The following is a 55,607-nucleotide window of genomic DNA, read 5'->3' on the forward strand; positions in this document are numbered from 1 at the left end:
ACGCATCCAGATTCCAGTCGACCTGGTCGTACCGATGGGTCCGTTGGAATGCGAAAAACCCCTCGCTCGTGACCTCGAACTTGTTGCCCGCGATCGAAATCAGTCCGAGGTTGCAGCGCAAGGTCTGCGCAATTTTCCCCTGGTCCCGTGCACCCGTCCGATCAGACCGGGGTGGGCTCGACGCGGGTTGGCCACCTGCAGGGCTGCCTCCGACAATGACGGCAACGATCAGCACGGCTGCGAGGGCGCGGGGAAAGGACATGAATTCCGGCGAGATGTCGTTGACGTCACGCCGAAGCTAGAATGCAAATTGGCATGGGCGCAAGCCGTCCCGCTCGCCCAACCGGACCAGCATCCGGCCATTCGCGGCGACAATTGCTGTGATCGACCCAATTTGTCGCAATTGAACCAGGCCTCACCTGCGGGATAGTCAGGCCATCGTCGCGCGCTCTGGCGGTCGCCCGCCTCGTCGACGACGAATGCATGGGGGCGCGCGTCGTCAGGGATGGCCAGCGGTGCGCGCCGGCGGCAAGACACATCGTGGAGTGATCATCGATGCTGCGTTGGAAGGTCCGAAGCATCGTCCTGTGTGCGACGATCGGCGGTGCATGGGCTGCGGGCGGCGCCACTCCGGCACACGCCCAGTCGACGCTCTGGGACTCCACGATCTCCAACACGCATTGGTATGTGCCGACGGCCCAGCTGCTGGCCTACATATCGCCGAAGACGGGCTTCACGAACCCGATCGCAATCGGCGATCAGACGCTGTGGACCCTGGGCACGGCGACCAACGGCGCCTTTACCGGAACCAGCGTTGCACAGCTCAGGATCGGCCCGTCACTGCTCACCGACACCTCGACCATCCAGGGCTTCGTCACGCCCGGCGGCCAGATCACGATGCTGTTCACACCGACCGGCGGCGGCACCGTGACGGTCGGGCTCGGCAACATGCGGACGATCGGCGGCGTCTCCAGCATGGAGATGCAGATGATCACCGGCGATACGCTGCTGGTGTCGCATTGGGCCTACATGCTGCCCTACGATCCCGCGACCTTCACGCCGCCGCCGTCTGCTCCGGTGCCGGCGAACTCGGTGCCGCAATGGGCGTGGACGGCCGGCACGCCATGGCGCATCGTCAGCCCGACCCTGTTCGGCACGCAGGCGCCCGGCCGCTTCGTCATCAGCAACTACCAGAACGGCTATTTCTGGGGCGCGGGTGCGGCTCCCGCCGGCAGCGCCGCAGGCGGCTTCACGCTGCTTGGCTCGGTCACGCCGGAGGGCAGCGTGCTGTTCAACACGCTGTCCCGCGGCAATCTCACCAGCCTCTACGGCACCGCGACCGGCAGCGCCTCCGGCGCGCAGATGATCACGTCGACCTACGATCTCACCGGCAGCCTGACCGGAGATCTGGCGACGATGTCGCTGATCCAGCCCTATGGCGACACGCTGCGCGCCGCGGGTGGCCGCGTCGGCCTCGAAGCGGCCGGCGTGCTGTACAGGCTGTCGATGACCTCCGCAGGATGGAGCGGATCCATGGTTTCGGGCTTTGCCGCGCTCGACAATCTCAGCGGGACGTCGCTCAGCAACGCGGTGAAGCAGACCCTCCCGGTGCTGACCGGTGCCGCCTCGCAGGCCACTTATGTGACGCAGCGCGAGGTCCGGGAGACGATGACCAACAGGCTCGACGACATTGGCCTCGGTGGCGCTGCCGGCCGGAACGTCTGGATGCAGCCGCTCGGCGGCACCGCACGGCAGGCGGGGCGCGACGACGTTCCCGGCTACAACGCGTCCGGCGGCGGCCTGGCGATCGGCGCCGACGCAGCAATCTCCTCGCAAGCGATCGTCGGCGGCATGTTCGGCTATTCACGGCAGACGATCGCGGGGAGCGACGACGGGGTCGCGAACCGTCTCGATCTGTCATCCTACCATCTCGGGCTCTACGGTGCCTACGCCATCAGCCGCGGCCTGATGCTGGACTATCAGCTCGACGGTGGTTGGAGTGACAATGGCGAGAGCCGAACGTTGAGCTTCATGAATGCATCGGCTGGCGGAAGTTATCGCTCCAGCACGGGCCATGCCGGCGCCGGTCTCAAGACGCCGGTGTCGCTGACCGATGCCTTCACGATGGTTCCGTCACTGCGCCTCGACTACGGCACGGTGCGCAGCAATGCCTATCGGGAAAGCGGCGTCGGCGGCTTCAGCCTGAACGTCGACCCGCAGACCTATCAGGAGCTGACGGCGACCGCCGGGCTGAAGGCCATCTATCAGGTGGCGAAGCGGGTCCGTCTGACGGCCGATCTCGGCGCCGGATACAATGCGCTGAACCAGCGGCTGCAGATCGGCGCGGCCTTTTCCGGCGGCGGTGAGAGCTTCGTCACCAGCGGTCTCGGCCTGTCGCCCTGGGTCTACTCGACCGGCGTCGGGCTGGTCGCCGCCGGCAATGATCAGCTCGACCTCAGCTTTCGTTATGGGCTGCGCGCGACTCCATCCGGCCTCGTCCAGCAGTCCGGCTTCGCGACCCTCAAGGTCAGGCTATAGTCGCCTCCAAGCCTACTCCTGAGCGAAATAGTCCGGCAACGCCTGGTCGAGCCGGAACCGCAGCATGGACCGCGCCATATCGCGCAACACCGTGTTGCTGGCGGCGTCCTCGGGCTTTGCAGGAAAGGCGGAGTTGTCGACGTCCCCGGCGTGAGACGGCGGGCCCATGCCCGAGGTCAGAAACGACATGACGCTTTTCGATCTCGCCGGAGGCTTGAGCTTCTCGAATGTTGCGCCATCGAACAGTTGAGCGGCGAGCATGACAAACACGTGGGTGTAGCGCACCAGCCCCGCCACACGGCTAACGACTCCGATGCCCGACACCGTGTCATAAGTCGATGGCTCGTGGCCGGATGCACGTAAGATCACGAGATAGCGCGCGCAGCCGGCGGAGCCAGCGACCTTCCTGACGATGGCCGGCAAGACCTGATTTGCCTCCACGGCCGATGTCGACTGATATAGCGGGTCGAACGCACCCTTCGGGACAGCGATGCGGCGAACGCGGTCGCCGCCCGCGGCTTTGGCGCGCGCGTAGATCAGGTCGTCGAAGCCCCAGGAAACCGGCACCCGTTTGAAGTCACCGCCAAGTTGCAAAATGCCGCTGTCCTGCACGGAAAACACGTCGCCGACCGCGGCGATCAGTCCGGTATCGCAGCGCCCCGCGTCCCGCGCGGCTGCTGCCGGTTTGGACGATTTGGCATTCGCGATCCCTGTTGTGGGCGCGGCTCTGGTGGTCGGTGTCGACGGCGCGGATTGCGCAAGCACGTTGCCCGGCGTGAAGGCCAATGCGAGCAGCAGCGGGGTGAGCCGGCGCCAGACTGGCGTGGCGAACGCGCGGTGCGCCGAGCACGTCATGGGAGGTGTCCTGTCGGTTGGCCTGCCGCCGGTCAGTGCTCTTCCGTCTTGAAATACGCCGGCATGTCGCGATCGAGCTGCCCGCTGACGAGACGCCGAATGACGTCGCGCAGCCCGGCATTGTTGGCGGCCTCCGCTGCGACGGCGGGATACAGCGACTGATCGACGTCGACCATGCCGGGGATCTTGACCAGGTCCTCACCGAGGCTTTGGAGCACACGCTGAACGGTGAAGTTGGGGTTGCGCAGCGTCTCGAACGTCTGGCCGTCGAGCAGCCGGATGTCGAGATAGGCGAAGATGAAGGTCCGGGTGAACAACGGGCCCATCTGGAGGATGCCGACTCCGGTGGCGTTCACATCGGTGTTGCCGATGCGGTTGGTCTGGCGCCGGACCACGAGATAGCGGCGGCACCCGGCCGACGCCACGATCTGCTTCACGACGCCGGTGAGCGTCTCGCTCTCCTGGCGCAGGAAGAACAGCTTCGGCTTCTCGAAATTGTCGAACAGTTGCTTGTCGTAGGTGATGCGACGAACGCCCGCGCCGCCCGCGGCCTTGATGCGCGCGTAGATCAGATCGTCGATCCCCCAGTTCACCGGCATCTCGGCGAACTCGTTGTTGAAGACGGTGAGCCCGATCTTCTGCACGGTGAACAGGTCGTGCGTCGCGGTGATGACGCCCATGTCGCAGGGGCCGCTGTCCACGGCCGCGGCCGGCTTTGGAGCCGCCTTCTTGCCGGCCGACTTCTTGTCTGCTGGCTTCTTGTCGACTGGCTTCTTGGCAGCGGCCGGCGGCTTCTCAGTGGGAGCAGGCGGCTTTTCAGCAGGAGCAGACGCTGAAGGCGCCTGAGCCCACGACGGCTGAATGAGAACAACGGCGAGAGCGACGACGGCGAGGCGGCGGATCAGCATGAGCAGCTCGGACATCGGTACGGTTCGAAAACGGCGGATGCCGTCGGGAACCCGAACCTAGTTCCCCGGCAAAGCCGCGCGCAATGCCTTTCCGGCCACAGGGGAACCATGTCGCAAATGCACGCGGTGAGATCAGCCCCTGGCGGGGCTCTCGCGTTTCCAGCGATAGAACTTCATCATCCGGCCGTGCGTCGGATCGGCTTCCGTCTTCTCGAGCACGAAGCCTTCGCGCTCGTACCAGCGCCATGCCTTTTGGTTGCCCTCGGCGCAGCGCAGCCAGATCTCGTTGGGCAGCACATCGCGGGTGAAGGCAAGCAGGCGGCGGCCAAGCGAGCGGCCTTGATAGGCGGGAGCGATCATCAGCTGGTCGAGATAGAGCCGCTCGATGTTGATCGCGAGCATCGCCACGAGCGTGCCGCCGTCATCGGCCACGTAGAGACTCCAGCCGCCGGCCACCTCACGCGGTACGCGTGCTTTCAGGACGTTCAGCAGGGTCTCGCTCGGGCTGTCCAGCCCGGTCGAGCACCAGCTCTCCATCCAGAGCGAGGCGACGGCGTCGTATTCAGCCGGTCTTGCGGAGCGGATGATCGTCTCGGGCATCGGACACGAGCCTCCAGCACCATTTAGCTGTGAACGTAAGCCCTCTCCTCGGTCATTGCGAGGAGCCAACGGGTCTGCGCAAAGCGCGGCCCGATGACAGGCTCCGCGACGAAGCAATCCAGAGTCCCGGGCGCGGCCCCTGGATTGCTTCGCTTCGCCCGCAATGACGCGGAGAGACCTGCAACGGAAAACAAAAAGGGCGGCCCGAGAGCCGCCCTTGATATCTCGTTCGCAAGCCCGGCGCGGCTTTACTCGCCAGCGGCTTCCCGCGCCTCGGCGGGGGCGTCCTTCTGCTTGGCTTCGAGGTCCTCGCCGGTGGTCTGGTCGACGGCCTTCATTGACAGCCGGGTCTTGCCGCGATCGTCGAAGCCGAGCAGCTTGACCTTGACCTTGTCGCCTTCCTTGACGACGTCGGTGGTCTTCTGCACGCGCTTGTCGGCGAGCTGCGAGATGTGCACGAGGCCGTCGCGGGTGCCGAAGAAGTTCACGAAGGCGCCGAACTCCATCACCTTGACGACGGTGCCGTCATAGATCTGGCCGACCTCCGGATCGGAGGCGATCGACTTGATCCACTTGATGGCGGCCTTCATCGCCTCGCCATCGCTGGAAGCGACCTTCACCGTGCCGTCGTCCTCGATGTTGACCTTGGCGCCGGTCTTCTCGACGATCTCGCGGATCACCTTGCCGCCGGTGCCGATCACTTCGCGGATCTTGTCGGTCGGGATCTTGAAGGTCTCGATGCGCGGCGCGTATTCGCCGAGCTCGGCGCGGGCCGCGGTCAGCGCCTTGGACATCTCACCCAGGATGTGGATGCGGCCTTCGCGGGCCTGGCCCAGCGCAACCCGCATGATCTCCTCGGTGATGCCCTCGATCTTGATGTCCATCTGCAGCGAGGTGATGCCGCTCTCGGTGCCCGCGACCTTGAAGTCCATGTCGCCGAGATGGTCCTCGTCGCCGAGGATGTCCGAGAGAACGGCAAAGCGCTTGTCCTCGAGGATCAGGCCCATCGCGATGCCCGCGGTCGGCCGCTTCAGCGGCACGCCGGCATCCATCAGCGCCAGCGACGAGCCGCACACGGTGGCCATCGACGACGAGCCGTTCGACTCGGTCACCTCCGACACCACGCGCGTGGTGTAGGGGAACTCGTGGTGCGGCGGCAGCACCGGATGGATGGCGCGCCAGGCGAGCTTGCCGTGGCCGATCTCGCGGCGCTTGGTGCCGCCGAGGCGGCCGGTCTCACCGACGGAGTAGGGAGGGAAGTTGTAGTGCAGCAGGAACGTCTCTTTGTACGTTCCCGACAGCGCGTCGATGTACTGCTCGTCCTCGCCGGTGCCGAGCGTGGTCACGACCAGCGCCTGGGTCTCACCGCGGGTGAACAGCGCCGAACCGTGGGCCCGCGGCAGCACGCCGACTTCGCAGACGATGTTACGCACCGTCTTGGCGTCGCGGCCGTCGATGCGCTTGCCGGTATCCAGGATGTTCCAGCGAACGATCTTGGCCTCGAGCTCCTTGAACACGGCGGCGACACGGAGCTTGTCGTATTTCGGCTCCTGGCCTTCCGGGAAGAAGTGGGCCATCACCTTTTCCTTGACGGCGCCGACCGCAGCATAGCGCTGCTGCTTGATCGGAATCGCGTAGGCGGTGCGCAGGTCCTGCTCGGCGATGCCGAGCATCTCCTTCTCGATCGCGCTGTTGTTGATGATCGCGACGTCGCGCGGCTCCTTGGCGGCCTTCTCGGCGAGCTCGATGATCGCGTTGATGACCGGCTGGAAGTGACGGTGACCGAACATCACCGCGCCGAGCATGATGTCCTCGTTGAGCTCCTTGGCTTCCGATTCCACCATCAGCACGGCGTCCGAGGTGCCGGCGACGACCAGGTCGAGCTGGGTGTCGGCCATTTCGTCGAGCGTCGGATTGAGGATGTACTCGTCATTGGCGAAGCCGACGCGGGCAGCGCCGATCGGGCCCTTGAACGGCACGCCCGACAAGGTCAGCGCGGCGGACGCGGCGACCAGCGCGACGATGTCCGGATCGTTCTCCATGTCGTGCGACAGCACGGTGACGATCACCTGGGTCTCGTTGCGCCAGGCATCGACGAACAGCGGGCGGATCGGGCGGTCGATCAGGCGGGAGACCAGCGTCTCCTTCTCGGTCGGACGGCCCTCACGCTTGAAATAGCCGCCGGGGATGCGGCCAGCGGCGTAGGTCTTTTCCTGATAGTCGACGGTCAGCGGCAGGAAGTCGACGCCTTCGCGCGGCGACTTGGCGGCGACGACGGTGGCGAGCACGATGGTCTCGCCATAGGTGGCGAAAACGGCGCCGTCAGCCTGGCGCGCGATCTTGCCGGTTTCCAGCTTGAGCGGACGCCCACCCCAGTCGATCTCGACGGAATGCTTGGTAAACATGGGTATCTTCTTTCATGAGATGAGTGAAGGCAGACCCCCCGGAAACAAAAAAACCATGCGCAAGATTGCAGGGCGCTGGAGAACGAGCAGCGCCCTGCGATCCTGCCATGGTTTTCTTATTTCGGATGGCGTCCATCCTTCTCGTAAACAACGGGCACCTTGCCCGTCACGCCCAGCGGCCGGATTGCTGCTGAGACGTACTGCACAGTCTGGGCAGGATCGTTCGAAGAGCGTAACCGCTTCTTTCCGGATCCGGCCAGACCGCATCATCCCGGACTCGTGAACGCCGCAGCAGAGCAGCGTTCCCGGGATCATGCCGTAACGCGCGCGAACCTCGCGCGCGTTCATTCCAGGTCGAAGCTCAACGACGGATGTTGTGCTTCTCGAGCAGCGCCTTGTAGCGCGCCTCGTCGTTCTTCTTCAGATAGTCGAGCAGCGAACGGCGGGTCGACACCAGCTTCAGGAGGCCGCGGCGGGAGTGGTTGTCCTTGCCGTGGGTCTTGAAATGGCCGGTCAGGTTGTTGATGCGTTCCGACAGGATCGCGACCTGCACCTCGGGAGAACCGGTGTCACCGGCCTTGGTGGCGTTCGCCTTGATGATTTCCGCTTTGCGCTCTGCGGTCACCGACATCGTCAGTCTCTTTCGTTGCGACCGGAGCTGGCAGTCAGTCCGGTCAGGTTGAACACGCGCTTGGGGATGAGTTCGCCATTGCCAATTTCGGCAAGCGCCAAAAGGCGGCCTGCGACCGTGACATAGACTGTGCCGCTACTCTGGGGCGCATCCCGTCCGCGCAACAAGACGGCCTGGCCCCTGTGGAGCCTTGCCGCATCAGCCCGAGTGACGGCCAGTGCCGGGATGTCGTCCAGCGCGGTCTCAACGGGCAGCAGTGCGTCGGCGAGGCTTCCCTCACCGGACGCGGCTCTATTGCACAAAGCCTCCAGCTGTTCCAGCGGAATCATGTCGTTCTCGGTAAACGGACCGACCAGGGTCCGCCGGAGAGCGCTGATATGGCCGTAACAGCCGAGGATCCGGCCCATGTCGCGGGCCAGTGCCCGGACATAGGTTCCCTTGCCGCATTCCGCCTCGAATACCGAATGGTCGGGATCGGGCTGGTCGACGAGGATCAGTTCGTGGATCTCGACCGGGCGCGGCTGCAACTCGACGACCTCGCCGTCACGGGCGAGATCATAGGCGCGCTCGCCCTGGATCTTGATCGCGGAATAGCGCGGCGGGGTCTGCTCGATCCGGCCGGTGAACTGCGGCAGCAGGGCGCGGATCGCCGCGGCATCCGGGCGGCTCTCGCTGGTCTCGACCACCCGTCCCTCGGTGTCATCGGTATCGCGCTCCGCGCCCCAGGTGACGGTGAAGCGGTAGCGCTTGCGGCCGTCCATCACGAAGGGCACGGTCTTGGTGGCTTCGCCCAGGGCGATCGGCAGGCCGCCCGAGGCCAGCGGATCGAGCGTGCCGGCATGGCCGGCGCGCTTGGCCTGGAACAGCCGCTTGGCCACGGCCACGGCCTGGGTCGAGGTCATGCCGATCGGCTTGTCGAGCACCACCCAGCCATGAACGTCGCGGCGGTCGCGGCGCGGCTGGTTGCCTCGCTGCTGCTTGCTGCGCGGATCATTGTTGTCGCGCGGACGCCCGTCGGCAGCGTGATTTTTTTTGATCGTAACGGCGGTCGTGTCGGCGTGGGGCGTATCGACAGTGCCGGTTTCGGGGGGAATGGTCATCAGCTCTCTTCCGAATCCGAATTGAGGTCTCTCTGCACCGCAGGTGTTCGCAGTAATTTCTCGATCCGTTCCGCCTCGTCGAATCGCTCGTCGACACGGAAGCGGATGTCAGGTGCAAATTTCAGGTTAACGCGGCGCGCAACCTCGCCGCGCAGGAACTTCTTGTTGCGCTCCAGCGCCGCGATCACGACCTCCGTGTCGCGCCCGCCGAGCGGCATGATGTAGATCGTTGCGAGCTTGAGGTCGGGCGACATGCGGACTTCGGGCACCGTAACGATGTGTCCCTCCAGGTCCGGATCGTGCACCTGACCCTGGCTGAGAATGTCGGCGACAGCGTGACGCACGGTCTCGGCCACGCGCAGCTGGCGCTGCGAGCCGCCGGAAGCGGCGGCGCTTCCCCTCTGATGATGACGAGGCATTTTGCGAAAAATCCAATGGATCGTCGCCCGGCGTGAGCGCGGGCGAGAGGATCATTCTGATTGAGTTCAACGACGCTTGGTTAAGTTCAAGACGGGCAGCGATTCCGCTGATGCACGGAATCGCTGCTCGCTTGAAAGGACAGCGCGCTCTGTAGGATTCGGACTTACAGCGAGCGCTGAATGGTCTCCACGCGATAACACTCGATGACGTCGCCGACACGCATGTCGCCGTAGCTCTCGAAGGCCATGCCGCATTCCTGGCCGGCCTGCACTTCCTTCACTTCGTCCTTGAAGCGCTTCAGCGTCGACAGCTTGCCCTCGTGAACCACGACGTTGTCGCGGATCAGGCGGACATTGGCGCCGCGCTCGACGGTGCCGTCGGTGACGCGGCAGCCGGCGACCTTGCCGACCTTGGAGATGTTGAACACCTCCAGGATCTGCGCATTGCCGAGCATGGTTTCGCGCAGCGTCGGCGCGAGCAGACCGCTCATCGCCTTCTTCACGTCATCCACGAGGTCGTAGATGATGTTGTAGTAGCGGATCTCGATGCCGTTGCGCTTGGCGAGCGCGGCGGCTTCCTTGTTGGCTCGGACCGAGAAGCCGATGATCGCGGCGTTGAAGCCTTCGGCGAGCGTGACATCGGACTCGCTGATGCCGCCGACGCCGGCATGCAGGATGCGGGCGGCGACCTCGTCGGTGCCGAGCTTCTCCAGCGAGCCGAGAATGGCTTCCAGCGAACCCTGCACGTCGGCCTTGATGACCAGCGGGAATTCCTTGCGTCCCGCGGTCTTCAATTGCGACATCATCTGCTCGAGCGAACCGCGCATGCCTGAAATCGAGGCTGCCGCGTTCTCGCGCTTCTGGTGCGCGCGATAGCTTGTGACCTGGCGGGCACGGGCTTCGTTCTCGACCACGGCGAGACGATCGCCGGCTTCCGGCGGACCGTTGAAGCCGAGCACCTCGACCGGGACCGACGGGCCGGCCTCCTGCAGGGTCTCGCCCTGGTCGGAGATCAGCGCGCGGACGCGGCCCATCTCGGCGCCGGCGACGATGATGTCACCCACACGAAGCGTGCCGCGCTGGACCAGCACGGTGGCGACCGGACCGCGGCCGCGATCGAGCTTGGCTTCGATCACGGTGCCCTCGGCCGGACGATCCGAATTGGTCTTCAGATCGAGGATGTCGGCCTGCAGCGCGATCATCTCGAGCAGACGATCGAGATTGGTCTTGTTCTTGGCGGACACCTCGACGTCGACCACTTCGCCGCCCAGCGATTCGACCTGCACCTCGTGCTGGAGCAGTTCGGTGCGGACGCGCTCGGGACGGGCATCGGGCTTGTCGATCTTGTTGATCGCCACGATCATCGGCACCTTCGCCGCCTTGGCGTGGTTGATCGCCTCGATCGTCTGCGGCATGACGCCGTCATCGGCGGCGACCACCAGCACGACGATGTCGGTGACCTTGGCGCCGCGGGCGCGCATCGCGGTGAATGCGGCGTGGCCGGGCGTGTCGATGAAGGTGATCTTCTTGCCGGAGTCCGGTGCGGTCACCTGATAGGCGCCGATGTGCTGGGTGATGCCGCCGGCTTCGCCCGAGACCACGTTGGCGTGGCGCAGCGCGTCGAGCAGCGAGGTCTTGCCGTGGTCGACGTGGCCCATGACGGTGACGACCGGCGAACGCGGCTCGGTGTCGGAGGAATCGTCGACGACGTCGAACAGGCCCTCTTCCACGTCGGAGGCGGCGACGCGCTTGACGGTGTGGCCGAGCTCTTCAGCAATCAGCTGCGCGGTATCGGCGTCGATCACGTCGGTGATCTTGTGCATCGCGCCCTGGCGCATCAGCAGACGGATCACGTCGACCGCGCGCTCCGACATGCGGTTCGCCAGTTCCTGGATGGTGATCGCTTCCGGAATCGTCACCTCGCGGATCAGCTTTTCCTTCTGCTCGTTGGCGGCATGGCCCTTCAGGCGCTGGGTGCGGCGGCGGAACGAGGCGATCGAGCGCTCGCGCACGTCGTCGGCGGTGAGCGCGGTGACGACCGTCAGGCGGCCGCGCTGCTTCTGCGGGCCGGGCTTGTGCGTGGTCTTCGGCGGGGGCGCCGGACGCGCCGCGCCACCGGGACCACGGCGGATCTGCCGCGGACCCTCATCCTCGTCGGGACCTGCTGCGACACCAGGGGCGCGGCCGAGCGGACCGCCACCGGCGGGACGGGCGCCAGCGGGGCGTGCGCCGCCAGGCTGTGTACCGGCGGGACGTGAACTTCCGCCGCCGATCTGCGGCGGGCGGCTGCCGGGAGCACCGACCGGTCGGCCGGGGGCCTGGGCCGGACGGGCCGGAGCGGACGACGACGACGGCTGCGGTGCCGAGGCTGCCGGACGCGGCGCCTCGCCTTCGCCGAAACGCTTCTTGGCCTCGAGCTCGGCCTTGCGCTTGGCTTCTTCCTCGTGACGGTGACGCTCTTCCTCGGCCTTGCGGCGAGCCTCGGCGGCCTCACGCTCGGCGCGTTCGGCTGCTTCGCGCTCGGCGCGGCGGCGGGCCTCTTCCTCGGCCTGGCGGCGTTCCTCGACGTCGCGGATTCGCGCGTCAGCGAGCGCGCTGGCGCGGGCCGAACGCTCGTCCTCGGTCAGGGTGCGCAGCACGACGCCGGACCCGCTGCGCTGAGCACCGGGACGCGGACCGGACGGGCGGTTGCTCGGCGGCGGCGGCGGCGGTGCCTTGGCGACGACCGGCTCCGGCGCGTGCGGAGCATCGGGGCCGTCGCCGGCGCGGCGCTTGGTGCCCCGCTTCTCGACCACCACCTGCTTGCTCCGGCCGTGTGGGAAGCTCTGACGCACCGTGCCAGTCTCGACGCGCGGCTTGAGCGTCAAGGTCTTGCTCGGGACACCGAGTTTCTTGTCGCCCGGAGTGTTTTGATCGGCCATTCAGTCGTCCTAATCTCGTTTACCAGCGTGCGGGTCTGCCGCACCGTCCCATTCGTGCAAATCGTCGCGTATTCAGTCGCTATGTCTTCGAAGTCGAAGCAGATTTCGTGGCCGCGGTTCCGGCAATCTTGTCAGCGTCGGCCGACCGGTATCGGACCAGTGTCTGGCTGCGCGACAGGAATGTCCTGCTCGCCGGGCCTGCGAGCACGGCAGCATGTATCACATTTGAGCGCCCAAGTGCCAAATCCAATTCTGCCGAAGTGAGGCAGCAGATGATCGGAAATGTCAGGGCTTGTCCGTCATCCCCGCCGTTCGGGCGGGCGAGGGCGTCGAGCTTGCGAATCCCGTCGGCCGCACCGTCGGCCGCGTGCAGGAGGGCGGCCAACGTGGTCCTGGACTGCCGCTGCGACAGCGCCGCCTCTACCTTGGAAAAACCCGAGACGACCTGACCGGCCTTGGCCGCGATCCCCAGCGCCTCGATCGCGCTGCGGACGAGCAGAGCGTCCAGCTCATCGGCCAGTGCCGGATGGGCGCGGACGTTGGTCTTGAATCCCCGGCTGAAATGGTGACGCCGCACCGCTTCCGCAACGGCCGCTTTCGATGCCGTGATCCAAAGACCCCGTCCCGGCAGCTTGCGCTTGATGTCGGGCACGACCTCGCCCGACGGGCCGACGACGAACCGGACCAGCTCGCCGATCGGCCGCACCTCGCGGCTGACCGCGCACATGCGCGTGGTCGCGGACTTTTCGGTCCGCGGTCCATTGTCGAGCTCGGGGTCGGCCAAAGCGAGCATGCGGTCGTGCGGCTCCTCATCTCAAGCGATCGGGGTCATGGCGGAGGTCATCACCGTATCCATGGCTCAGGCGGTCTGTTCTTCGGATTCGTCCTCGGCCTCGGCCTCAGGCTTCGCTAGGTCGGCCTCGGTGATCCAGCCGGCCTTGACGCGGGCCTGCATGACCATGGCTTCGGCGTCATCGCGCGAGACATCGAGGCCGTCGAGAATACCGGCAAACTTGGTCTGCTCGCCGCCTTCCTTGCGCTCGGTCCAGCCGACCAGATCGTCGGTGGCGCAACCGGCGAGATCGTCGACCGTCTTGATATCGTTCTCGCCGAACTTGACCAGCATCTTGGTGGTGACGCCGGGCACGTCCTTCACCGCATCCTCGACGCCCAGCTCCTTGCGCCGGGCCTCGAGCTCGGCCTCCTGCTGCTCCAGGAATTCGCGGGCGCGGGTCTGCAGTTCGGTCGCGGTCTCCTCGTCAAAACCCTCGATGCCGGCGAGATCCTTGAGATCGACCAGCGCCAATTCCTCGACCGAGGTGAAGCCTTCGGACGCCAGCAACTGGCCGACGACCTCGTCGACGTTGAGTGATTCCATGAACACCCGGGTGGAGTTCTCGAAGTCGGCCTGGCGGCGCTCGGATTCCTCCTGCTCGGTCAGGATGTCGATGTCCCAGCCGGTCAGCTGCGAGGCGAGGCGGACGTTCTGGCCGCGGCGCCCGATCGCCAGCGACAGCTGGTTGTTGGTATCGGGAACGACCACTTCGATGCGCTCGCGGTCCTCGTCGATGACCACCTTGGCGACTTCGGCCGGCGCCAGCGCGTTGACCACGAAGGTCGCGATGTCAGGCGACCACGGAATGATGTCGATCTTCTCGCCCTGCAGCTCGTTCACCACGGCCTGCACGCGCGAGCCGCGCATGCCGACGCAGGCGCCGACCGGGTCGACCGAGGAATCGCGCGACACGACGCCGATCTTGGCGCGCGAGCCGGGGTCGCGGGCAACCGCCTTGATCTCGACGATGCCGTCATAGATCTCCGGCACTTCCTGCGCGAACAGCTTGGCCATGAATTGCGGATGGGTGCGTGACAGGAAGATCTGCGGTCCCCGGGTCTCGCGGCGGACGTCGAACACGTAGGCGCGGACGCGGTCGCCGTTGCGGAAGACCTCGCGCGGCAGCATCTCGTCGCGGCGGATGATCGCCTCGCCGCGGCCGAGGTCGAGGATCACGCTGCCATATTCGACGCGCTTGACGACGCCGTTGACGATGTCGCCGATGCGGTCCTTGAATTCCTGGTACTGCCGGTCACGCTCGGCCTCGCGCACCTTCTGCACGATGACCTGCTTGGCCGATTGCGCGGCGATGCGGCCATACTCCAGCGGCGGCAAGGTGTCGGCGATGGTGTCGCCGATCTGCGCGCCCGGATTGGCGCGGCGCGCGTCATCCAGCGAGATCTGGTTGGAGGGGTTCTCGACCTTCTCGACCACCAGCATGTGGCGCGAAAGCCGGAGCTCGCCCTTGCGCGGATCGATCTCGGCATGGACGTCGGTCTCGCTGCCATAGCGGGCGCGGGCGGCCTTGGCGATTGCGTCTTCCATGGCGGCGATCACGATGCCACGGTCGATCGACTTCTCGCGCGCGACGGCGTCGGCGATCTGCAGCAGTTCCAACCGGTTGGCGCTGACGGCCATGGCTTTGGTCTCCTCTAATCAGGATCGATCTCGCCTCTGCGCGCGCGGTCGGCGGCGAGGCGATGTTTCTTGGTATTGGTCGGCAGCGGCTTCTTGACCGGCTGCTTGTCCTTCAACTTCGGTTTCGGCTTGGCCTGGGCGGCCGGCTTGGCGTGCGGCGCCAGCGGCGGGGCGAGCCCGAGGTCGCGCTTTCTCTCGCGCTCGGCGGCCTTGCCGCGGCGCATCGACTCGGCGATCAGTTCGTCCGTCAGCACCATCTTGGCGTCGCCGATGTCGGCCATCGGTAGCACGACATCGGGGTCCTGGTCTTTCGCCACGTCGTCGCGGGTGATGCGAACGCCGTCGCCTTCCACGCCCTTGATGATGCCGCGGAAGCGTTTGCGGTTCTGATGCGCCACCGCCATCTCGATCTTCACGAGATGACCGACATGACGCTCGAAATCGGAGCGGCGGACCAGCGGCCGGTCGATGCCCGGCGAGGAGATCTCGAGCCGGTAGGCACGTTCGATGGGGTCGGCGATATCGAGCACTGGCGACAGCGCCCGCGACACCGCCTCGCAATCCTCGATCTGCATCGTGCCGTCGGGACGCTCGGCCATCACCTGCACGGTGCAGCCGGCCTCACCGGAGATGCGGATGCGCACCAGGCGGTAACCCATTCCCTGCAGCACCGGATCGGCCACGGCAGCAACCCGCGCGGCCACGCCCGGCTCGACCACGAGGCGGGGCTCGGTCAAAAGCTCGGTATCAGCGGCTGCGAACGTTGGTTCCGTCATCGAGGCGTCGATCGCGTGTCTTGCTTGGTTCGGCTGTTGGGCCAGGTCGATCGCGCTCACCGGACGGATCGCGCCAAGGGCAGAGCGATCCAGGTAACAAAAAAGAGCGGGTCCGGAAGGGCCCACCCTCACTACGCGATCGTATATGAGATGATTGATGGCGCCCCATATAGCCGCTTTGCCGACGGACGGCAAGGGTCGTGTTGTCCTAAACTCGGGCGCGGAACTCCGGTGCGCGGCCGACCGGGGTGGCGCCTTGTTGGCGGCGTTCGCCGCAGCGGTTCAGGCCTAATCCTTCGTTCACCAAGATCGCATAAATTGGACCGCGTTTTCGTAACCGTTCGCGTGCTCCGGGCTGGAGCGGCGGACGATGGTGTGGCGTTGCGTACCGAGTAGACATCATGACCCCCGCGACCGCGCTGATCCCCGGGCTGGATGGGATCGTCAGTCAGGGCGACGCCGTGCGCGGCCTCGAGGCCACGCGTCGCATCGCCGATCTCTTCTTCGAGGATGCGGCGCGGCTGCGTCCCGAGCACATCAATCTGTTCGACGGATTGCTGATGGATCTGGTCCCGTTCGCCGACGTGCCGACGCGGGTCGATCTGTCCGAGCGGCTGTCGCGCCTCGCCAAGGCGCCGCGCGCCGTCGTTGGTCAGCTCGCGTGTGACGACGAAGTGACGGTTGCGGCTCCGCTGCTGCGCCGTTCGCCCGTGCTCGACGACGGTGAACTGACGAACATCGCAAGAGGCAAGAGCCAGGGCCATCTGCTCGCGATCGCCGAGCGGCCTCGGCTTGCCGCTGGCACCACGGACGTGCTGGTGCGTCGCGGAGATCGCGATGTGGTGCGACGGACTGCAGCGAACAATGGCGCGACGTTCTCCGACGCTGGCTATTCCGAGCTGGTCAATCGCGCGAGCTTCGATGGCGTGTTGACGCTGACGGTGGGCAAGCGCGGTGATCTGTCCGACGCACATCTGAAGCAACTGCTCGCAGGCTCGCTCGACGTGATCAAGCGGCGGCTGTTCGATGTGGTCGGATCGGACAAGCAGGCCAGGATCAGGCAGGCGATGGCCGAACTCGCCGATGCTGCGAGCGCGACTACGAGCAGGCGCAATTTCGTGCCGGCGCAGCGGTCCATTCTGTCGCTCTATGAGGCGGACGCGCTCGACGAGGCCGCGCTGCTCGGCTTCGCGCGGGAGCGCAAATACGAGGAAGTGATCGCAGCGCTCGCCGCGATGTCCGGGCTGAAGATCGCGACGCTCGATCGTCTTGTCGCAGGCGATCGCCACGATCCGCTTCTCATTCTCGGTCGCGTGATCGGGCTCGATTGGAGCACCGTGCACGCGCTGATTCTGCTGCGGCTCGGGCCAAAGCGCGTGCCGGCGCAGCGCGACATCGACGTCATCCGCGTCAACTACGCACGGCTGGCGTCATCGACGGCCGAGCGCGTCGTCGCATTCTGGAAGACGCGGCATTGACATATTTCTCGCCGTCGCGTCAGCTTCGTCGGAAGATCAGGTAGTTGGCGACGCGGCCCTCGCGCGTGGCCTTGCGCCCGTAGCGGGTCATCGTGTAGCCGGGCCAGGGCAGGCGCCAGTCGTCGGCCCGCTCCGCGGTCCATGCGAAGTCGGGCGAACGCAGCATGTGCCACAGGGTCCAGGCGCAATAATCGGCGATGTCGCTGACGAAGCGGAATTCGCCGCCCGGCTTCAGCGCGCGCGCCATTGCCGCGATGGTCGCGTCCTGCACGAAGCGTCGCTTCCAGTGCCGCCGCTTCGGCCAAGGGTCGGGGTGAATCAGATCGATCCGCTGCAGCGATTGCGGCGGCAGCCAGCCGAGCAGCTCCGCGGCATCGCCGGCGAGCAGCCTGACATTGCCGATGTTGTCGGCCTCGATCGCCGAGAGGATCTTGGCCATGCCGTTGACATAGGGCTCGCAGCCGATGAAGCCGGTCGTTGGATAGGCCTTGGCTTCCGCGGCGAGATGCTCGCCGCCGCCGAACCCGATCTCGAGCCGCAGCGCGTCGACAGGGGGATCGAACAAGGTCGGCAGCACGGATTCGGCAGGCGCTGACAGATCGAGCGCGAGATGCGGCAGCAGGTTCTCGACCAAGTCGGCCTGGTGTGCGCGCAGCTTATGACCCTTGCGGCGGCCGAAGAACGAGCCTTGGCCATGGGAGCCTTGGCCGTGCAGAGTGTCGTTGCCGGTGTGATCGTCGTCGATGGGCAGCATCGGGGCGCTCACCGCAGGGTCTGGTAGAGCCGGTGGAGCAGTCGCGCCCGCGGCTCGATCGAGGAGATGTACATCTGCTCGTAATGCGTATGCGCGCCCTTGCCGTCGACACCGAGGCCGTCCAGCGTCGCCGTGAACGGCGCAGTGAAATTGCCGTCGGAGCCGCCGCCCGTATAGGTGTCGACGAGTTCGAAGCCGATCTCTTCGGCGAGCGACCTCGCATGTTCGAACAGGGCGGCGCCGGCGTTGCCCTTCACGTAAGGCGGCCGGTTGACCTCGCCCTTGACCTCGACGGTGACGCCGTCACTGCGTGACTTGAGACCGAGGATCTTCGGCACGATGTCGTCAGCGTCTGCCGGCGACGGCAAACGCGCATCGACCTCTGCGTAGGCTTCTTCCGCGATGACGTTTGGGCGCGTACCGCCCCGGACCACGCCGACATTCACCGTGATGCCGCGCGCGGGATCGTTGAGCGCCTCGAGCGCATGGATCACGTTGGCGAGTTCGCGGATCGCACTGCGCCCGTCCTGCGGGCGCGCGCCGGCATGCGCAGGGACGCCGCGGATCGCAACCTCGAAACGAGCCACGCCCTTGCGACCGGTCACGATCTTGCCGCCGTCGCGGGCAGGCTCGGTCACCAGCACGTACTTCGCCTTGCGGCCTTCCTCCTCGATCAGGGCGCGTGAGGTCGGGCTGCCGATCTCCTCGTCGGACACATACAGATGAGTAATGCCGAGCGGCGATCGCTCGCCCGAGGCGCAGAGCTCACGGAACGCGTGATAGGCCAGATACGCACCGCCCTTCATGTCGTAGATGCCGGGGCCGAAGGCTGTGTCGCCATCGATCGCGAACGGCAGGCGCTCGATGAAGCCGATCGGGTGCACGGTGTCGAGATGGCTCAGAACCAGGATGCCTGGCTCGTCCTGTCCCCAGGATGAGCGCATCACCAGATGATCGCCGCAGCCATTGCAGCCGGCGATTCGCTCGATCGTCGCATCGAGCCCGCGATAGCCGTCCGCGACCAGGGAGGCCAATCGGTTGACCTGCTCGGGCGCCTCGGTTGGCGTCTCGATTTCGACCCAGCGGCGGATGCCTTCAAGAATTGTGCGACTATCGAACGAATTGGCGTCGATCATGAGTGATGAGAGGCCGTCTCAAGGGTTAGGAAATGGTAACTGCTGATGTGAGGGCGCTTTCGCCCGTCGGCTGGCGCCGGTCATACACCAAGCCACATGCGAACAAAATGAGTGCTGGCGCGACTCTGTTCCGCCCGGGAACCGTTACCGGCCGTGCTGCAAGATCAGGAGGGCTTGTCGCCCGATTTGATCAGCTGGAAACTGCATCGGAGCCGCGCGAGACCCGGAAGGCATCGGCGCAAAGGGCACAAGGGACGAGGGCGTCTCGACCGTCCTCTTCGCATGGCGCAGCGAAGAACATCATCGTGCAGGGCCAGCGTGGCGCTGGCACCAGGAGCGAGGTCGACCACGAAATCTCTGATTTCACGGCGTCTTCGCGTTCAAAGTCCCGACGGAGACGGCGACGCCGGCCCGATCGGAACTTCGAGCTCGGCTAGATCAGGCGTCTTCTTCAGGCGCTTCGCGGTCAGCAATCTGCTCGACGAGGTCGACGATGCTGCGGCGGAGCTTGGAGTCGTGGATCCGCGTGAAGGCGCGGGTCAGAGCGAGGCCCTCGGAGGTCGCCAGAAAATCCGACACATAGGCCGGAGAGGAGCCTTCGAAGCTTTCGCCACCGTTGATTCCGCCGCTCGGGACTCCTTCGAACAGGAAGGAGACCGGGATCTGCAGAACCTCGGAGATCTGCTGGATCCGGCTGGCGCCGACACGATTGGTGCCCTTTTCGTACTTCTGGATCTGCTGGAACGTGAGCCCGAGAGCCTCACCGAGCTTTTCCTGGCTCATGCCCAACATGATACGGCGCATCCGCACCCGGCTGCCGACGTGCTTGTCAACAGGGTTGGGCGCTTTCGTCGACATCTCTCAACTCCCTAGAAATCAGGCCCCGGAACGAGGCGGTCGCAGTATGCCTCAGGCGCTCACACCGTCAATTTCTGCTCGCAGGTCGTACTAACGAAGGACGGTCGAGCAACAAACTGAGCGGCTTCATGCTGCCGCGCGAGAATGCGAATTGCAGCAGCTATCTGTCAACACTTGGAGTTTTGCTTGTCAAAAAAAATATTACGGCAGCGGAAAGAATCCAAATTTGGCAGCGTCAGGGAAGCTTTTTGGCAACACGTCGGCGCACAACCGTGCTCAGGGCGATCACTAACAGGATGATGGCCGGAATATCACCAGCCTTGGCGTAGACCGTCGGCGGCAACGCGACGGGCAATGCCGAATCGAGAATTCCCTCTGCGCCCAGCGGCAATTGCGCGATGATACGACCAACGGGATCGATCACTGCTGAGATTCCAGTGTTCGCAGATCGAACTAATGGAAGTCCTTGTTCGATCGCACGCCACTGCGCCTGCTGCAGATGCTGATGAGGACCCGTCGAGATGCCGAACCAGCCATCATTCGTGAGGTTGACGATCCAACCGGGCCGTTCCTCGTTGTTGACAGCGCTGTCACTCGGAAAAATTGCTTCGTAGCAGATCAAAGGAAGAACACGCGGTGCGTGCAACACGTCCAGGTTGCGACGCGTCGTGCCTGCAATAAAGCCACCTTGCAGCCGCGTCAACTGCTCCAGGCCGATCCGTTCCAGTGCGGATTGGTACGGGAGATACTCGCCGAACGGGACCAGATGGAGCTTGTCGTAGACCGACAGCACGCTGCCGTCGTGATCGATGACATAGATCGAATTGTAGGCGCGGGTGACCGGGACGTTGCGCGGTCCGTCCGGTGCGCGCACCGAACCGGTGATCAGCACCGTGCCGGGAGACAGCAGGTCAGCAATCTGCCGCATCGCGTCCGCTTCACGGGTCAGGAAGAACGGGAACGCGGATTCCGGCCAGATCAGGATGTTGGTGTCGCGGACGCCGTTGGCGTTCGGACCGGAGGCGCGGTCCGACAGGGTCAGATAGCGCCGCATCACGTCGGCCTTGGCGCCATAATTGAATTTGACGTCCTGCTGCAGGTTCGGCTGCATGATCCGCAGCTTGAGATCGCGGACCAAAGCGGTCGGCTGCTGGGCCAGCCTGATCGCGCCGAATACGCCCATCACGACGAGCAGGACGGCCGCACCGGCCGGCACACGCAAGCCGTCACGCCAGCGCTTGCCGTCGATCAGCACGGCCGGGCTGGCGAAGATCGCGATCGTCAGCAACGTCATGCCCCAAAGTCCGATCACGGAAGCGGACTGCGCCAACGCCAGCGGCTGCGACAGGGCATAGCCGAACGTATTCCAGGGGAAACCGGTCAGGACGTGGCCGCGCAGCCATTCGCTGGCCGTCAGGCACACCGCAAGTGCGAGAATTCGGGTTGCATCCTGTGTCCAGATCAACCGCGCCAAGGCGAAGCCGAGCGCGGGAAAAAGCGCGAGATAGGCCGGCAGGCCGAGCACGGCGAACGGCATCAGCCAGGCGAAGGTGTCGGCGTCGACCAGGAAGGCATTGCCGATCCAGTACAGGCCAGGGACGAAATAGCCCATGCCGAAGCAGAAGCCGGCGAGGGCGGCCGCGGGGAGTCCGCGCCGGCGTCCGGCGGCGGCGCCGTCGATCAGCCAAACCACGACCGGAAAGGTGATTGCCAGCACCGGCCAGGCGTTGAACGGCGCCATGGCCAGCGAGGAGAGGGCTCCGGCGGCCAGCGCGATGGCCGCGCGCTTCCAGCCCCAGGCCAGCACAATGCCAAGCGCGAGGCCGCGAATCTTTGAAGGGCTGTTCACTGTGAGCTGGCTCCGTCGCCTTGTGGCGGGATGCTGTCGTCGCGGCTGGGCACCGGACCGGGGTCGGCCGGCGGGGCCGGCTCGGCCGGAAGGCTCGCCTCCGGCGGCGTGACGTCCGCTGCAGCTTCGCGCCGCCGGCTCTCGCGCGGCGGCCGCGGCGTGGGACGCTCCTTGCGTGGCGCGATGCGCAGCCGCTTGACGCGGCGCGGATCGGCATCCAGCACCTCGACCTCGAAATCGCCGGGGCCGGAGATCAGCTCGCCGCGCACCGGCAGCCGGCCGACATGGTTGACCAGATAGCCGCCGAGCGTCTCGACGCCTTCGCCGGCCTCGCCGGTGACGAACTCCTCGCCGATCACCCGGCGCACGTCCTCGAGGCTGGCACGCGCGTCGGCGATGAAGGCATTGTCGGTTTGGCGCATGATCGCCGGCGGCTCGTCATTGTCATGCTCGTCGTCGATCTCGCCGACGATCTGCTCGACGATGTCCTCGATCGAGACCAGCCCGTCGGTGCCGCCATATTCGTCGACGACCAGCGCGAGATGGATGCGCGAGGCCTGCATCTGCGCCAAGAGGTCGATCGCGCGCATCGACGGCGGCACGTACAACAGCTTGCGTATGATGTTGGCTTCGAACAGCGGCATCGACAGATCGACCGCCTTGAGATCGAGCCCGGCCGGCAGCGGCTTCTTGCGCCGCGCCTTCACCTCGTCCGAGACCCGGGCCTGGGCGGTCGTGAACGCAAGCAGGTCGCGGATGTGGACCATGCCCTCGGGATCGTCGAGCGTGTCATTGTAGACGACGAGACGCGAATGCGACGCGCTCTCGAACAAACTCATCAGTTCGCCGAGCGTGATGTCGCGCCTGACGGCGACGATGTCGGCGCGATGCACCATGACGTCGGCGATCCGGCGCTCATGCAGGTCGAGAATGTTGCGCAGGAGCGTGCGCTCGACCGCGGAGAAGCCGATGTCGTCGGGCGTCGAGGCATCGAGCACGACCTGCAGATCGTCGCGCACCGATCCGCCGCCCTTCCAGCCGAACAAATTGCGCAGCGCGCGAAACAGCCAGTTCTCGCTCGGCGAGCGGCCGAGCTCGGCCGGCGGCACCACGGCCGGAAGATTGCGCGTGTTGCGCGGATTGTCGTGGACGGGTTCGGAATCGGCCATGATCAATTCACCCGTTCCCGGTCGGCATAGGGATCGGGGATGCCGAGATGGGCGAGGATCTCGGTTTCGAGCGCCTCCATCTCCTCGGCCTCGTCATCGGTCTCGTGATCGTAACCGATCAGATGCAGGAAGCCGTGCACGGTGAGATGGCTGAGATGGTGGTCGAACGGCTTCTGCTCCTCGTCGGCCTCGCGCCGCATCGTCTCATAGGCGATGGCGATGTCGCCGAGCATGCGGGGCGCATCGTCGTCAGAGCGCGGGCCGGTCGGCTGCAGCGCCGGAAACGACAGAACGTTGGTCGGCTTGTCGATGCCGCGCCAATTGCTGTTCAAGGTGCGGATGCCCTGGTCGTCCGTCAGCATGACCGCGATCTCGGCGTCGCCGACATCGGCGTCGACCATCTCGGCGGCGGCGTTGATGGCGCGATGTATGACGTCCTCGGCGTCGGGCTGGTCCTGCCAGCAGTCGGCTGCGACGATCACCTCGGTGGTTGGAATGGGACTTTGTGGCATCCTGGTCGAGTTCTGTGCGGATGGCGCTGAGAGCATGCGCCGATCGGCGAGCTTGCTCCGATGTCAGCGGGCCTTCGGGCCCTCATAGGCTGCAACGATGCGCGCCACCAATTCGTGGCGAATGACGTCCTCGCCGGTGAAGCGGACCTGCGCGATGCCTTCGACACCGTCGAGCAGGCGCGCGGCCTCGGCGAGCCCCGACGTCTGGCCGTTGGGCAGGTCGACCTGCGACGGGTCGCCGGTGATGATCATGCGGCTGTTCTCGCCGAGACGCGTCAGGAACATCTTCATCTGCATCGATGTCGTGTTCTGCGCTTCGTCGAGAATGATCGCGGCGTTGGTGAGCGTGCGCCCGCGCATGAAGGCGAGCGGCGCGATCTCGATCTCGCCGGCCTGCAGCGCGCGTTCGACGACACGGGCATCCATCAGATCGTACAGCGCGTCGTAGATCGGGCGCAGATAGGGATCGACCTTCTCGCGCAGATCACCGGGCAGGAAGCCGAGCCGCTCGCCGGCCTCGACCGCGGGGCGCGACAGGATGATGCGATCGACTTCCTTGCGCTCGAACAGCTGCGCCGCATGCGCCACCGCGAGCCAGGTCTTGCCGGTGCCGGCCGGGCCGATGCCGAACACCATCTCATGGCGCTTCAGCGCACGAATGTAGGAATCCTGCGCGGCAGTGCGGGCGCGCACCGGGCGCTTGCGCAGGTTGATGCTCTCGAACGCGTTCTTGCCGTTCTTGGCGTCGAATTCGAACAGCGAGCCCTGCGCGACCACCGCGCGGATCGCGCCTTCGACGTCGCCCTGCGACAGATCCTGGCCCTTCACCGCCTGGGCGTACAGGGATTCCAGCACCCGGCGCGCGGCATCGCAGCCGTCGCGGCTGCCGCCGATCGTGATGTGGTTGCCGCGCGAATCCACGACCACGCCGAGGCGGCGCTCGACCAAAGCCAGGTTCTGGCCGTAGGGGCCGACCAGGGCGGAAGCGGCACGGTTGTCGTCGAAGTCGATGACGACCTGGGTCTCGGGGGGCATGGACATGTCGCGGTCGAACTTGCGGCTGGGAGCGAGGGAAGATGAATCCGATGCGCTCTTGGGCAAGTGCTCAGCCTCCGATGGACATGAGGGATGCAATTTCAGGGCGGGGCGCGGCGCCTGCCGTGGCGAGCTCGCCGAGCAGGCTGTAACGTTCGAGGCTGTCGATGCGCACCGGAAGAACCTGGCCGATGATGTCGTCGGACGCCATCACGTGAGCCGGCTGCAGATACGCCGTGCGTCCGACCAGCTGACCGGGCTTGCGCGCGGCGCGTTCGAACAACACGTCGACGACCGAGCCGATCGCGGCCTTGTTGAAGGCCGCCTGCTGGCTGTCGATCAAGCTCTGGAGGCGCTCCAATCGCTCGTCCATCTCGGTCGCTGACACCATCTCCTGCATGTCCGCCGCCGGGGTGCCCGGACGCGGCGAATATTTGAAAGAATAGGCTGCAGCGTAGCCGATTTGGTCGATCAGCGCGAGGGTGGCGCGAAAATCTTCCTCCGTCTCGCCGGGGAACCCGACGATGAAGTCGGAAGAGAATGCAATGTCCGGCCGCACGGCGCGGAAACGGTCGACAACTCTGCGGTAATCGTCTGCGCTGTGCTTGCGGTTCATGGCGCCGAGAATGCGATCCGAGCCGGACTGCACCGGAAGGTGCACGAACGGCATCACGCAGGGCAGGTCGCGATGCGCTGCGATCAGGCTGTCGTCGACGTCGTTGGGATGGCTGGTCGAGTAGCGGATGCGCGCCACGCCCGGAATCTCAGCAATCCGATACAGCAATTGCCCGAGCGTCCAGGAACGGCCGTCGGGGCCGGCGCCGTGATAGGCGTTGACGTTCTGGCCGATCAACGTGATCTCGCGGACGCCGCTCTCGGTCAGCTGCATCACGTCGTCGAGGATGCGCGCCACCGGCCGCGACATCTCGCTGCCGCGCGTGTACGGCACCACGCAGAAGGTGCAGAACTTGTCGCAACCCTCCTGCACCGTGACGAAGGCGGAGATGCCGCGGGCGCGGATCGCCTCGCGGCTCGGCCTGGCGAGGAAGCCGAACTTGTCCTCGGCCGGGAATTCGGTCTCGATCGCGCGATCGCCATGGCTGGCGCGGGCGAGCAGCTCGGGCAGATGATGGTAGCTCTGCGGGCCGACTACGACGTCGACCGTTGGGGCGCGGGCGATGATCTCGGCGCCTTCGGCCTGAGCCACGCAGCCGGCGACCGCAATCTGCATCGCGCGGCCGTGACGCGCCGCCTCCTCCTTCGCCACCCGCAGCCGCCCCAGTTCCGAATAGACCTTTTCGGAGGCCTTCTCGCGGATGTGGCAGGTGTTGAGGATCACCAGGTCGGCGTCGCCGGCGTCGGCGGTCTCGACGAAGCCCTCAGGCCCCAGCGTGTCCACCATGCGCTGGGCATCGTAGACGTTCATCTGGCAGCCATAGGATTTGATGTGCAGCTTGCGCGGCGTCATGAACCTGCGTGCGGTCGGGAGCGCGCCAACCTTGGCGCCGGGCTCAGATATAGGCTAGGCGGCCGAAAATCCAGCGAGCGGGGCGGCTTTCTCGCCGAGCTTGCTGAGAATGATTGGCAATTGCCGCATATCGTCGAAAACCAGCGTGGCGCCGGCCTCCCGCAGACTGTCCGCATGACCGGGCCGGCAATGGCTGCCGCCGTGGAATCCGAGCACGGTCATGCCGGCGGCGATGCCGCCCCGGATACCGGCGAGGCTGTCCTCAACGACCACGCAGGCTTGGGGCCGGGCGTTCATCTGCGCCGCCGCGAACAGGAACAGATCGGGCGCCGGCTTGCCGTTCTCGACCTGGGAGGACGAGAAAATATGCGGGGCGAGACGATCGTAGAGCCGGGTCGCGCCGAGGCTGACGCGCATGCGCTGGTGCGAGCCAGAGGACGCCACGCATACCGGCACGTCGAGCGCATCGAGTGCGTCCATGATGCCGGCGACCGGATGCAGATCGTGCTCGAAGGCGCGAAACAGGCGGTCCTGGAGCTTGGCGTTGAAATCGGCCGGCAGGCTGCGTCCGAGCTCAGCCTCGACCTCGGCCGTCGCCTGCTTCGACGAGCGCCCGAGAAAGCGATCGAACACCTGGTCGGCGCTGATCGGATAGCCGCACAGGCTAAGCACATCGGCGTGCGCCTGACAGGAGATCACCTCGCTGTCGACGAGCACGCCATCACAATCGAAAATGACGAGATCGAAGCTGGAAGGCCGCGCCGGATCAGCCATTCGTCTCTTCGTCGAGCGGCACGCAATAAAGCTCGAGCCGGTGGTCGACGAGCTTGTAGCCGAGCTTGCGGGCGATCTCGGCCTGCAGCTTCTCGATCTCCTCCGAGGTGAACTCGATCACCTTGCCGTCGCGCAGATTGATCAGGTGGTCATGATGGCTGTCGCGCATCTGCTCGTAGCGGGCGCGACCTTCGCGGAAATCGTGGCGCTCGATGATGCCGGCATCCTCGAACAGCTTTACGGTCCGATAGACCGTCGAGATCGAGATCTTGTCGTCCACCGCGACGCAGCGCCGGTACAACTCTTCGACGTCGGGATGATCGGTGGAATCGGCGAGCACGCGGGCGATCACCCGGCGCTGTTCGGTCATGCGCATGCCGGTCGCGGCACATCGCGCCTCGATTCCGGAGGAACCCAGCGCCGGCGGTGTTTTCAAGGAAGTCATGGTATCTCGCCTCAAGGATGCGCTTTCTGCCACCAAGCGCAGGTTACGACAAGTCCCGGCGCATCAGAAGCGCATTCAACTGTTCTCCGCCAGGCTGAAGGTAATAGCGCTCCCGCCGCCCGACGGTCGCAAATCCGGCGCGTTCATAGAGTCGGCGAGCCGGCTGGTTGTTTTCCTCGACCTCGAGGAAAACCGTCCGGACGCCGCGCCCCGCCAGGTGCCCGAGATGCACGAGCAGCAGATCACGAGAAAATCCGCGGCCGCGCTGATTTGGGTCAAGTGCGACGGACAAAATTTCGGCCTCGTCCGCCCCGATGCGCGACACGATGAAGCCCGCCAGCTTGCGCCCGAGCCGCAGCCGATGGATCAGGGTGTTCCGCTCGGCCAGCATCGTCTCGAACTCGCCCTCGCCCCAGCCGCGGTGAAACGAGGCGGCGTGGATCTGAGCGAGCCGGGCGGCATCGCGCGGCGAGGCTGCCTCGATCGAGGGCTTGGAGCGGCCGAGCCACCGGAACAGCATGTTCATGAGGATACGGACGTCTGGGCCGGTTCGCGCGGCGCGTTGGCGGGCGGCTTGACGTCGGGCGCGCGCAGATAGAACGGCCGCGCCGGAGCCTGCGCGGGATCCGCGGCAGCCCCGAGCCAGGCGACCCAGGCGATGTCGGGGCCGGCTTGGGTGTGGACCGCGACCGGTGCGGCAGCTTCACCGGGCCAGCGCTCGGCCAGGATTGCCGCAGCATTGCCGACGAGGTGCGGTGCGCCGAAACGGGCGGCGGCGAGGACGTCGTCGATGGCCGCAACCTGCGGTGCGATCAGCTCATCGCCGCTGCCGCTCACGACCTGATAGTAGAGATGATCGTGCCGGGCATCGATCACCGAGATCACGGGGTTGTCGCGATCCTCGCTGACAACCGGCGCCGCATAGGCTGATAGCGTGGTGACGCCGACCACCGGCTTGTGAGCCGCCAGCGCGATGCCGCGGGCGGCGGAGAGGCCGACCCGCAGCCCCGTGAAGCTTCCGGGCCCGGTCGTCACCGCGATCCGGTCGAGATCGGGAAAGCCGATGCCGGATTGCCGCATCACGCCGGCGAGCAGCGGCATCAACGCCTCGGCGTGACCGCGCTTCATCGGCAGCGTCTCCTGCGCCCGCATCTCGGCGGTGGCGGCATCCAGGACAGCGGCCGCGCAATGGTCCAAGGCCGTATCGATCGCGAGTATCAACATCCGGTCGGGTTCGTGTGAATGAGGTCGGAAAAAACGCTTGAGGTACCTTGATAAAGTCAGTTGCCGTTGTCCGCCAGCCGCGTCAGGGCCAACGCATCAGCGCGCACTCATCAAGAAGCTAAGTTACTGAATCAGCGCCCGTTCAAGCAAATCTTTCCGGGTCCGTCCAAATTGTCCTCAGGCCATGCGGTCGGGCGGGCGTCCGCAGGATCATCCGCCGGCCGTGAAGGGCGCGCTTTGACGGTGTTTTCGGCAGCAGCCGTGCACGCGTTCTCTTGGGCGGCTTCCGCAACTCATGCGGGGTGCTGATCAGCGCCCGTCCGAAGCAAGAGAGTGCTTCTGGCACGTGGTCGTCAGTCGTCACTCGGTCTCGGGAGCCGGCCGACGCACGGCCGGCCGCACTCGCAAACACGTGGTGGATCTCGTCTGGACGCGAGCAGCGAATGGCGAAGCTTGTATTCGCCACTCCCTATTCGCTACTCGCCCCTCTTCACATCGGCCGGACTTCGACCACTTCCGGCACGAAATGCTTCAGCAGGTTCTGAATGCCGTGCTGCAGGGTGGCGGTTGACGACGGGCAGCCGGAGCAGGCGCCCTTCATGTTGAGATAGACGACGCCGTCCTTGAAGCCGCGGAAGGTGATGTCGCCGCCGTCATTGGCGACCGCTGGGCGCACGCGGCTCTCGATCAGGTCCTTGATCATGCCGACCGTCTCGGTGTCGGCCTCATCGTAGAACTCGTCGTCCTCGTCGGCGGAGGCGTCGTTGGCGGCGCTGCCGTCGGCGAGCAGCGGCGCACCCGACATGTAGTGCTCCATGATCGCGCCGAGGATCGCCGGCTTCAGGTGCTGCCATTCGCCGTCGCTCTTGGTCACGGTGATGAAGTCGCCGCCGTAGAACACGCCGGCGACGCCGTCGACGGCGAACAGGCGCTCGGCCAGCGGGGAGCGCGCCGCGGCAGCGCGGCTCGCGAACTCCATGGTTCCGGCCGGCAGCACGACGCGGCCCGGGATGAACTTCAGGGTGGCGGGATTGGGGGTGGCTTCAGTCTGGATGAACATGATTTTCTCCGGCAGCGCCGGTTCAAGGCCGGCCTGTGAGCTGTCTCTTAGCAGATGGCAAGGGTGTGCGCACGATCAAGAGGATCAGGGCGGCACTTTCCGAGCAACCCTATGACAGGGCGTCGATATCGGCGTCGGCGAGGTCGCCGGGCACGATCACCAGGGGAACAGGGAAGGCGCCGATCGTCTTGGTGACGTGGGTGACCAGCGGGCCCGGGCCCTCCGGACCCGAATTCGCGGCGAGCACCAGCAGCGCGATGTCGCTGTCGGCCTCGATCGTGGCCAGGATCTGCGTGGTCGGATCGCCCTCCCGGATGACGCGTTCGGGTGCCGAAATACCGATGTCGCCCAGCATCGCGGCGGCCTGATCGAGCGCCGCATTGGCTTCGTCCTGAGCCTCCGCGCGCATCAGGTCGGCGACGCCCAGCCATTGCTGGTTCTGATCCTCGGTCTCGATGACGTGCAGCATCACGATCCGGCCGCCGGACCGCAGCGCCCAACGGCCGGCATAGCGGATCGCACGGTCCCATTCCGCACTGTCGTCGACCACGACGAGGCCCTTTGGCGCATGGCCGGTCTGGTAGCTCTGCCGCTGCGCCGCCATTCGCGCGTTCCCGCCTGCTGCTGCATCAATGCGGACGCGATGCTGCCACAGCCCATCTCCGTTGGGGAGAGGGGCCGCAGGTTCCATTTGCAGGTGCAGGCGGCGCCGAGCCGTCCCGGATCAGCGCTCGCGAAGCGTGCGCTTGCGAATGAAGCCGACGATGTCCTTCGCCGTCTTCATGGTCTCCGCCGCGATCGCCTGGGCACGCTCGCCGCCGTCGACCAGGACCGAATCGACATAGCCAGGATCCGCCGTCAGCCGCTTCATCTCGGCTGCGATCGGGCCAAGCTTGGTGACGCACAGCTCGACCAGCGCGCTCTTGAAGCTGGAGAACTGGCCGCCGCCGAAATCCCGGAGCACCTCGGCCTTGCTGCGGTCCGACAGCGCCGCGTAGATGCCGACGAGGTTGTCGGCCTCGGGACGCGTGTCCAGGCCCTTCTCCTCGCTCGGCAGCGGCTCCGGATCGGTCTTGGCCTTGCGGACCTTCTGCGCGATCGTGTCGGCATCGTCGGTCAGGTTGATGCGCGAGTAGTCCGACGCATCCGACTTCGACATCTTCTTGGTGCCGTCGCGCAGCGACATCACGCGGGTCGCGGGCCCGGTGATGAACGGTTCCGGCAGCGGGAAGAACAGGCCGTCACCGAAGCCCTGCGTCCGGATGGCATCGCCGAAGTCGTTGTTGAACTTCTGCGCGATGTCGCGCGAGAGTTCGAGATGCTGCTTCTGGTCCTCGCCGACCGGAACATGGGTGGCGCGATACAGCAGGATGTCGGCCGCCATCAGCACCGGGTAGTCGTACAGACCCACCGACGCATTCTCGCGGTCCTTGCCGGCCTTCTCCTTGAACTGCGTCATGCGGTTCAGCCAGCCGATGCGGGCAACGCAGTTGAAGATCCAGGCGAGCTCGGCGTGGCCCGAGACCTGGCTCTGGTTGAACACGATGTGCTTCTTCGGATCGATGCCGGCGGCGATGAACGCGGCCGTGACCTCGCGGGTGTTGCGCGCGAGCTCGGCCGGACCGCCCCAGACGTCGATCGGCATCGTGATCGCGTGCATGTCGACGACGCAATAGATGCAGTTGTGCGTCTCCTGCATCTTCACGAAATTGACGATCGCGCCGAGATAGTTGCCGAGATGCAGGTTGCCGGTCGGCTGGACGCCCGAGAAAACCCGTTCCACGAAGGCCATGGTCACTGTTCCGATGTTGGATTTGGTGCGTCGTTTGGCACGAGCGCCTTAAAGGTGCAAGTCGCGGGCGGGCCGCTGCCGGATCGCCCTGACCGTCTCACGCCAGCTCACCACGCCGAGGACCGTCAGAAGCGCGGCATACAGCACGATGGCGCCCCCGATCAAAGCCGCGAGCAGAGCGGCGGCGCCGGCATGGCTGTCCGAGAATTGACCGAGCCGGGTCGCCACGGCCCACAGGGCGGCGCCCATGATGGCAGCCGCCAGTACGATGCGCGGCAGGCGGCTGCGCGATGCGCGCGACAGCGCGAAGCCGAAGCTGGCGGTACCGCGCCGGATCAGGACCGCGGCGTTGGCCCAGGCGCCGAGCGCCAGTCCGGCTGCGATGCCGGCGGCGCCGAAAGGCTGGGCCAGCAGGAACGCGAGCGCGATCGCCGTCGCGCATCCGATCAGCGTGGCGTGCAGCGGCGTCCTTGTATCTTCGCGCGCAAAGAAAGCAGGCTGTAGCGCCTTGGTCAGTACCTGTGCGGGCAGCGCGGCCGCGAGCCAGCTCAGCACCTGCGCCGTCGCCATCGCATCGGCGCGTGTGAATGCACCGTGTTCGAACAGCAAACGAACGACCGGCTCGTTCAGAATGATGAGGCCCAGGCTTGCGGGCAGCGCGAGTCCGATCGTGAGCTCGAGTCCGCGCGATTGCACGTCGGCCAGCGCCTCGCTGTCACCGGCGTGCAGCGCGCGGGTCAACTCCGGTACCAGCACAGTGCCCATCGCGACGCCGACCAGGCCGAGCGGCAGTTCGATCAGCCGGTTGGCGAAGTACAGCCACGACACGGCCGACGGCGTGGCGGAGGCGATGATCGCGCCACCGACGGCGAGCAGTTGTGGGGCGGCGCTGGCCACCATGCCGGGCAGGGCCTTGCCGAAGAAGCTGCGCATCTCGGCGTCGACCGATAGGCGGATCGGCCACGCGACGGTGGCGCCACGGCGGCGCTGCGCCAGGATCGCGAGTTGCAGCAGTCCGGCGACGCCGATGGTGGTGGCGAGCAGCAGCGCTGAGCGCGGCGGATCCTGATGTTGCACCAGCAGCACGATCGTCATCGCGATCAGCGCGACGTTGAACAGCAATGGTGCGAAGGCCGTCAAGGCAAAGCGCCTCTGCGCGCTGGAGAGCGCGAGCAGCACGGTGGAGGGGCCGGCGAAGGCGAGATAAGGCAGCATAAGCCTGGCATTGCTCACCGCCAAGGTGAGCGTCTCTTCACCGGCAAAACCGGGCGCGAGCACGGTCATCGCGAGCGGCATCAGAGCCGCGAGCACGAGCGTCGCTGCAAGCAGGCCCACGCTGACCGTGCCGAGCACGCGCCCGGCGAAGGCTGCCGCCTGATTTGTGCCGGCCTGCTGGTATATTCGCAGCCATGCCGGGACCAACGCTGCGTTGAGCGCGCCCTCGGTGAGCAATCGCCTGATGACGTTGACGAGTTGAAACGCTGCGAGAAAGGCATCCGCAACCGGCCCGGCGCCCAGCAGAGCTGCCATCAGCGCGTCCCTGATGAAGCCGAGCAGGCGCGAGGCGAGTGTTCCTGAGAGCACAGTCACGAATGAGCGGATCATCAGGCTTCTATAGCAGCGCCGCTTGTGATAGGCCGCAGCGTTTGCAAAACGCCGTAAACGGGGCCAGTGGATGACTGACGCGAAATACGATGTTCTCGGGATCGGCAACGCCATTTTCGACGTGCTGGTGCAGGCCGACGAGGCCTTTCTCGCCAAGCATGGCATGACCAAGGGCGGCATGGCGCTGATCGACGAGGCGCGTGCGGCCGCGATTTACCGTGACATGGGACCAGCCACCGAAATGTCCGGCGGCTCGGCCGCCAACACCATCGTCGGTCTTGCGAGCCTCGGCGCGCGTGCCGCTTACGTGGGCAAGGTCAAGGACGACCAGATCGGCCGCATGTATGCGCACGACATCCGCGCCGCCGGCGTCGCCTTCGACACCGCCCCGGCTGTGGATGGCCCAGCCACGGGCTGCAGCTACATTCTGGTGACGCCGGACGGCGAGCGCACCATGAACACCTATCTCGGCGCTGCGCAGAACTTGACACCGGCGGACATCGATCCCGCGCAGATTGCGGCCGCGCGCATCGTCTATCTGGAAGGTTATCTCTGGGACCCGAAGGATGCGAAGGACGCGTTCGTTAAGGCGGCGACGATCGCGCATGACGCGGGACGCGAAGTGGCGCTGACCTTGTCGGATTCGTTCTGCGTCGACCGGTATCGCGAGGAGTTTCTCGACCTGTTGCGGGGCGGCACCGCCGACGTCGTGTTCGCCAACGAGGCCGAGCTGCATTCGTTGTACCAGACCTCAGATTTCGACGGTGCGCTGAAGCAGCTCCGCGAAGACGCCACGCTCGGCATCGTCACCCGCAGCGACAAGGGCTGCGTCGTGGTGTCGAACGACGGCATCATCACGGTGCCGGCGCATCCGATCGACGCGCTTGTCGACACCACCGGCGCGGGCGACCTGTTCGCCGCCGGCTTTCTGTTCGGCCTGGTGCGCAAGACCGGCTACGAGATCGCTGGAAAGCTTGGCGGCTTGGCGGCGGCCGAGGTGATCCAGCACATCGGCGCGAGGCCGCAGGTGTCGCTGAAGGAGCTCGCGGCGCAGAACGGGCTGAAGGTGTAGCTGACGTCTGGAGCAGACTCGGTGGCGCCGCTTGCTCGGTGCCTCTTACCTCGCCCCGCCAGGGCGAAGCGAAGCTTCGCTAGGGCGGGGAGATGTCGGATCGCATCGTCAGATGCGATCCGGGTGAGGGGCAGGTCTCTCCACGAACACTTCTCGCGCGGCTGCCCCTCACCCCAACCCTCTCCCCGTGAAGAACGGGGCGAGGGAGGGTACCGTCCGAATCGCAACAGCCCGAATCCAACTTTCAAGCGCGCGAACTGTCCCGACGCTAACTCAGTATTAGTTGTTAGTTGGCGACCTGAACATAGTTGGCCGCTTCGGAGGCGGATTGACCCGTCGATCATCCGCCTCCGCAGGCCCTCACATCATCACGCCGCCTTCTTTCCTCCCGCGGCATCCAGCCCGGCATAGACGCCGCGCTCGAAGCCCGTGAAGGTCTCCAGGCACAGCCTGTCGGCGAACGGCAGCAGCTGCATCAGGATCACGCCGGTGACGTCCCGCGCCGGATCGATCCAGTAGTAGGTGTTGGCGAGGCCGGCCCAGGCGAGGCTGCCGGCGCTGCGACCCTCGGGTGTCTGCGCCGTGGTGATCATGAAGCTGAGGCCCCACTTCTTGACGATATCAGGATAGAGATCGACGTCGTTGGTGTAGGCCAGCGCGACCGAGGGCATCCGGGTCATCTCGAGTTCGCCGATGTGATTGTCGCGCATCGCCGCGACCGTCTCCGGCTTCAGCACCTGGTTGCCGTTGCCGCGGCCGCTGTTGAGGATCATGCGGGTGAAGCGGATGTAGTCGCCGGCCGTGCCGTAGAGGCCGCCGCCGCCCATGTGAAATTCCGGCTCCTGTTCGAGCTCGAACGGGATCGGCGCCAGGCTGCCGTCCTCGCCGCGGGCATGCATGCCGACCAGGCGCGCGCGCTGCGAGGCGCCGAGCTTGAAGCCGGTGTCGTCCATGCCGAGCGGCGCGAACAGATTGTCACGCAAGTAGGCGTCGAGCTTCTGTCCGCTCGCGGCCTCGACTGCCTTGCCGACGAAGTCGATGTTGACGCCATATTCCCAGCGCGTACCGGGATCGGAGGCGAGCGGCAGTTTCAGCGCGTCGTTCTTGCAGGTGATGATGCCCGGCGTGCCGGCCTTCTGCATATAGGTCGCCATGTCGCCGTTCCACATATCGTAGCAGAAGCCGGCGGTGTGGGTCATCAGATGGCGCAAGGTGATCGCGGTCCTGGCCGGCCGCAGGATCGGCTCGCCCTGGGTATCGAAGCCGTCCAGCACCTTCGGCGCGGCGAGATCCGGCAGCACCTGGCCGATCGGCGCGTCGAGCGACAGCCGGCCCTGCTCGACCAACTGCATGCCGGCGGCGCAGGTGATCGCCTTGGTCATCGATGCGATCCAGAACACGCTGTCGGTGGTCATCGGATCGTCGCGGCCGAGGTCGCGCTTGCCGAACGCGCCTTCGTAGATGATGCCGTTGCTGTCCGCCGCGACGGCGACGACACCCGGGATTTCACGGGCATCCGCCTTCTGCCGCAGCACGCTGTCGATCTCGGTCTTGCTCATGGACTCCTCCGTTCCGTTCTTGTTGACGGTACGTGATTGTTCCCTGAGCCTGCCCGGGCAGCAAGGATCGCCGCTGTCGCGGGCGGTCGCGATCTCGTGATGATGCGGCGCGAACACAGACAGGCGGGAGAACGTCGCCGCGGATGCCACAGCGCTTCAAAATTTTTAGAGAATCATGATTAGTTCCACTCAGCCGCGAGTCCGGCACATGGACGCCATGTTCCCGCCACGGGCTTCGGACTGTTGTGAGTTGCAACCATTTCTGCCTTAAAGGGTTCAACAACCGGCCATTTTCGGCCGAACGACATGTATTGGCGGCAACGTCCGCCTTGGGGGCGATATGATTACGACGTGGAGTGAGTGGAAGCGGTATCCGCGGCCGGGTCGCGGTGACAACATTGAGGCTCCGATTACCCCGGGAATCTACGAGGTCCGCGTGGCGGCGACCGGCGCGCTGCACTCTTTCGGCGCAGTCGACAACGTCGCTCAGGCCCTGGCGTCGCTCACTGTTGGCCAGAAATCGTGGTTTGGCCGCCGCGATCCCGCCAACATGCCCGATCTCGAATACCGGACCTGCGCGACCTCCACCAAGGCCGATGCCAAGGTTGCCGCGGAGCGCATGATCGGCCGTCGCGAGACCTACATGAGCGGCGCGGCCTGAGGCCGCGCTGAACGGCTGTCGGGCGGGCGCCGCATTTGCTGCCGTAAAGGTACGGTTTTCCTGCGCGAATGTGCCGTCACGGCGCGCACATGCGGTGCGCCGGTCCCGGCCGGGGGCTATATACGAAGCGAGAAACGACCGCTTCGGAGGAACTGCCCCATGACATCGACCGCCGCCGCCCGCGCCACCGCTGCGTCCAGCCTGCGCGACCGCCTCAAGGATCCGTCGCTGCTGCGCGAGCAGTGCTACATCGACGGGGCCTGGATCGGCCAGCCGGTGCTGGCCGTCGTCAACCCCGCCACCGGCGTCGAACTCGCCAAGGTCGCGCAGCTCGGTGCTGCGGAGACGACGCAGGCCGTCGAGGCAGCCTCCCGCGCGTTCCCGCTGTGGGCCAGGCTGACCGCCAAGCAGCGCTCCAATATCTTGCGCAAATGGTTCGAGCTGATCATTGCGAACCGCGAGGACCTCGCGCTGATCCTGACCTCCGAGCAGGGCAAGCCGCTGGCCGAGGCGCTCGGCGAGGTCGACATCGGCGCCGCCTATATCGAGTTCTTCGCCGAGGAGGCGCGCCGCGTCTATGGCGAGACCATCCCGACGCAGAAACCGGATGCGCGCCTCCTGGCGCTGAAGCAGCCGATCGGCGTCTGCGGCGCGATCACGCCGTGGAATTTCCCGAACTCGATGATCACCCGCAAGGTCTCGCCCGCGCTCGCCGCGGGCTGCACCGTGGTGCTGAAGCCGGCGAACGAGACGCCGCTGTCGGCGCTGGCGCTCGCCGTGCTCGCCGAGCGCGCCGGCATTCCGAAGGGCGCGCTCAACATCATCACAGGCGACGCGCCTCCGATCGGCAAGGTGCTGTGCGAGCATCCGGCGGTGCGCTTCGTCGGCTTCACCGGCTCGACCGAGGTCGGCAAGATCCTGTACCGGCAATCCGCCGGCACGGTGAAGAAGCTCGGCCTCGAGCTCGGCGGCAACGCGCCGTTCGTGGTGTTCGATGACGCGGACGTCGATGCCGCAGTCGAAGGCGCGATGGTCTCGAAGTATCGCAACATGGGCCAGACCTGCGTCTGCGCCAACCGCCTCTATGCACAGGAAGGGATCTACGACGCATTCGTCGAGAAGCTCGCTGCCAAGGTCGCCGCGATGAAGATCGGCGATGGCACCGAGGCTGGCGTCACCCAGGGCCCGCTGATCAACGCGGAGGCGGTCGAGAAGGTCGAGCGTCACATCGCCGACGCGGTCAAGGGCGGCGCCAAGGTCGTCACCGGCGGCAAGCGCCATGCGCTCGGCCGCACCTTCTTCGAGCCGACCGTGCTGCGGGACGTGAAGGCCGACGCGCTGGTCGCGCATGAGGAGACGTTCGGCCCGCTTGCCCCCGTGATCCGATTCAAGGACGAGGCCGACGTGATCGCGATGTGCAATGCCTCGCCGTTCGGGCTCGCGTCCTACTTCTACGCGCGCGATCTCGGCCGCGTCTGGCGCGTCGCGGAGGCGCTCGAATCCGGCATGGTCGGCGTCAACACCGGCCTGATCACGACCGAGGTCGCGCCGTTCGGCGGCGTCAAGGAGAGCGGCCTCGGCCGTGAAGGCTCGCATCACGGCATCGAGGAATATCTCGAGATCAAGTATGTGATGATGGCGGGAGTCTAAGCTACGAGGGTCTAGACTACGGGCGTCTGAGCCGCGAGATTCTCGGCTCAGACCGACTCGGCTCAAGCCGTCTTGGGCAGCTTGCCTACCGGCACGGTGTAGGACTTGTCGCCGTATGAGTAGATGACCTTGCCGCTCTGGCCGTCGTCGGTCGAGATCTGGGTCTGGCCGAACATGATGACGTTCTTGTAGACAATGCCGGTGCCCTGGCGCGTGATGCCGTTGGTCGTCACGCTGACCTGCGCCTCTTTGCCCGAGACCGACAGCACGCGAAAGTTCGCGCTCATGCCGTTGTCGCCGGAATAGCCGGCCCAGCTTCCGACCAGCTTGTTGTCGTCGGCGGGAGGCGTCTGCTTGTCCAGAATGGCCGTGGCCTTGCCGCCGCCGGCCGAGAACAGCAGCACGGCGCTCTTGCCGTTCTTGGTGCCGAGCGTGACCGCGCCGAAGTCGATGGTGGCGCCGTTGACCTGGCCGATGCCGCGCTCGGTGCGGCCGTTGTGGGTGTATTCGACCGTGGCGGCGGCGCCTCTGATGTTGACGACCTTGAAGCTCACGGCCTGGCCGCTGGCCGTCCACGTGCCCTTCCATTCGCCGAGCAGGTTGCTCTGGCGATACATCCGCTCCGCCGCGGGAGAGATCTGGCTGGTGCTTTGAACGATCGCCATCTGAGCTGCCAAAGAGCCCGAATGCTCTTTCCTCACGTTTCCGGACCATTTCCGGCCGTTGCTGAGAAGAGTCGTAGGTCGACTGGCTTAACGATGTCTTAATTGCCGCCAGCGGCGACCGGAACGCGACGCGCGACCAATCGTCCCGGCCCAGCCGGCCGCTGATCGCGTCACCGGACTGCGGGACGGCAAGCGGGTCCTTGCCGGACGGCGTTTGATCATCGACCATGCCAATGCCTGATCCTCACACATGCGAGCTTAACCATGACCAGCGTCTCCCAACGCGCCGCCATCGGCCGGCTTCCCGAGACGGACGCACGCCGTCTCGACGCGGACGGCTACCTGCTGCTGCGCGGCGCCATCCCGGCGGCATGGATCGCGCCGCTGCGCGACGCCTTCGAGGCGGGCAGGCGACCGTCGGAGCAATGGCCCGTCCCGCGCGGCCGCGACTGGCGCCATGCGATGGTCGACCTCGATCCTCTGGTGCAGCAGGTCTGCCGGCTGCCGCTGATGCTCGCCGCCGTGCATCACATCCTCAAGGCGCCGTTCTTCCTCGGGCAGGTCGAAGGCCGGGAGCCGCTCGCCGAGGGCGGTCAGCAGCCGCTGCATCGCGACGGTGTCGACCGGCATTGCACCGACGCGGTCTCGGCGCTCGCGTTTCTCGATCCGTTCGGACCCGACAATGGCGCGACGCAGCTGGCGCCGGGCACCCATCACCGCGATGCCGACGATGCGCAGGCGGCATCGTCGGCGCTCGTCACCGCGGGCGAGGCCGGCGACATCCTGCTGTTCGACGTCAACCTGCTGCACGGCGCCACGCGCAACCGCAGTGGCGCGCGCCGCCGCTCGCTGCTGATCACCTACGCCTTGTCGGCGCAGCAGGAGGACTGGCGCCGGACGCGCACCTTGCGCGCGGTGCGCATGGACGATGACGAGGTGTTCGGAGCGTAGTGAGCCCCGTCTCCTGATCCCGCGCGCCGCTTTCCACAAAGATTGCATCAAGACAGCATCAAGACAGCAGAGAGGACGCGCATGAAGCTCTACGACTCCCCGACCGCCCCGAGCCCGCGCCGCGTGCGGATCTTTCTCGCCGAGAAAGGCGTCGCTCTCCCGACCGTGCAGATGGACCTGCGCGCCGGCGAGCAGTTCACGCCGGAATTCCGGGCTCTCAATCCGCAGTGCACAGTCCCCGTACTCGCGCTCGATAGCGGCGCCGCCATCACCGACATTGTCGCGATTTGCCGCTACATCGAGGAGCTGCACCCGGAGCCAGCTTTGATGGGCCGCACGCCGGAACAGCGCGCCATCATCGAATGCTGGCTGCGCCGCATCGAGTGGGAGGGCATCGTCGCCATCCAGGAATACTTTCGCAACAGCCAGCCGGGGCTCGAGCACCGTGCGCTGCCCGGCCCGCTGCCGCTCGATCAGATCCCGGCCCTCGCCGAGCGCGGACGCCTGCGCACCGCGCACTTCTTCGCGTGGCTCGACGCGCGGCTGGCCGACCATGCCTTCGTCTGCGGAGCCGAGTTCACGATCGCCGACATCAGCGCCCTGGTGGCCGCCGACTTCGCCGCGCGCGCGAAACTCGATCCGCCCGCCGAACTTCGTCATCTCAGGCGATGGTACGACGAGGTCGCGAGCCGCCCCTCCGCGAAGGCGTGACCGGCCGCGCGCATGCGCGCCTCACCCCGCGAGCTTGGCCAGCCCGTCCCAGTCGAACGTGATGCCGTGGCCCGGCCGTGTCGGCGCCAGCGCCATGCCATCTTCGAGCACCAGGGGATGCGCGATGTAGCGGTCGAGGCCGAAGCCGTGCGCTTCGAGGAACGAACGGTTCGGGCAGGCGGCGAGCAGGTGCACGGTGATATCGTGCGCGCCGTGGCTGGTCACCGGCAGGTTGAACGCCTCGGCGAGGCGGGCGATCTTCATGAACGCGGTGACCCCGCCGCAATTGGTCACGTCGGGCTCGGGATAGGACACCGCGCCGGCAGCGATGTAGTTCTTGAAATCCCAAAGCGAGCGCAGATTCTCGCCGGCCGCGATCGGCACGCCGCCGGCGGCGAGGATACGGGCATGGCCGGCGACGTCGTCAGGAATGGTCGGCTCCTCCAGCCAGGTGAGATCGAACGGCTGCAGCGCGCGAGCGGCGCGGATCGCTTCCTCCACCGTCCACTTCATGTTTGCATCGGCCATCAGCGGAAAGCCGTCGCCGAGATGCCGGCGCATCGCGCCGACGCGCGCGACGTCGGCACTGAGCGCGGGCCGCCCCACCTTCATCTTGATGGCGCGAAAGCCCTTCGCGAGATTGTCGTCGGTCTGCTTCAGCAGCGCGTCGACCGGGAGATCGAGATCGATGCCGCCGGCATAGCAGGGCACGCGCGCATCGAAGCCGCCGAGCAGGCGGAACAGCGGCAGCGACGCGCGCCGCGCCTTGAGGTCCCACAGCGCGATGTCGAGCGCCGATAGCGCCAGCACGACCGGCCCGCCGCGTCCGCCATAGTGCAGGCCCCACCACACCCGGTGCCAGATCGCCTCGGTGTCGTCGGCCTCCTGGCCGACGACGATATCGGGGATCTCGCGCCTGACGATGTCGGCGACGGCATAGCCGTTGCGGCCGACCGTATAGGTGTAGCCGACGCCCTCGGCGCCGTCGGCATCGCGCACCTTGCAGGTGATCAGCTCGAACGCCGTCATTTCGCCATGCGTGCTGTCGGACAGCGTGACGGTGAGTGGAATGCGGTGCAGTCCGGTCTCGATCGTGGTGATCTGTGCCATCGCGCGGTTCCTTCCCTGGATTTTTGTCGAAGGTTATGCTGGTGCTGTGGCAAGGGCAATTGCGAACGGCGCATGGCGGACACGAGCAGGACTTCGGTTACGGTCTGCGTGATCCCTGGATGGGGCGAGAGTGCATGACGGGAGATCGCGACATCCTGGCCCTCAGCGACCTCGATAGCGCTGACATCCTGGGCATGCTGATGCGGGCGCAGGAGCTGGCCGCCTGCTGGCAGGCGCGCGCGATGCCGCAAGCGCTCACCGGCCGGCGCGTTGCGCTCGTGGTCGACGATAGCGGCTGGCGCAATACCACTGCCTTCGATCTCGGCGTGCAAGCGATGGGCGGCCTCTGCGTGCACACGCCGATCCGTCTCAACGCCACTGAGGCCGTCGAGGACCTCGCCGCCTATCTCGACAACTGGTTCGATGCCGTGGTCTGCCGCACGCCCGCGCTCGAAATGCTCTACGCATTGTCCCACTGGGCGCACGCCCCCGTGGTCAACGCGCGCACGCGGCAGAATCATCCCTGCGAGACGCTCGGCGATCTCGCCTTCCTCTGGCATCGGCGCGGCGCGATCGAGGGCTTGAAGATCGCCGTGGTGGCGCCCGCGGCGAACATCCTGGGCTCGTGGATCGAGGCTGCGCAGGTGCTTCCGATCGATGTCGTCCAGGTCTATCCGGCGCGCTGGCATGCGCCGGGAGAGTCACCGCGCTTTCACGTGACGACCGATCTCGGCGAATTGCAGGACGCCGACGTGATCATCACGGATTGCTGGCCGGGAGACGACGAGGCCGCTGCCTTGCAGGACTATCAAATCACCGCAGCGCTGCTGGATGGTCTCCGTCCGGATCTGGACTTCCTGCCCTGTCCACCGGTGACGCGGGGGCAGGAGGTGTCCGACGATGCCATGCGACATCGCGCCTGCCGGGTGGTGCAGGCAAAGTCGTTTCTGCTGCACGCACAGAATTCCGCGCTCGAATGGGTGTTCGCAGCGCCGTGACAGCCTCTACAGGACAGCGTGTTTCGACCTCGAACGCAATTTTCCGATCGCACAGGCGGCAACGCTGGCGCGATGCGGCGTGGGGGAGGGGAGGGCGCCGCTGTCGTTGAGACGGCGGTGGTCATCAAGAGATGGAGAAGCTGATGAGTTATCATGAGCCGTTACATAATCGAGCCAAGCTCTCGCCGCGATGACGCTGCGCTCCCCTCCCCCGGCCGGCAAGCGCGCAGCGGTTGCCGGATGCGGGGAGGGGTCGGGGGTGGGGGCTACACGCGCGAGAGCTCGTGGCGCGCGGCGTCGAATCCTCGCTCCAGTCCATCGCTATTTCCCGCCGATGCAGAATGCGTTGCCGTCTCGGCGCGCTCCTGACAACGGACCCATCACATCGCGCATCGCCCGGAGGCCCCCACCCCCGACCCCTCCCCGCACGCCGACATCGCTGGCGCGATGCCGGCGCGGGGGAGGGGAGCGCACCGTCGTTGAGGTGACTCGGATCATCAAGCAGCCGGCACAGCTTGCAATCACCGGCGTCGCCGCCGTTTACGCGTTTCGCGCCAGCAGCTAGAGTCCTGCATGTCCCAGGCTCATTCAGTCCTCCTCGACCTCGACGGCACCCTGATCGACTCGCAGCCGGGCATCGCCGCGAGCACATTCGCGGCGTTGCGCGAACTGGGGCACGCGCCGGATGACACGCTCGATGTGCGCAGCGTGATCGGGCCGCCCTTGCAGGACATGCTCCGCGTGCTGCTGCAGGCGTACGGCGATGATCGCGTCGATGCCGCGGTCGCGGCCTATCGCCGGCACTATGGCGAGAGCGGGCTGTTCGGCAGCGAGCTCTATCCCGGCATCCGCGACGCGCTTCAGCAACTGCATGGCGCTGGCTTGCGGCTCTATCTCGCGACGTCGAAGCGCGAAGAGTTCGCGCGGCGCATCCTGGAGCATCTTGGTCTCGCAGCCTTGTTCGCCGCCATTCACGGCTCGGTACCGTCGGGGGCGCTCGATCACAAGCCGGAGCTGCTGGCGCATATTCTCACGATGCGGAATATCGCGGCGCGCGATAGCCTGATGGTCGGCGACCGCCGCCACGATATCGCCGGCGCCCATGCGGTCAGGATGCGCAGTCTCGGCGTGCTCTGGGGCTATGGCAGCCGCGACGAACTCGAAACGGCCGACGCAGACCGGATCGTGGAAAGTCCCGCCGATCTGGCTGCGACCGTGCTGTCGATGTTGAACGCCGAGCACCGCCCACGCGGCGCGTGAGTCTTGCGGCGGAACCGGAAAGCCGCGAATATCGCGGCCTCTTCAACGATCATTCCGGGATACACATGCAATTCGACGACGTCATCCTCGGCCGCCGCAGCATCCGTGGCTACAAGCCGGACCCGGTGCCACGGGAGCTCATCGAGGAGATCATCACGCTCGCGATGCGCGCGCCGTCGTCGATGAACAGCCAGCCCTGGAATTTCTACGTCATCACCGGCGAGCCGCTGAACCGCATTCGCGCCGGCAACACCGAGCGCATGGTGGCCGGCGTCCCGCAATCGCGCGAATTCCGCATCGGCCAGCCGTTTGCCGGGCCGCATCGCGATCGGCAGGTGCAGGTCGCCAAGCAATTGTTCTCGGCAATGGGCATCGCGCGCGACGACAAGGACAAGCGGCAGGACTGGGTGCTGCGCGGCTTCCGCCAGTTCGACGCGCCGGTCTGCATCATCGTGACCTATGACCGCGCGCTCGACGGCAGCGACGACACGCCATTCGACTGCGGCGCCGTCACCAATGCGCTCGTCAACGCCGCCTGGTCGCGCGGCCTCGGCGCCGTCATCAACAGCCAGGGCATCATGCAGTCGCCAGTCGTGCGCGAGCACGCCGGCATCGCCGACGACCAGGTCATCATGAAGAGCATCGCGCTCGGCTGGCCCGATCACGATTTCCCGGCGAATGCGGTGGTGTCGGAACGGAAGTCCGTGAAGGACGCCACGGTATTCGTGGGGTTCGAGGATTAGTTGCGCGCCAGGCGATTGCAGAAGTCGTCGATGATGGCGGCCGCAGCGTCGGCAAGGGTCGCCAGCAGCATGTGAGGGGCGTCCAGCCGATGCAGCTCGCAGTCGGGACGGGCTGCAACGATATCGTTGATCTCGTCGCGACCGATCAGGCGGTCGGCGCTGCCATGCAGGCACAGCATCGCGCAGGTGGTCTCTCCGAGACGGAGGCGCTCGTCGATGCGAAGCGCATCCCTGGCGCGCGCACGCAGCAACGATGGGGGCAGCTCACGCAGGACGCAGCGCAGCGTCCGCGCAAGCTCCGGCGTTGCCCCCGATCCCATGAGGGCCGCGGCGATGACGGTCGAGGGCATCCATCTCACGTCGAGGAGCCAGGTGAGTGCCGACATCCACTGCGGCAGCGGGTGGCGGACGAAGCTCGACGCCAGAATCAGCCCCGCGGCGTCCGGATTCGTCGCGGCGATCGCGACGGCAATCGGACCGGAAAACGACTCGCCCAGGATGACGAAACGATCTCCTGGCAAGCGCTCTCCGACGAAGTCCGTGAGCTCGACGTAATCGAGATGGCGATCGATCGGGTAGGCCATGATGCACACCGGGCGATGCGCCGACAGCCGCTCGGCGAGAGGCTTCAGTAGCTCTCCCGTTCCATCCATGCCGGGCAACAGGATCAGGCCAATGTCGCTGGTTGGGGTCATGTGATTTTGTAGCACGTTCGATAGCGACATGGCCCGCCCATCGCGGCAGGTTGGCGCGCCTTTGCCCACCCTACGGCTGCGGCGAGCCGGTCGCTCCGCAAAATAAAGCTTGCGCTTTTTCAGAAATCGTATTCTGATCCGCGCCATCCCGTCCTCATGCAGAGGGGCGTACGCGTCGTCACGATACGTTGAGACGGGGAGCGGTGGCCGCGAGTCTGTCAGGTGCTGATGCGCTGGACGATTGGCAATTCGCGGACGTTCAAGCCGTGTGGTCCTGGCGCCCCGACGCTGGCGCTAAGCTCGCGTGACATGACGTGTCGCGCGGATGACGGGGGCAAGAAAGCCCGGTCCCCGGGGAGAGCACGGAGCAGACGTTAAACCCATCGCGCAGGGAGGGCCGGGCTGTCCGGCTGACCTGTGGTTCCTGCCGCCTGCATTTTTTGAGCAGGCGGGCCACGGGCCTCAGTCGAGGTCCGGCCTTCCCTGCGCCCTCGGCATTTCCGGAGGGCATTGGTGTGACCAACTCGGGCGCGACGGCGCTGCGGGCGTGTTGGTGCGTCTGCGCGCATCATAATGGCCGTGCCGAGTGGACCACCACCCCCGAGGGGAGAAGAGAGAGCGAGCCTCTTGCCACATGATCACGTGCAGAAGAGCCGAGCAGTTTGCATTGGACTAAGAAAGCCGTCCCGGATTGGCCCCTCCCCCTTGCGGGGAGGGGTCGGGGTGGGGGTCCCCGATGCACGCTGTCGATGATGAGCTACGTCAAAAAATCTCAAACTCAAGTAGGTCTGCGCATGAGCTTGCGATCTTCAAATCTTCAGCTCTCGTCCCGTCACGCGCCGGAACGCTTCCAGATAACGCTGGCTCGTCGCATCGACCACACTCTGCGGCAGCGGCGGGGGTGGGGCGTCGCCGTTCCAGCGGCCGGCTTTGCGCTCGGCGTCGAGATAGTCGCGCAGCGGCTGCTTGTCGAAGCTCGGCTGCGGCTTGCCCGGCTGATACGCGTCGACCGCCCAGAAGCGCGAGCTGTCGGGGGTCATCACCTCGTCGATCAGGATGATGTTGCCGTCCTTGTCGCGGCCGAACTCGAACTTGGTGTCGGCGATGATGATGCCCTGCTCGCGGGCGAGGTTTTCGCCCAGCGTATAGACCGCACGCGTCATGCTCTCGAGCGTATACGCCGTGTCGTCGCCGACCACTTCGCGCATCCTGCTGATGGTGATGTTCTCGTCATGGCCGGTCTCGGCCTTGGTCGCCGGGCTGAAGATCGCAGGCTCCAGCTTCTGGCTCTCGACCAGGCCCGCCGGCAGCTGCTCGCCGGCGAGCGTGCCGCTCGCGGCATATTCCTTCCAGGCCGAGCCGGAGAGATAGCCGCGGATCACGCATTCGATCGGAAACACGGTGGTACGCTTGCACAGCATCGCGCGTCCGAGGATCTCCTGGCGATGCGGCGCGAGCGCCGGCACTTCGGCAATAATCGCATCGGTATCGGCCGAGATCATATGGTGATGCACGACGCCTTCGAGCGCGTTGAACCAGTACGCCGAGATCTGCGTCAGCACCGCGCCCTTCATAGGGATGGTCTCGTTCATCACGACGTCGAAGGCCGAGATGCGGTCGGTGGTCAGCAGCAGCACGCGGTCGTCGCCGACGGCATAGATGTCGCGGACCTTGCCGCGGCCTATTTTCGGAAGCGGCAGATTGCTGGCGAGAAGCGTGGTCATCGTGTCTGGCCTTCGAGAGGGAGCATTGCTTCCCATAGCCTATTCCGGCAGCGGAATGAACTCATGCTCCTGCGGAACGGCGGCGAAGCGGCCGGTTTTCCAGTCCTGCTTGGCCTGCTCGATGCGCTCCTTGCTGGAGGAGACGAAATTCCACCAGACATGGCGCGGCCCCTCCAGCGCGTCGCCGCCCAAGAACATCATCCGGGTCGGCTTGACGGTGCGGACGCTGATGGCGTCGCCGGGGCGGAAGATCAGGAGCCGCGGTCCCTCGTAGCGCTCGCGCGCGATCTCGATTTCGCCATCGACGATGTAGATCGCGCGCTCCTCATGGTCGGGATCGAGCGGCACGATCGTGCCGGCTTGCGCGGTCACCTCGACATAGAACCAGGGCGAGACCATCGTCACCGGCGAGGCTTTCCCGAACGCCTTGCCGGCAATGATCCGCGCGGAGAAGCCGGTGTCGCTGGCGGTCGGCAGCGCGTTCGCCGCGTAATGCTGGAAGCTTGGCGCGATCTCTTCGGATTCAACGGGAAGCGCGATCCAGCTCTGCAGGCCGAGCATCTGCTGGCCGTTCTGCCGCTGCAGATCGGGCGTGCGCTCGGAATGCGCGATGCCGCGTCCGGCGGTCATCAGGTTCATGGCGCCCGGCTGGATCTCCTGCACGTTGCCCTCGCTGTCGCGATGCATGATGGCGCCGTCGAACAGATAGGTGACGGTGGCGAGCCCAATATGCGGATGCGGCCGCACGTCCATGCCCTTGCCGGAGACGAACTGCACCGGGCCGAAATGATCGAAGAAGATGAAGGGGCCGACCATCTGCCGCCGGCCATGCGGCAGCGCGCGGCGCACGGCGAAGCCGTCGCCGAGATCGCGGGTGCGCGGCACGATGACATGCTCCAGCGCCTCGCAGGAAGTGGGATCGCCGAATTCGGGATCGATCGATGGCTGCCAGCTCATGGGGCGCTCCTGCGATGTGATGCTCCGAGCTTAGCAGCTTCGCCAGGGCGCGGGCAGGGCACGAGGTCGCGGCGCCCTCGTGATTTGAACGGAACGCAGCTCCGGCCTAGAGTTCCACCGTTGCAAACGGATTTGTGATGATGCCGCTCGAAAGCCTCGACCTCGCGTTCCGCGCCGCCGCGACAGCGTTGCTGGCCGTGCTGGCGGCGTCGCTGTGGCGCGAGCTCAACAGGCAGTCGGTCGGCCGGCTTGCCGTCGCCTTGGCGCTCGGCTCGGCGGCGCATGCGGCGACGTTCAACATCGGCGGCCGCGCGTCGCCGTCGCTGGCGTTCGCGCCGTTGATTGCGGTCGCGACATCCGACGTCGTCGTGCTCTGGCTGTTCTGCCGCGCGCTGTTCGATGACGGCTTTCGGTTGCGCTGGGCGCATGGCGCGATCTGGCTTGCGGTGTTCGGCTTCAGCCTGATCAGTTGCCTCGTGCTCGGCCCGGCCGGCCATGTGCGGCTCGTCATCGTCGCGAACAATCTGCTGGCGCTCGGCTTCGTCTGCCTGACCTTGGCGCAGACCATCCGCTCGTGGTCGGCTGATCTCGTCGAGGGACGGCGGCGCGTCCGCGCCTTCGTCGTCATCGCGGCGCTGGTCTATGGCGGCGTCAATGCGCTGCTGCAGATCGCAGCCGGTGGCAGCGGCCCGTCGGAGCTGGTGAATGTGATCAACGCGACAATGCTGCTGGCCGTCGTCGGCGCCGTCGCGCTGATGCTGTTGAAGGTCGGCGCCGGCGATGTGTTCGCTGCGGAGACGCCGCAGGCCGTCACGGAGGCGCCGGCGCCGGCTGCGATCGCCGAGACGGCCGCCAACCGCAGGCTGGTCGTGGCGCTGACGCGGCTGATGGCGGACGAGCGGATCTATCGCCAGGAGAACGTCACCATCGGCATGCTGGCCACCAAGCTGTCCATTCCCGAGTACCGGCTGCGGCGGCTGATCAATGGCGAGCTCGGCTACCGCAACTTCAACACCTTCCTGAACAATCACCGCATCGAGGAAGCCAAGGCCGCGCTCGCCGATCCCACCCAGGCCGAGGTGCCCGTGATCACCATCGCCATGGACGCCGGGTTCCAGTCGCTCGGCCCGTTCAACCGCGCCTTCAAGGCCGCGACGGGGGTGACGCCGACCGAGTTCCGGCGGCTGAGGCTGGACGCGGCGTGATCTTCGAGGAGTTGAAATCAAAGGAGAATTTCGAAATCGGCGAGGTGGCAGCCAATTCCGGCGGGGGCAGGTTTCAAAATCGGCGAGCCGTTCGGCCGAAGCTGCGGTGTCGTCCGGCAAGTCCATCTGCCGGAGCTTGCCATGACCCGCCGCCGCCTGCTGCTCGTCCTCGTTTCGACCGTTGCTCTGTCTGCCCTCGCCATGGGCGCCGTCCGGGCCCGCGACGTGCCCCAGGTCGCGACCGGCTTCATGGCCAGCACGCTGTGCTCGGAGACGTTCGTCTCCGGCCTCGATCCGGCAGGCGTGCTGGCCGAAACTCAGGCGGCGATGCCCGGCGCCGGTCTTTTGACTTGGGCCATGAATGTCCAGGTGGATCGTGCCGCCAAGGACGTCACGGTGACCCTGCTCGGGCTCGGCCGCAGCCATGCGGTGTTTCGCGATGGGCTTGGCTGCCACATGGACCATGGCGAGGGCGGGAATTGGCCGACCATCCGGCCCGCTGCCCCGGCGCCGGCCTTGTTGCCCGACATCGCTCCGCCGCGCCTCGTGCCGCCGGCAACGCCAGCGCTCGCTGCGGCGCTCGACCGCGCCTTTGCCGAGCCGGACGCGCCGCCGTTCCGGCGCACGCATGCCGTCGTCGTGCTCAAGGACGGCAAGGTGATCGCCGAACGCTACGCCCCCAGCTTTGCGCTCGACACGCCCCTGCTCGGCTTCTCCGCGACCAAGTCGATGACCGCGACCCTGATCGGCATTCTCGTCCGCCAGGGCAAGCTCGCACTGCATGCGCCCGCGCCGGTCGCCGCGTGGCAGAGCGAGCGCGATCCGCGCCATGCCATCACCGTCGATCATCTGCTGCGCCACACCGCCGGGCTCGCGCTCGGCAGCTCGCTGCAGGCCTCCTTGTCGTCGGCGCTCGAGCCGGTCAACCGCATGAAGTTCATCGAACCCGACCGCGCCGCGTTCGCCGAGTCCATGCCGCTGGAAACCACACCGGGCGCGGTCAGCAACTATCACGACGGCAACACCGTCATCCTCTCCCATCTCATCCGCGACGCCGCCGGCGGCAGTGCTGCGGAAGTGCTTCGTTTTGCGCAGCGCGAGCTGTTCGATCCGCTCGGCATGCGCAACGTGACGATCGAGTTCGACGCCGCCGGCACGCCGGAGGGATCGAGCCAGATGCTGGCGACCGCGCGCGATTGGGCGCGGCTCGGCCAGCTCTATCTCGACGACGGCGTCGTCGGTGGCCGCCGCATCCTGCCCGCGGGCTGGGTCGACTATGTCAGCACTCCGACGCCCGGCGCCTTCGTCGGCCTCGGCGCCGGCTTCTGGACCAATCGCGGCGACAGCTTTGGCGCCAACTACCGGATCTCCCATGGCTGGCCGCGCGATGCGTTCTTCGCCAAGGGCACGATCGGCCAATATGTGGTCGTCATCCCCTCCGAGCGCCTGGTCATCGCGCGGTTCGGCCGCACCGTGAACTGGCCGCCGGAAGCCGATGGCGTGGCGCAGCTCGTGAGCGACGTGATGTCCGCGACGCGGGGGGAATGACGCTTGCGTTACGCCCTCCCCAGCGCAGTCGCCTGTTCGACGCGGTCGAACCGTTCCAGGGACAGAATCGCATCAGCAAAACTCTGCGCGCGGCTGCTCAGCACCGGCCGCGCCAAGGTGATGAACTTGTCGCTCATCGCCTGCGCGGACGGGAACGACGTCGGCTCGCCCGAGGGATCGTCGTGCAGCCGTTCATGCACGCCGTCCTCGGTCGTGATGGTGACGCGCGCGCCGAACGGATGGCTGCGGCCGATCTCGAGCTTGTCGTCCTGCACGACATCGAACTTGTCGGCGAGCGCGTTGAGCGCGGTGTCGCCAAGCCTCGTGTAGTCGTCCCAGCCGAAGCGGCCCTGGTCGAGCGCCAGCGCGCCGGTGAAATACATCGAGAACTGGCCGCCGACGATCGAGGTCGGATGCCGCTTGGTCGCGGCATCGCCCGTCAAGGTGATGCCGTTGCGGTGCAGGCCGATCTCGACGCGCTTGACCTGGTCCGGTGTCAGGTTGTGCTCGCGGCGCAGCGCAATGATGGCGTCGATCGCCGCGTGCGTATAGCGGCAGCTCGGATACGGCTTCACGCCGATCTTCATCGTCTCATAGGTCGTGCCGAGACCCGCGACGGCCTTGTCGTGATGCGGCGTATCGGTGTAGCCAACGAGCAGGCCATGCTTGCCTTCGACGGATTCGACGGCGCCGACGAAATCGTTCTTCGCCAGCGTCGCCGCGATCACACCGTTCATCGCGGAAGCCCCCACCTGATAGCGCTTGTTCCAGGCGCCGTTGACCAGGAACTGCAGCGAGCCCGCGGCCTGGCTGCCGGAGACGCCGAAGGCGTAGATCAGCTGCTGCTCCGACAGGCCGAACAGCTTGCCGGCCGCCGCCGCCGCGCCATAGGTGCCGGCGGTAGCGGTCGGGTGGAAGCCACGCGCATAATGCGAGGTCGGATCGAGCGCGTTGCCGAGCCGGCAGCACACCTCGTAGCCGGCGACGATCGCGGTCAGCACCTCGCGACCGGACGCGCCGACCATTTCGCCGACGGCGAAGGCGGCCGGCACGACGGGCGCACTCGGATGCAGCGAGGAATCGGCGTGGGTATCATCGAAGTCGAGCGAATGGCCCATCGTGCCGTTGAGCAGCGCCGCGACGGCCGGTGTCCAGGTCCTGGAATCGCCGAACACCGTGGCTTCGCCCGCCGCGTCCAGCTTCAGCGCGGCCAGCATATTCACCACCGAGGGTGTCGATTCCGCCTCGCGCCGGGCGCGGATGGCGCTGCCGAGAAAGTCGAGCGTCAGCACCTTGGCGCGGTCGAGCACCTCGGGCGGGATATCGTCAAATTTCAGCTCGGCGACATAGCTGGCGAGCGTTGCGGTTTCCTGGGCCATCGTGTTTCCTGAGCGTTGTTGCACGCAGCGTAGGCAAGCTGATTCCGCCTTTCAAGCCGGTCTGGTCCGGCGGGAGGCTGCCATGCCGCCGCGCAGGTCTGTTTCGAGGTGATGGATTGATGGCGTCGTTCAAGGAGCTGTTCGGCGGCGTGCGCGCCCGCAAGGCACAGATGTCGCTGGCCGTGCGCGGCACGGTCGCTGCCACGCTCGCGTTTGCCATCGCCACGGCATTCCAGCTGAAGCTGCCGCTGTGGGCGGTGCTGACCTCGCTGATCGTCACCCAAGGCAGCGTCGGGCGCTCGCTGAAGGCGACGCGCGACTACATGTTCGGCACCATCGGCGGCGCCATTTATGGCGGCGCTATCACCGTGCTGATCCCGCATTCCGGCGAGCTGCAGCTGTTGGGCATGCTGATCCTGGCGGTGACGCCGCTCGCCTTCATCGCCGCGATCAATCCGAGCCTCAATGCCGCCACCGTGACGGCCGTGATCGTGCTGCTGGTGCCGACGATGGGGCATCTCGATCCGCTGGGCTCGGCAATCGATCGCGTGTTCGAGGTCGCGGTCGGCGCGCTGACCGGCCTTGCGGTGTCGTTCATCGTGCTGCCGTCGCGCGCCCACGTGCAGATGCGCAGCGCCGCCGGGCGGCTGCTCGAACTGATCGCCGCGGCGATGACCGAATTGCTCGCCGGCCTGTCGCGCGGCCGCGACAACGACGCGTTGCATCAGATCCAGGACGGCATCGGCACCGCGCTGACCGAGTTGAACGCCACCGGCGCCGAGGCGGAGCGCGAGCGCTCGGCGCGGCTGTCGTCGGGCGCCGACACCGGTCCGCTGCTGCGGACGATCCTTCGCCTGCGTCATGACGTCGTCATGATCGGCCGCGCCAGCGTGGTGCCGCTGCCCTCGGAGCTGCAGGCGCGGCTGTCGGGACCGGTGACGCGGGTCAGCGACGCCATCGCGACCTACCTGCGCGGCTGCGCTGCCGCCATCCGCAATGGCTCCGGCCCGCCGGCGATCTGGCCGATCCACGTCGCGGTCAAGGCCTATGCCGAGGCGGTCGCCGCGGTGCGCAGCGAGGGCCTGACCCGCGGCCTGCCGGGCGACGCCGCCGAACGCTTCTTCGCGCTCGGCTTCTCGCTCGATCAGATGCGGCAGAACCTGATCGACCTCGAACGCGTGATTGCCGAATGGGCGGGCACCGCGCCGGGCAAGCCGCATCGGCCCGAGCCGGAGGAGTCGCCTGACACGGCCGGCGCGTAGCGTCATCGCGACAACCTGAGAAAACGCAGCACCAGGAGGGCTGCGTAGATCGTGGTGCCGATCGACAGTCCGATCCAGATGCCGGCGGCGCCATGAGACGTGTGGAGACCCAGCGCGTAGGACGCGGGGAAGCCGATCAGCCAATAGCCGAGCACGGCCAGGAGCAGCGGGATCCGCGTATCCTTGATGCCGCGCAACGCTCCCACGGCGACGGTCTGCAGCGCATCGGTGATGAAGAACGTCGTGCCGATGAGCAGCAGCGTGGCCGCGAGCGCCGCGGTCGCTTCCGCATCGGCAAGATCTGCGCCGAGAAACAGCTGCACGATCTCGACGCGCGCGACGATGATGCCGAGGGTGAACAGCACCGCGAGAAAAACGCCGAGCAGCATCGCCATCAGGCCGGCGCGGCGAATCCCGATTTCGTCGTTGCGTCCGGCGGCGTGGCCGACGCGCACGGTCGCCGCCATGCTGATGCCGAACGGCACCATGAACAGGATCGCGGTGATCTGCAGCGCGATCTGATGGGCGGCCAGTGCGGGCGTGCTGATCAGTCCCATCAGGATGGCGGCCGCGGAGAACAGGCCGTATTCGAGCAGGAACGACAGCGAGATCGGCGCGCCGATGACGAGGAGCTGCCGCATCAGACCCCAGTCGATGTGCGCAAGCCGCGCCAGCACGTGATAGTCGCGGAACGGCGGACGAGTGGCCGCGATCGACAGCGCGGCCAGGAACGTCGCGAGATTGACTGTCGAGGTTGCGAGGCCGACGCCGGTCAGGCCGAGCTGCGGAAAACCCCAATGGCCGTACAGAAGCAGATAGACCAGCAGCGCATTGAGCGGGATCGCGGCGAGCGTGATCCACAGCACCGGCTCCGGCCGGTTCACCGCGCCCATGAAGCTGCGCAGCGCCATGAACCACAGCATCGGCGCAACGCCCCAGACGAGGCCGGCCAGATAGTCCTGCGCGAGATGCGCCACGCCGGGCGCCTGTGCGAGCGCGAGCAGGATGCTCTCGCCATTCAGCGCGATCAGCATGATCGGCAGCGCGATGAACAGTCCGGCCCACAGGCCGACGCGCAGCGCGCGCCGGACCAGCCCGGCATCATCAGCGCCGAATGCCTGCGCCGCGAGCGGCGCCACCGCCGACATCAGGCCGATGCCGAAGGTCGAGCCGACGAAGTAGACCGTGCCCGACAACGCGGCCGCCGCGACCGCGTCGCCGCCGAGCCGGCCGATGAAGGCGAGATCGGTCGACATCATCGCGATCTGCGACAGCTGCGTCAGCGCCATCGGCGCGGCGAGGCGGATCGTCTCCCAGAGGTCGTGCGCGAGGGAAGGCGTCTGCGCCGGTCGCGGCGCGTGGTTGGTTCCGGCTGTGGAGGTCATGGCGGGGCTATAGCAGTCGTCGTTGCGTCGTGCACATCACGTCTCTCCCGTCGATGCGGTCTCGCTGCAGGTGCGTCATGATCGGCGCAGCGCGGCGGTGTCGCTGATGCGTCGGATCGCGATGACGACGGTCGTCATCAGCTTTCAGTCACGTTGAACGATTGCCGGCAGCGGCTCGCGGTCTCGCGGCGCAGGAGCGCCCGAGGGATGCATCGTCATGGCCCTCATGAAGTGGAGAGGGCGCGGGGAATGCCGGGCGCTGGCCGCACCCATGGCCCGCCTGCGTAAAAAAATGCAGGCGGCAGGAACCACAGGTTCAGCCGAGACATCCCGGCATTCCCCGCGCGATGGTTGGAACGGCTTATACGTACTCTCCCCGGGGACCGGGCTTTCTTGCCCCCGTCGCCTGCGGATCATCATCCCCGCCGGCTTGACCTCAGCGTCGGGAGGCCAGGACCATACGCTTTCGCCGTACGCGGCCGCTCATTCGTCCACGCGCCAGCCTCGGTGAAACCCGAGTGCACGCTGTGAGCCGCCGCGCCCACCGCATCCCCGCCCTCAACGTCCGTGACGACCGCGAAGCGTCCCTCTCCTGAGGACGGGATGGCGTACTATTTCTGATTTTCGAAAAGAACGCAAGCGAAAAGATGGTGCCGGGTCCTCTCGATCGGACCATGTTGCTGAGCGGATTGTCGAAAATAGGTTGGCCGCGTCTCGGTTGTGCCGATGGGCGAGCCGCAGCCATGGACCGCGTGTCGTCGCGGTTGCTGGTCACCGCGTTCGCTTGCTGTATGTTGTCGCTGAATGGATCGAGCGATGGAATTCGGCGATGGTGAGAGAAGTGACCGAGGAGGCGGCGCTCGCGGTCCGTCCTGCCAGTGTCCTCTGGTACGAGCGGATTGCCATCGCAGCATTGATTGCAACGGCGCCCTCTGCGTGGGCGGACCGGGCCACCCTCGTCAAATACACCAATCAGAGTCCAATCCTGTATCCGATCAGCGTTCTCGGCGTGTTTGTCATCCAGGCAGCCTGGATATGGCTCATCGCGCGCAGGCGAAAGAACTGGGCTCGCTGGATCAGCATCATATTCTCCATTGGCAGTATTCCGGCTGTGTTCCTGGATTTCGACGCGCACCTTCGATACAATCCGACCATGGCCGTAATTTCTCTTGTCGCAGTCGTCATCTCGGTCATCGCTGTGTCGATGCTGCTCCGTCGAGACGCCCGCGACTGGTTCTCCACCAAGCCATCTTCACTGTAGTGTCGGTGGCCTGGGGGCGATGGATA

General features: G+C 66.2%; 51 protein-coding genes (2 of these 51 only partly in view). 15 read left to right on the forward strand and 36 right to left on the reverse strand.

The annotated features are described in order from the left end of the window. Positions 1-262, reverse strand: the 5' portion of a protein-coding gene (locus ACQR1I_RS30085; protein WP_434869706.1) for a hypothetical protein. The gene continues 560 nt to the left of window position 1, outside the view; 262 of the gene's 822 nt are visible here — the first part of the coding sequence; its start codon is at positions 260-262; the stop codon falls past the left edge of the window. Between the two features lie 293 nt (positions 263-555). Between ACQR1I_RS30085 and ACQR1I_RS30090 the strand changes: the two genes are divergently transcribed. After that, a complete protein-coding gene (locus tag ACQR1I_RS30090; protein WP_434869707.1) occupies positions 556-2,538 on the forward strand; it encodes an autotransporter outer membrane beta-barrel domain-containing protein in 1,983 nt (660 codons plus the stop codon). A gap of 12 nt (positions 2,539-2,550) precedes the next feature. Here the strand turns inward: ACQR1I_RS30090 and ACQR1I_RS30095 are convergent, their stop codons facing one another. The 11 genes from ACQR1I_RS30095 to rimP all read right to left on the reverse strand — a co-directional run bounded on the left by ACQR1I_RS30095 (position 2,551) and on the right by rimP (position 15,626). Then, the gene (locus tag ACQR1I_RS30095; RefSeq protein ID WP_434869708.1) at positions 2,551-3,393 is read right to left on the reverse strand and encodes a hypothetical protein; all 843 of its coding nucleotides are present in this window, start codon (positions 3,391-3,393) and stop codon (positions 2,551-2,553) included. Positions 3,394-3,425: 32 nt separating this feature from the next. Continuing rightward, on the reverse strand, positions 3,426-4,316 hold the full coding sequence (locus ACQR1I_RS30100) for a hypothetical protein (protein ID WP_434869709.1): 891 nt from the start codon (positions 4,314-4,316) through the stop codon (positions 3,426-3,428). A 117-nt stretch (positions 4,317-4,433) separates the two neighbouring features. Next, positions 4,434-4,901, reverse strand: a complete 468-nt coding sequence (locus ACQR1I_RS30105; protein ID WP_434869710.1) for a GNAT family N-acetyltransferase — start codon at positions 4,899-4,901, stop codon at positions 4,434-4,436. A 248-nt stretch (positions 4,902-5,149) separates the two neighbouring features. Further along, a complete protein-coding gene (gene pnp, locus ACQR1I_RS30110) occupies positions 5,150-7,306 on the reverse strand; it encodes a polyribonucleotide nucleotidyltransferase (RefSeq protein ID WP_434869711.1) in 2,157 nt (718 codons plus the stop codon). Between the two features lie 361 nt (positions 7,307-7,667). Further along, complete coding sequence (gene rpsO, locus ACQR1I_RS30115) at positions 7,668-7,937, reverse strand: 30S ribosomal protein S15 (RefSeq protein WP_015663225.1); 270 nt, start codon at positions 7,935-7,937, stop codon at positions 7,668-7,670. A 2-nt stretch (positions 7,938-7,939) separates the two neighbouring features. Next, the gene (gene truB / locus ACQR1I_RS30120; RefSeq protein ID WP_434869712.1) at positions 7,940-9,037 is read right to left on the reverse strand and encodes a tRNA pseudouridine(55) synthase TruB; all 1,098 of its coding nucleotides are present in this window, start codon (positions 9,035-9,037) and stop codon (positions 7,940-7,942) included. Then, positions 9,037-9,456 carry a 30S ribosome-binding factor RbfA gene (rbfA, locus tag ACQR1I_RS30125; protein WP_434869713.1) on the reverse strand — a complete coding sequence of 140 codons (420 nt, stop codon included), beginning with the start codon at positions 9,454-9,456 and terminating at the stop codon, positions 9,037-9,039. Before rbfA ends, truB begins: the two co-directional genes overlap by 1 nt. 164 nt (positions 9,457-9,620) lie before the next feature. Further along, positions 9,621-12,377 carry a translation initiation factor IF-2 gene (infB, locus tag ACQR1I_RS30130; protein ID WP_434869714.1) on the reverse strand — a complete coding sequence of 919 codons (2,757 nt, stop codon included), beginning with the start codon at positions 12,375-12,377 and terminating at the stop codon, positions 9,621-9,623. Positions 12,378-12,456: 79 nt separating this feature from the next. Further along, entirely contained in the window at positions 12,457-13,170 is a 714-nt protein-coding gene (locus ACQR1I_RS30135) for an RNA-binding protein (protein WP_434869715.1), read from the reverse strand. A 66-nt stretch (positions 13,171-13,236) separates the two neighbouring features. Beyond that, on the reverse strand, positions 13,237-14,850 hold the full coding sequence (gene nusA, locus ACQR1I_RS30140) for a transcription termination factor NusA (RefSeq protein ID WP_434869716.1): 1,614 nt from the start codon (positions 14,848-14,850) through the stop codon (positions 13,237-13,239). 14 nt (positions 14,851-14,864) lie between these two features. Continuing rightward, positions 14,865-15,626, reverse strand: coding sequence for a ribosome maturation factor RimP (gene rimP, locus ACQR1I_RS30145; protein ID WP_434869777.1), 762 nt, complete (start codon positions 15,624-15,626; stop codon positions 14,865-14,867). A 401-nt stretch (positions 15,627-16,027) separates the two neighbouring features. On the opposite strand from rimP, the gene ACQR1I_RS30150 reads away from it, so the two are divergent. Beyond that, positions 16,028-17,104, forward strand: coding sequence for a DUF2336 domain-containing protein (locus tag ACQR1I_RS30150; RefSeq protein WP_434869717.1), 1,077 nt, complete (start codon positions 16,028-16,030; stop codon positions 17,102-17,104). A 19-nt stretch (positions 17,105-17,123) separates the two neighbouring features. Here ACQR1I_RS30150 and ACQR1I_RS30155 read toward each other — a convergent pair whose 3' ends face one another. The 16 genes from ACQR1I_RS30155 to murJ form a co-directional block, all read right to left on the reverse strand. After that, positions 17,124-17,858 carry a tRNA (guanine(46)-N(7))-methyltransferase TrmB gene (locus tag ACQR1I_RS30155; protein WP_434869718.1) on the reverse strand — a complete coding sequence of 245 codons (735 nt, stop codon included), beginning with the start codon at positions 17,856-17,858 and terminating at the stop codon, positions 17,124-17,126. Between the two features lie 8 nt (positions 17,859-17,866). Next, positions 17,867-18,994, reverse strand: a complete 1,128-nt coding sequence (locus ACQR1I_RS30160) for a M20 family metallopeptidase (RefSeq protein ID WP_434869719.1) — start codon at positions 18,992-18,994, stop codon at positions 17,867-17,869. A 438-nt stretch (positions 18,995-19,432) separates the two neighbouring features. Next, positions 19,433-19,852 carry a helix-turn-helix domain-containing protein gene (locus ACQR1I_RS30165; protein ID WP_434869720.1) on the reverse strand — a complete coding sequence of 140 codons (420 nt, stop codon included), beginning with the start codon at positions 19,850-19,852 and terminating at the stop codon, positions 19,433-19,435. Positions 19,853-20,087: 235 nt separating this feature from the next. Beyond that, complete coding sequence (gene lnt, locus ACQR1I_RS30170) at positions 20,088-21,701, reverse strand: apolipoprotein N-acyltransferase (protein ID WP_434869721.1); 1,614 nt, start codon at positions 21,699-21,701, stop codon at positions 20,088-20,090. Beyond that, entirely contained in the window at positions 21,698-22,870 is a 1,173-nt protein-coding gene (locus ACQR1I_RS30175) for a hemolysin family protein (protein ID WP_434869722.1), read from the reverse strand. The genes lnt and ACQR1I_RS30175 overlap by 4 nt, the downstream gene beginning before the upstream one ends. 2 nt (positions 22,871-22,872) lie before the next feature. Then, positions 22,873-23,382, reverse strand: a complete 510-nt coding sequence (ybeY, locus tag ACQR1I_RS30180; protein WP_434869723.1) for an rRNA maturation RNase YbeY — start codon at positions 23,380-23,382, stop codon at positions 22,873-22,875. Between the two features lie 63 nt (positions 23,383-23,445). Beyond that, positions 23,446-24,423, reverse strand: coding sequence for a PhoH family protein (locus tag ACQR1I_RS30185; RefSeq protein WP_434869724.1), 978 nt, complete (start codon positions 24,421-24,423; stop codon positions 23,446-23,448). 64 nt (positions 24,424-24,487) lie between these two features. After that, positions 24,488-25,885 carry a tRNA (N6-isopentenyl adenosine(37)-C2)-methylthiotransferase MiaB gene (gene miaB, locus ACQR1I_RS30190; RefSeq protein WP_434869725.1) on the reverse strand — a complete coding sequence of 466 codons (1,398 nt, stop codon included), beginning with the start codon at positions 25,883-25,885 and terminating at the stop codon, positions 24,488-24,490. Positions 25,886-25,939: 54 nt separating this feature from the next. Continuing rightward, positions 25,940-26,659, reverse strand: coding sequence for an HAD family hydrolase (locus ACQR1I_RS30195; RefSeq protein ID WP_434869726.1), 720 nt, complete (start codon positions 26,657-26,659; stop codon positions 25,940-25,942). Then, positions 26,652-27,104 carry a Fur family transcriptional regulator gene (locus ACQR1I_RS30200; RefSeq protein ID WP_434869727.1) on the reverse strand — a complete coding sequence of 151 codons (453 nt, stop codon included), beginning with the start codon at positions 27,102-27,104 and terminating at the stop codon, positions 26,652-26,654. Before ACQR1I_RS30200 ends, ACQR1I_RS30195 begins: the two co-directional genes overlap by 8 nt. Before the next feature lie 43 nt (positions 27,105-27,147). Further along, the gene (gene rimI, locus ACQR1I_RS30205; protein ID WP_434869728.1) at positions 27,148-27,630 is read right to left on the reverse strand and encodes a ribosomal protein S18-alanine N-acetyltransferase; all 483 of its coding nucleotides are present in this window, start codon (positions 27,628-27,630) and stop codon (positions 27,148-27,150) included. Further along, on the reverse strand, positions 27,627-28,328 hold the full coding sequence (tsaB, locus tag ACQR1I_RS30210) for a tRNA (adenosine(37)-N6)-threonylcarbamoyltransferase complex dimerization subunit type 1 TsaB (protein ID WP_434869729.1): 702 nt from the start codon (positions 28,326-28,328) through the stop codon (positions 27,627-27,629). The genes rimI and tsaB overlap by 4 nt, the downstream gene beginning before the upstream one ends. Positions 28,329-28,818: 490 nt before the next feature. Then, positions 28,819-29,388: a NifU family protein gene (locus tag ACQR1I_RS30215; RefSeq protein ID WP_434869730.1), complete on the reverse strand. Its 570-nt coding sequence runs from the start codon at positions 29,386-29,388 to the stop codon at positions 28,819-28,821. Positions 29,389-29,497: 109 nt separating this feature from the next. Next, positions 29,498-29,992: a universal stress protein gene (locus ACQR1I_RS30220; RefSeq protein WP_434869731.1), complete on the reverse strand. Its 495-nt coding sequence runs from the start codon at positions 29,990-29,992 to the stop codon at positions 29,498-29,500. 120 nt (positions 29,993-30,112) lie between these two features. Beyond that, positions 30,113-31,180 (reverse strand): tryptophan--tRNA ligase, encoded by a 1,068-nt coding sequence (gene trpS / locus ACQR1I_RS30225; protein ID WP_434869732.1) that lies wholly within the window; start codon positions 31,178-31,180, stop codon positions 30,113-30,115. Positions 31,181-31,228: 48 nt separating this feature from the next. After that, entirely contained in the window at positions 31,229-32,785 is a 1,557-nt protein-coding gene (murJ, locus tag ACQR1I_RS30230; RefSeq protein ID WP_434869778.1) for a murein biosynthesis integral membrane protein MurJ, read from the reverse strand. A gap of 70 nt (positions 32,786-32,855) precedes the next feature. Between murJ and ACQR1I_RS30235 the strand changes: the two genes are divergently transcribed. Further along, on the forward strand, positions 32,856-33,857 hold the full coding sequence (locus ACQR1I_RS30235) for an adenosine kinase (RefSeq protein WP_434869733.1): 1,002 nt from the start codon (positions 32,856-32,858) through the stop codon (positions 33,855-33,857). A gap of 368 nt (positions 33,858-34,225) precedes the next feature. On the opposite strand, the gene ACQR1I_RS30240 is transcribed toward ACQR1I_RS30235, so the two are convergent. Next, complete coding sequence (locus ACQR1I_RS30240; RefSeq protein WP_434869734.1) at positions 34,226-35,416, reverse strand: serine hydrolase domain-containing protein; 1,191 nt, start codon at positions 35,414-35,416, stop codon at positions 34,226-34,228. 340 nt (positions 35,417-35,756) lie between these two features. On the opposite strand from ACQR1I_RS30240, the gene ACQR1I_RS30245 reads away from it, so the two are divergent. Further along, positions 35,757-36,077, forward strand: a complete 321-nt coding sequence (locus ACQR1I_RS30245) for a hypothetical protein (RefSeq protein WP_434869735.1) — start codon at positions 35,757-35,759, stop codon at positions 36,075-36,077. Between the two features lie 159 nt (positions 36,078-36,236). Continuing rightward, a complete protein-coding gene (locus tag ACQR1I_RS30250; RefSeq protein ID WP_434869736.1) occupies positions 36,237-37,727 on the forward strand; it encodes an NAD-dependent succinate-semialdehyde dehydrogenase in 1,491 nt (496 codons plus the stop codon). Positions 37,728-37,789: 62 nt separating this feature from the next. On the opposite strand, the gene ACQR1I_RS30255 is transcribed toward ACQR1I_RS30250, so the two are convergent. Then, the gene (locus tag ACQR1I_RS30255; protein ID WP_434869737.1) at positions 37,790-38,392 is read right to left on the reverse strand and encodes a hypothetical protein; all 603 of its coding nucleotides are present in this window, start codon (positions 38,390-38,392) and stop codon (positions 37,790-37,792) included. 264 nt (positions 38,393-38,656) lie between these two features. Between ACQR1I_RS30255 and ACQR1I_RS30260 the strand changes: the two genes are divergently transcribed. Continuing rightward, positions 38,657-39,343 (forward strand): phytanoyl-CoA dioxygenase family protein, encoded by a 687-nt coding sequence (locus ACQR1I_RS30260; protein ID WP_434869738.1) that lies wholly within the window; start codon positions 38,657-38,659, stop codon positions 39,341-39,343. An 81-nt stretch (positions 39,344-39,424) separates the two neighbouring features. Further along, positions 39,425-40,054, forward strand: coding sequence for a glutathione S-transferase family protein (locus ACQR1I_RS30265; protein ID WP_434869739.1), 630 nt, complete (start codon positions 39,425-39,427; stop codon positions 40,052-40,054). A gap of 21 nt (positions 40,055-40,075) precedes the next feature. Here ACQR1I_RS30265 and ACQR1I_RS30270 read toward each other — a convergent pair whose 3' ends face one another. After that, on the reverse strand, positions 40,076-41,164 hold the full coding sequence (locus ACQR1I_RS30270; protein WP_434869740.1) for a mandelate racemase/muconate lactonizing enzyme family protein: 1,089 nt from the start codon (positions 41,162-41,164) through the stop codon (positions 40,076-40,078). 134 nt (positions 41,165-41,298) lie between these two features. Between ACQR1I_RS30270 and ACQR1I_RS30275 the strand changes: the two genes are divergently transcribed. From ACQR1I_RS30275 to ACQR1I_RS30285, 3 genes are all read left to right on the forward strand, one after another. Next, positions 41,299-42,162, forward strand: a complete 864-nt coding sequence (locus ACQR1I_RS30275) for an ornithine carbamoyltransferase (RefSeq protein WP_434869741.1) — start codon at positions 41,299-41,301, stop codon at positions 42,160-42,162. 573 nt (positions 42,163-42,735) lie between these two features. Beyond that, on the forward strand, positions 42,736-43,422 hold the full coding sequence (locus ACQR1I_RS30280) for an HAD hydrolase-like protein (protein ID WP_434869742.1): 687 nt from the start codon (positions 42,736-42,738) through the stop codon (positions 43,420-43,422). A gap of 65 nt (positions 43,423-43,487) precedes the next feature. Next, the gene (locus ACQR1I_RS30285; protein WP_434869743.1) at positions 43,488-44,165 is read left to right on the forward strand and encodes a nitroreductase; all 678 of its coding nucleotides are present in this window, start codon (positions 43,488-43,490) and stop codon (positions 44,163-44,165) included. On the opposite strand, the gene ACQR1I_RS30290 is transcribed toward ACQR1I_RS30285, so the two are convergent. The 3 genes from ACQR1I_RS30290 to ACQR1I_RS30300 form a co-directional block, all read right to left on the reverse strand. Then, the gene (locus ACQR1I_RS30290) at positions 44,162-45,007 is read right to left on the reverse strand and encodes an alpha/beta fold hydrolase (RefSeq protein ID WP_434869744.1); all 846 of its coding nucleotides are present in this window, start codon (positions 45,005-45,007) and stop codon (positions 44,162-44,164) included. The two genes, ACQR1I_RS30285 and ACQR1I_RS30290, sit on opposite strands and share 4 nt — an antisense overlap. Positions 45,008-45,669: 662 nt before the next feature. Next, positions 45,670-46,584 carry a phosphoribosylaminoimidazolesuccinocarboxamide synthase gene (locus ACQR1I_RS30295; RefSeq protein WP_434869745.1) on the reverse strand — a complete coding sequence of 305 codons (915 nt, stop codon included), beginning with the start codon at positions 46,582-46,584 and terminating at the stop codon, positions 45,670-45,672. Between the two features lie 39 nt (positions 46,585-46,623). Further along, on the reverse strand, positions 46,624-47,541 hold the full coding sequence (locus ACQR1I_RS30300; RefSeq protein WP_434869746.1) for a pirin family protein: 918 nt from the start codon (positions 47,539-47,541) through the stop codon (positions 46,624-46,626). Positions 47,542-47,681: 140 nt separating this feature from the next. Here ACQR1I_RS30300 and ACQR1I_RS30305 point away from each other — a divergent pair, with 140 nt between their 5' ends. Then, a complete protein-coding gene (locus ACQR1I_RS30305) occupies positions 47,682-48,746 on the forward strand; it encodes a helix-turn-helix domain-containing protein (RefSeq protein WP_434869779.1) in 1,065 nt (354 codons plus the stop codon). Between the two features lie 141 nt (positions 48,747-48,887). Continuing rightward, positions 48,888-50,294: a serine hydrolase domain-containing protein gene (locus ACQR1I_RS30310; RefSeq protein ID WP_434869747.1), complete on the forward strand. Its 1,407-nt coding sequence runs from the start codon at positions 48,888-48,890 to the stop codon at positions 50,292-50,294. A gap of 8 nt (positions 50,295-50,302) precedes the next feature. Here the strand turns inward: ACQR1I_RS30310 and ACQR1I_RS30315 are convergent, their stop codons facing one another. Further along, the gene (locus tag ACQR1I_RS30315; protein WP_434869748.1) at positions 50,303-51,673 is read right to left on the reverse strand and encodes an MmgE/PrpD family protein; all 1,371 of its coding nucleotides are present in this window, start codon (positions 51,671-51,673) and stop codon (positions 50,303-50,305) included. Between the two features lie 119 nt (positions 51,674-51,792). On the opposite strand from ACQR1I_RS30315, the gene ACQR1I_RS30320 reads away from it, so the two are divergent. Next, a complete protein-coding gene (locus tag ACQR1I_RS30320) occupies positions 51,793-52,935 on the forward strand; it encodes an FUSC family protein (RefSeq protein ID WP_434869749.1) in 1,143 nt (380 codons plus the stop codon). A gap of 2 nt (positions 52,936-52,937) precedes the next feature. Here ACQR1I_RS30320 and ACQR1I_RS30325 read toward each other — a convergent pair whose 3' ends face one another. After that, positions 52,938-54,320 carry an MATE family efflux transporter gene (locus tag ACQR1I_RS30325; RefSeq protein WP_434869750.1) on the reverse strand — a complete coding sequence of 461 codons (1,383 nt, stop codon included), beginning with the start codon at positions 54,318-54,320 and terminating at the stop codon, positions 52,938-52,940. A gap of 829 nt (positions 54,321-55,149) precedes the next feature. On the opposite strand from ACQR1I_RS30325, the gene ACQR1I_RS30330 reads away from it, so the two are divergent. Beyond that, positions 55,150-55,581, forward strand: coding sequence for a hypothetical protein (locus ACQR1I_RS30330; protein ID WP_434888857.1), 432 nt, complete (start codon positions 55,150-55,152; stop codon positions 55,579-55,581). A 25-nt stretch (positions 55,582-55,606) separates the two neighbouring features. Next, position 55,607, forward strand: a 1-nt sliver of a protein-coding gene (locus ACQR1I_RS30335) for a GNAT family N-acetyltransferase (RefSeq protein WP_434869752.1). 425 nt of this gene lie beyond the right edge of the window; just 1 of its 426 coding nucleotides falls inside the window; only part of the start codon is in view: it crosses the right edge, with 1 base visible at position 55,607; its stop codon lies beyond the right edge, outside the window.

Origin of the sequence: Bradyrhizobium sp. HKCCYLS2038 (assembly GCF_051167655.1) — a bacterium.
GTDB lineage: Bacteria > Pseudomonadota > Alphaproteobacteria > Rhizobiales > Xanthobacteraceae > Bradyrhizobium.

Excerpts from the sequence above, each read along its gene's own strand:
- ACQR1I_RS30090 (WP_434869707.1), top strand. The coding sequence starts at position 556 with ATGCTGCGTTGGAAGGTCCGAAGCATCGTCCTGTGTGCGACGATCGGC.
- ACQR1I_RS30095 (WP_434869708.1), bottom strand. The coding sequence starts at position 3,393 with ATGACGTGCTCGGCGCACCGCGCGTTCGCCACGCCAGTCTGGCGCCGG.
- ACQR1I_RS30100 (WP_434869709.1), bottom strand. The coding sequence starts at position 4,316 with ATGTCCGAGCTGCTCATGCTGATCCGCCGCCTCGCCGTCGTCGCTCTC.
- ACQR1I_RS30105 (WP_434869710.1), bottom strand. The coding sequence starts at position 4,901 with ATGCCCGAGACGATCATCCGCTCCGCAAGACCGGCTGAATACGACGCC.
- pnp (WP_434869711.1), bottom strand. The coding sequence starts at position 7,306 with ATGTTTACCAAGCATTCCGTCGAGATCGACTGGGGTGGGCGTCCGCTC.
- rpsO (WP_015663225.1), bottom strand. The coding sequence starts at position 7,937 with ATGTCGGTGACCGCAGAGCGCAAAGCGGAAATCATCAAGGCGAACGCC.
- truB (WP_434869712.1), bottom strand. The coding sequence starts at position 9,037 with ATGACCATTCCCCCCGAAACCGGCACTGTCGATACGCCCCACGCCGAC.
- rbfA (WP_434869713.1), bottom strand. The coding sequence starts at position 9,456 with ATGCCTCGTCATCATCAGAGGGGAAGCGCCGCCGCTTCCGGCGGCTCG.
- infB (WP_434869714.1), bottom strand. The coding sequence starts at position 12,377 with ATGGCCGATCAAAACACTCCGGGCGACAAGAAACTCGGTGTCCCGAGC.
- ACQR1I_RS30135 (WP_434869715.1), bottom strand. The coding sequence starts at position 13,170 with ATGCTCGCTTTGGCCGACCCCGAGCTCGACAATGGACCGCGGACCGAA.
- nusA (WP_434869716.1), bottom strand. The coding sequence starts at position 14,850 with ATGGCCGTCAGCGCCAACCGGTTGGAACTGCTGCAGATCGCCGACGCC.
- rimP (WP_434869777.1), bottom strand. The coding sequence starts at position 15,626 with ATGACGGAACCAACGTTCGCAGCCGCTGATACCGAGCTTTTGACCGAG.
- ACQR1I_RS30150 (WP_434869717.1), top strand. The coding sequence starts at position 16,028 with ATGACCCCCGCGACCGCGCTGATCCCCGGGCTGGATGGGATCGTCAGT.
- ACQR1I_RS30155 (WP_434869718.1), bottom strand. The coding sequence starts at position 17,858 with ATGCTGCCCATCGACGACGATCACACCGGCAACGACACTCTGCACGGC.
- ACQR1I_RS30160 (WP_434869719.1), bottom strand. The coding sequence starts at position 18,994 with ATGATCGACGCCAATTCGTTCGATAGTCGCACAATTCTTGAAGGCATC.
- ACQR1I_RS30165 (WP_434869720.1), bottom strand. The coding sequence starts at position 19,852 with ATGTCGACGAAAGCGCCCAACCCTGTTGACAAGCACGTCGGCAGCCGG.
- ACQR1I_RS30175 (WP_434869722.1), bottom strand. The coding sequence starts at position 22,870 with ATGGCCGATTCCGAACCCGTCCACGACAATCCGCGCAACACGCGCAAT.
- ybeY (WP_434869723.1), bottom strand. The coding sequence starts at position 23,382 with ATGCCACAAAGTCCCATTCCAACCACCGAGGTGATCGTCGCAGCCGAC.
- ACQR1I_RS30185 (WP_434869724.1), bottom strand. The coding sequence starts at position 24,423 with ATGTCCATGCCCCCCGAGACCCAGGTCGTCATCGACTTCGACGACAAC.
- miaB (WP_434869725.1), bottom strand. The coding sequence starts at position 25,885 with ATGACGCCGCGCAAGCTGCACATCAAATCCTATGGCTGCCAGATGAAC.
- ACQR1I_RS30195 (WP_434869726.1), bottom strand. The coding sequence starts at position 26,659 with ATGGCTGATCCGGCGCGGCCTTCCAGCTTCGATCTCGTCATTTTCGAT.
- ACQR1I_RS30200 (WP_434869727.1), bottom strand. The coding sequence starts at position 27,104 with ATGACTTCCTTGAAAACACCGCCGGCGCTGGGTTCCTCCGGAATCGAG.
- rimI (WP_434869728.1), bottom strand. The coding sequence starts at position 27,630 with ATGAACATGCTGTTCCGGTGGCTCGGCCGCTCCAAGCCCTCGATCGAG.
- tsaB (WP_434869729.1), bottom strand. The coding sequence starts at position 28,328 with ATGTTGATACTCGCGATCGATACGGCCTTGGACCATTGCGCGGCCGCT.
- ACQR1I_RS30215 (WP_434869730.1), bottom strand. The coding sequence starts at position 29,388 with ATGTTCATCCAGACTGAAGCCACCCCCAATCCCGCCACCCTGAAGTTC.
- ACQR1I_RS30220 (WP_434869731.1), bottom strand. The coding sequence starts at position 29,992 with ATGGCGGCGCAGCGGCAGAGCTACCAGACCGGCCATGCGCCAAAGGGC.
- trpS (WP_434869732.1), bottom strand. The coding sequence starts at position 31,180 with ATGGCCTTCGTGGAACGGGTTTTCTCGGGCGTCCAGCCGACCGGCAAC.
- murJ (WP_434869778.1), bottom strand. The coding sequence starts at position 32,785 with ATGATCCGCTCATTCGTGACTGTGCTCTCAGGAACACTCGCCTCGCGC.
- ACQR1I_RS30235 (WP_434869733.1), top strand. The coding sequence starts at position 32,856 with ATGACTGACGCGAAATACGATGTTCTCGGGATCGGCAACGCCATTTTC.
- ACQR1I_RS30240 (WP_434869734.1), bottom strand. The coding sequence starts at position 35,416 with ATGAGCAAGACCGAGATCGACAGCGTGCTGCGGCAGAAGGCGGATGCC.
- ACQR1I_RS30245 (WP_434869735.1), top strand. The coding sequence starts at position 35,757 with ATGATTACGACGTGGAGTGAGTGGAAGCGGTATCCGCGGCCGGGTCGC.
- ACQR1I_RS30250 (WP_434869736.1), top strand. The coding sequence starts at position 36,237 with ATGACATCGACCGCCGCCGCCCGCGCCACCGCTGCGTCCAGCCTGCGC.
- ACQR1I_RS30255 (WP_434869737.1), bottom strand. The coding sequence starts at position 38,392 with ATGGCGATCGTTCAAAGCACCAGCCAGATCTCTCCCGCGGCGGAGCGG.
- ACQR1I_RS30260 (WP_434869738.1), top strand. The coding sequence starts at position 38,657 with ATGACCAGCGTCTCCCAACGCGCCGCCATCGGCCGGCTTCCCGAGACG.
- ACQR1I_RS30265 (WP_434869739.1), top strand. The coding sequence starts at position 39,425 with ATGAAGCTCTACGACTCCCCGACCGCCCCGAGCCCGCGCCGCGTGCGG.
- ACQR1I_RS30270 (WP_434869740.1), bottom strand. The coding sequence starts at position 41,164 with ATGGCACAGATCACCACGATCGAGACCGGACTGCACCGCATTCCACTC.
- ACQR1I_RS30275 (WP_434869741.1), top strand. The coding sequence starts at position 41,299 with ATGACGGGAGATCGCGACATCCTGGCCCTCAGCGACCTCGATAGCGCT.
- ACQR1I_RS30280 (WP_434869742.1), top strand. The coding sequence starts at position 42,736 with ATGTCCCAGGCTCATTCAGTCCTCCTCGACCTCGACGGCACCCTGATC.
- ACQR1I_RS30285 (WP_434869743.1), top strand. The coding sequence starts at position 43,488 with ATGCAATTCGACGACGTCATCCTCGGCCGCCGCAGCATCCGTGGCTAC.
- ACQR1I_RS30290 (WP_434869744.1), bottom strand. The coding sequence starts at position 45,007 with ATGGCGCGGATCAGAATACGATTTCTGAAAAAGCGCAAGCTTTATTTT.
- ACQR1I_RS30295 (WP_434869745.1), bottom strand. The coding sequence starts at position 46,584 with ATGACCACGCTTCTCGCCAGCAATCTGCCGCTTCCGAAAATAGGCCGC.
- ACQR1I_RS30300 (WP_434869746.1), bottom strand. The coding sequence starts at position 47,541 with ATGAGCTGGCAGCCATCGATCGATCCCGAATTCGGCGATCCCACTTCC.
- ACQR1I_RS30305 (WP_434869779.1), top strand. The coding sequence starts at position 47,682 with ATGCCGCTCGAAAGCCTCGACCTCGCGTTCCGCGCCGCCGCGACAGCG.
- ACQR1I_RS30310 (WP_434869747.1), top strand. The coding sequence starts at position 48,888 with ATGACCCGCCGCCGCCTGCTGCTCGTCCTCGTTTCGACCGTTGCTCTG.
- ACQR1I_RS30315 (WP_434869748.1), bottom strand. The coding sequence starts at position 51,673 with ATGGCCCAGGAAACCGCAACGCTCGCCAGCTATGTCGCCGAGCTGAAA.
- ACQR1I_RS30320 (WP_434869749.1), top strand. The coding sequence starts at position 51,793 with ATGGCGTCGTTCAAGGAGCTGTTCGGCGGCGTGCGCGCCCGCAAGGCA.
- ACQR1I_RS30325 (WP_434869750.1), bottom strand. The coding sequence starts at position 54,320 with ATGACCTCCACAGCCGGAACCAACCACGCGCCGCGACCGGCGCAGACG.
- ACQR1I_RS30330 (WP_434888857.1), top strand. The coding sequence starts at position 55,150 with ATGGTGAGAGAAGTGACCGAGGAGGCGGCGCTCGCGGTCCGTCCTGCC.